The sequence below is a fragment of the Rhodococcus gannanensis genome (assembly GCF_042681175.1).
GTDB classification, from domain to species: domain Bacteria; phylum Actinomycetota; class Actinomycetes; order Mycobacteriales; family Mycobacteriaceae; genus Rhodococcus_G; species Rhodococcus_G gannanensis.
In genome coordinates this window covers 116,509-160,729 of the sequence record NZ_JBHUFB010000002.1, presented here as the reverse complement: position 1 = coordinate 160,729, position 44,221 = coordinate 116,509, and the positions used below count along the sequence as shown (strand labels likewise).

Below are 44,221 nucleotides of genomic sequence, written 5' to 3'. Positions count from 1 at the left end.
CCCCCCCCCGCCGGCGTTTGCGAGTCAGGCCGCCTGCGGTGCACGCGCCCCACGCGTCACCGGCTCGGCACCGCAGGCGTGCGCTAGCGTTGGGAGGCGCCGACCGCTCGTGAGACACCACATGCGGTGGTGCCGACGACGATCCAGAGACAAGATCCCGAGGAGCCGACGATGACCTACCCGCCCACAGGACCCGGCTACCCCTCTCCGGGCCCATCGGGTCCGGGCCAGCCACCCTCTTCCGCGTCCACCACCGGTGGCGGCCGTCTGGCGGACAAGCCGCTCCCGTACCTGTTCTCCGTGGGTGTCCTCGTTCTCGGCATCGCCGGCTTCCTGTTCGGCTTCGCGCCCTATTCGAAGGTCACCGGTTTCACGGGCGCCGCAGCGACGATCAGTTCCTTCGAAGCCGTGTCCCCGGTGATCGGTCTGGCGCTGCTGCTCGTCGGCGGACTGCTGGCGGGGGTGTCCCTGCTTCCGGGGCAGGCACAGCAGGCGCCCGCCGCGGTCACCTCGCTCGTCGGGTTCGTGGTGGGACTGTTCGTCCTGTTCAACCTCCCCGACGGGGCGAGCCTCGCGTGGGGCGGCGTCCTCGGTCTGGTCGTCGCGTTCGTGCAGGCGGCGCTTGCCGTCACGCTGTTGCTGTTCACCGTCGGCGTGCTCCAGCCGCCGGCCCGGCGCGTTGCCGACTACCAGCCGCAGCCCGGAGCTCCCGGCTACGGTCCGCAGTCCGCTGCTCCCGGATTCGGCCAGGCGCCGCCGCCCGCCGGCCAGCCCGGATACGGTCAGCCGCCCGCGGGCTACGCCCCGCCGAACCCGTACTCCGCGCCGCAGCAGCCGTACGGGGCTCCGCAGTACGGTCAGCCGCAGTACGGCCAGGCACCGCAGTACGGCCAGCCTCCGCAGTACGGACAGCCGCAGTACGGTCAGGCTCCCCAGTACGGCGAGTCCCAGCAGTACGGGCAGAACCCGGCGTCGCAGCCTCCCGCCGCCCCGTCCTCTGCATCTTCGGCAACGCCGGAGCCGTCCGCCGGACCGTCCTCGACGACGCCGACCCAGGCGTTCGGCGTCGACAAGCCGGAACGAACAGACGACTGACGCCGCGGCGATGAACTCCGTGGTCAGCCGAGGCGGCCGCCGCCCCGACGGGGGGCGGCGGCCGCTGCGCGCCCCCGCCGCCGGGCTCTCCGGCCGGCCGACTCCGACGCCGGAGCAGATGCGGGCACTGCTCGGTGTGGCGCTCCGACCCGCGCTGCTCGCACTCGTCGTCATCGCGACGTGCATGGTGGTGACACTCGTCGCGGCGAACAGCGACCTCACCGGAACCAGTGGTTCCATCGCAGCGGGATGGCTTGCACTGCACCAGGTTCCGCTCACCATCGGTGGCGCATCCCTGGGGGCGCTTCCGTTGCTGCCGACGCTGGTGATGATCGCGGCCGTCGCTCGCGGCTGCTCGCGGGTCGTCACCGCGTCGACGCCCCGGCACGAGTGCTGGTGGGTGGTGGGAGCCGCGGTCGCGGGCCCCGTCGTCGTCACCGCGATCGCGCTGGCCGTCGTGGCCGACGCGTCGTCGGTGATCCCGCTGTCCTCGCCGAACGTCCTCGCCGCACTGGCGTGGGTGATCGCCGTGCACCTGATCGGCGCGGGCATCGGCATCGGCATCCGACTGTGGCGGCCGATCGTCACCCTGCTCGGCGTGCCGGACTGGGTGCTCGCCGCGGCACGTCCCGCGACCCGATCGGGGATGGCACTGCTCGCCACTGGCGCCGCGATCACGGCCGCGTCGCTGGTCGCGTCGTGGTCCACGGTCGGCATGCTCATCGAAGCCGGGGACGGGTTCATGGGCGGACTCGGATTGACGCTCCTCTCGATCCTGTACCTGCCGAACGTCGTGATCGGCGCAACGGCGGTCCTCGTCGGATCCGCCGTCGAGGTCGGGTCGGCGTCGGTGAGCCTTTTCGACGTGGTCGGCGGCCCGGTGCCTGCGCTGCCCGTTCTCGGCGCACTGCCCGAACAGGCAGGCGGCGACGGCTGGCTCGTCGGGCTCGTCGTGCCTGCCGCGGTCGGTGTCATGTTCGGCCGCGAGTGCGCGCGCCGGGCGTCGTCGCCGCTGTCGGCCGTGCAGACCGCGCTGGTCGGTGCCCTCGCGGTCGCCACCGTCTTCGCGGCGCTGGGATTCGCGGCGGGCGGCGCGGTCGGCTCCTTCGGTTCGGTCGGCGTCGACCTGCTGACCTTCGTCGGCGCCACCTTCGGCTGGTTGGCGGTCTTCGGTTCCGCCGCCGCGGCGGTCACTCGTCTGCGTGGCGCGCCGGACCGGACGGCACCGGCGCGGCGTACACCGATGACACCGGCGGCGACCGCCGAGTTGCCGCCGACCGCCGAGCTTCCCGCAGCCGCCGAGGCCGCGACCCGGCCCGAACGCGGCGAGTCCACGGTGATCGACGCCGAACTGCTCGACGACGACGGTCAGGCTCTGCCCGCTCCCGACAGTGAGGCGGCGGCCGATGCCGTCGTCGATGCCGAGGTCGTGGACGACGACGAGGACGGAGAGAAGGGCGTGGCCCAGGTCACAGACGAGGATGCCCGGTCGGACCTCCCCGACGGTCGTCGGACCAGCAAGGACTAGTCTGTTCGCGTGCCGACGGACGCAGCCGTCGGTGGTGCCGAAGGTTTCAGGTCGGCGGTGCCGAAGGTCCCCGGACCGGACTCGTCCGGTCGATGCCTACGAGGAGTAGAGCGCTGACTGCCCCGCACGTGTTCCGGCCCGCCCCCGACGCTCCCGCCAGGGTCGTGGTCCTCGCTTCCGGCACCGGAAGCCTGCTGCGGTCGCTGCTCGCCGCGGCCGTCGGCGACTACCCGGCGCAGATCGTCGCCGTCGGTGTCGACCGTGACTGCGCCGCGACCGGTCACGCCGAGGCGGCCGGAGTCCCGTCGTTCAAGGTCGCGCTGGGCGCCTACCCGGATCGCGCCGCGTGGGACGCAGCGCTGACCGAGTCCGTCGCCGCGCACGAGCCCGACCTGGTCGTCTCGGCCGGGTTCATGAAGATCCTCGGGCCCGAGTTCATGGCCCGGTTCGGTGGCCGCATCGTCAACACCCATCCCGCGCTGCTGCCGTCGTTCCCCGGCGCGCACGCCGTTCGCGACGCCCTCGCCTACGGCGTGAAGGTCACCGGATCGACGGTGCATCTCGTCGACGAGGGAGTCGACACCGGGCCCGTGCTCGCCCAGGAAGCCGTCGTCATCGAGGACGACGACGACGAGGCGACGCTGCACGAGCGCATCAAGACCGTGGAACGGCGACTGCTGGTGGAGGTACTCGCCGCCGTCGCCACCCGAGGAGTTGTATCCGATGGACGAAAGGCCGTGATCCCGAAGTGACCGAAGTTAAGGCACTGCGCCGCGCACTGGTGAGCGTGTACGACAAGACCGGCCTGGTGGAACTCGCCACCGGCCTGCACGAGGCCGGTGTCGAACTGGTCTCCACCGGATCGACCGCTGCGAAGATCGCCGAGGCGGGCATTCCGGTGACGCCGGTCGAGTCGCTGACCGGCTTCCCCGAATGCCTCGAGGGCCGCGTCAAGACCCTGCATCCCCGCGTCCACGCCGGCGTCCTCGCCGACACCCGCAAGCCCGACCACCTCGCTCAGCTCGAGGAGCTCGGCATCGAGGCGTTCCAGCTCGTCGTCGTGAACCTCTACCCGTTCACGCAGACGGTCGCCTCGGGTGCCACACCCGACGAGTGCGTCGAGCAGATCGACATCGGCGGCCCGTCGATGGTGCGTGCCGCCGCGAAGAACCACCCGTCGGTCGCCGTCGTCGTGGACCCCGCGAAGTACGCCGACGTGCTGACCGCGGTCGCCGCGGGCGGGTTCACCCTCGCCGAGCGCACGGCGCTGGCCGCGCAGGCGTTCCAGCACACCGCGTCCTACGACGTCGCGGTGGCGTCGTGGATGACCTCGACCCTTGTCGAGAGTGACGTGCAGTTCCCGGAGTGGGTCGGTGCGAGCTGGGACCGTTCCGCGGTGCTCCGCTACGGCGAGAATCCGCACCAGGCGGCGGCCCTCTACGTGAACCCGGCCGCACCCGCGGGCCTCGCGCAGGCCAAGCAGCTGCACGGCAAGGAGATGTCGTACAACAACTACACCGACGGTGACGCCGCCTGGCGTGCCGCGTACGACTTCACCGAGCCCGCCGTCGCGATCATCAAGCACGCCAACCCGTGCGGAATCGCGGTCGGCGCGGACATCGCCGAGGCGCACCGCAAGGCCCACGCGTGCGATCCGGTCAGTGCGTTCGGTGGCGTCATCGCCGCGAACCGCGAGATCAGCGTCGAGATGGCCGAGCAGGTCGCGGAGATCTTCACCGAGGTCGTCATCGCGCCGTCCTACGCGCCGGGCGCCGTCGAGGTGCTCGCCCGAAAGAAGAACGTCCGGGTCCTCGAGGCGGTCGCACCGACCGAGTCCGGGATCGAGCTGCGTCCGATCTCCGGCGGCGCGCTGCTGCAGGAGCGCGACGTTCTCGACGCCGAGGGCGACGACCCGAAGAACTGGACCCTCGCGGTCGGCGAACCGGCGGACGAGAAGACCCTCAAGGACCTCGAGTTCGCTTGGCGTGCTTGCCGTTCCGTGAAGTCGAACGCCATCCTCCTGGCCTCGGACGGCGCCTCGGTCGGCGTCGGTATGGGGCAGGTCAACCGCGTCGACTCCGCGCACCTGGCCGTGAACCGTGCCGGTGACCGGGTGGCCGGTTCGGTCGCGGCATCCGACGCGTTCTTCCCGTTCCCCGACGGCTTCCTGGTGCTCGCGAACGCGGGCGTCAAGGCGGTCGTGCAGCCGGGCGGATCGGTTCGCGACAACGAGGTCATCGAGGCCGCTCGCGCAGCCGGCGTCACCATGTACCTGACCGGGGCGCGTCACTTCGCGCACTGACGGTTCGGTCTCGTTCGGGAGGCGTGTGCTCGGCTGGTGCCGGGTGCGCGCCTCCCGGCGTTTCGAGGTCCCCGGGTTGCTGCCGGGTCAGGCGGCGGTGCCGGAGATGACGACGCGCGCAGCGCCGCGGTCGAGCAGCTCGCGGGCGAGGTCCGTGGCGGCAGCCCGCTGATCGGCGTCGGTGTGCGACAGATCGAGCGTGACTGCGTGGCCGGTCAGGTCGGCGGGCAGGTCGGCGAGGGGCCGCGACGGGGACAACTGGTTGAAGCGAAGTTTCATCTCGGAACTCCTTGGCTCGGTGCCTGCGTATCGCATTGTGTCGACGCAGTGTGTTCTGCAGGTTTCGTGGTGACGACGGTCCGGGAAAAGGTCCGGGAAAAGAAAAGGCACCCTGGGCCGGTGGCCGTGGGTGCCGAGAGGTCGGACTGCGTCGTCAGGACGACTCTCGGCGTATGTGCTTCGCGAAGATGTGGAAACGCCACATGGCGGGTACGACTGCTGCGTGCGCAATCATGTCGGGCGGTTCCTTTCTCGCTCGGCGGCTGGTTAGCCGAGAACCTTACAGCACGGTCCGATCATCGCGCACATCGGTTTTCTGTCGCTGCTGTGGCGCGCGAGTGTGCACTTACGGATGCATCGCCCGAGAGTGTGCGTCGTTAAGTGCACACTCGTCATAGGCGTGCCCCGGCCTGGCGAAGGGCGTCGCATGCGCGCAACGCGATCGTGTGCGGACGCAGCCGCAACTGTTCGGAGCTGACGCGTACTACCCGCCACCCGAGAGCGGTGAGCAACTCGTACCGCTCGATGTCACGGGTCCGCTGCCTCTCCTCGGTCCAGTGGTGGTCGCCGTCGTACTCGACGACGACCTTCGGCCGTCGCCACCCCATGTCGCACCGGGCGACAACGTGTCCACCGTCGTCGCGGACGACGATCTGCGTGCTCGGCCTGGGCAGGCCGCCGTCGATGAGTGCCAATCGCGTCCGCGTCTCCGGCGGCGACTCCGCTCCACCGTCCACCAGCGTCAGTACCTCCCGAAGTTGGACGATTCCTCGTGCACCGCAGTGCTTCTCGGCGACGTTTGCGATGGCGGACGGAGTCGCGCCGGTGGCGTTGCACAGCGCGTCGAGGGTCTCGACGGCGCGGACGAACGGAAGCCGCCTGCCGAGGTCGTATCCCGTGCGGGCGGGCGTCGACGCGAGCCATCCACCGGCGACGCAGATCTCGTCAGGTTCGAGCGCGTCGCCGTGGACCAGAACGCCCCTGGTGCCGCCCCGACTGCCGGTCCGGAACAGCTCGGCCCGCGCGCCCGGATCGATCCACTTGGTGCCGTACACGGCTGCGGCGGAGAGGCCGGCGAGGATTCCGTCCTCGCCGGCCCACATCGCGGCCGCCTCGGCGCGAACCAGTGCGTCGAGTCCGACTCCCTTGGCAATGAAGACGTCTCGGTGTAGCCGTGCGAAGTCGAGTCGGAGCTCGCGCGCCGTCAGGAGACCGTCCCCGATGGCCTGTGTGCCGAAGAACGGCCGCTGAAAGTCCCCCACGGATCGACCGTGCCGGACGTCTGGAGCGTCCACCAGACGTACCTGGTCGTCTGTGGACTACTCAAGAATTCGTACACAGCCCACGAGTGTGCACTTTCTGTCGCGAAGCGCGAGCGAGTGCGACGTGATGTGCACACTCGGCGCCATCAGCGGGCGAGGGTGGCCAGCCAGGCGTCGAAGGCGGTGCCGAACTCCTCGGAGAACGGCAGGTCCTCGATGTAGTCGGCGCCGGTCGAGGTGCGCTCACCGATCTCCTTGAGCACGTGGTTCGCGGTCGTCATCCGGACCGGGGTCACCGTGGCCGCAGACAGGGCGGCATCGAGGGCGTCCACGTCGTCGCAGTCCACCTGGATGTCGCGGGCCGAGCAACTGGTGAGGACCGCGAGGCCGGCGGGCAGTTCGGCGGCGAGCGCGCGCGGGTCGAGGGCGTCCTCCTCGGCGAGCGTCTTCGCGTTCACCGACACGAGTCCCGCCAGTCGCAGCGGTTCGGGCAGGTCCTCGGGGACGGTGCCGTCGGTGCGCAGCGATTCCACCGCGTCCGCGAGTCCGGTGCGCAGTTGGTCGGCGAGTTCCAGTGGCAGCTGACCCGCAGCGACGGCGGCGTCCACCTGGCCGGTGATCTGCCGGGTCAGCAGGCCGAGCAGGCGTACAGCGAGCGGTTCGAGGAGGCCGAGTCCGATCAGCGCCGGGGTGTCCTCGCGCACGGCGAGGGTCATCGCGACGAGCGCGCCCTCGCTGTGACCGATCACCAGCAGGCGGTCGGCGTCGATGTCGGGCTGGGCGGCGAGGTTGCGCAGGGCGTCCGCCGCTGCGTCGACGAACACCGAGAACCCGAGTCCCGCGACGTCGTCCACGTCGTACGGGCCGAGTCCTGTGACGCCGCTGCCGAGTTTGTCGTAACGCAGGCTGGCGATGCCCGCCTCCGAGAGCGTGTCCGCGAGGTACCGAAGGGTGCCGATCGGGCCGGGCAGCACCGCGCTGTCGCCGTTGCGGTCGGTCGGGCCGCTGCCTGCGAGCAGCAGTGCCGCGGGAACCGGCTGCGTGACCACCTCCGGAAAACGGAGGGTGCCGTGGACCGTGACGTCGCCGCTGGTGAAGGTGATCTCGGAATCGGACATGGCTTCCAGTCTGTCAGGTTCGGAGACCGTCGGGACGGTCGGTCACGCCACGGGACGCGGCCGTCGAAACCGCCGCGCGCCCTTCCACGCGAACCACAGCAGGAACGCCACCACCACCGGGATCAGCAGCGGCAGCACGAACGCGATCAGCACCAGGACGAACGAGACGACGTCCTCGACGATCGACACCAGTGGGTTCGCGACGCCGGCCGTCGACGCGGTGCTCACTGCACGCGTCCCGGTCTGCGCTGTGCTGAAGGCCAGCGCGGTCGGGGCGCCGACGATGATGCCCGCGATGACCGCGGCGGCCGGGTCGAGGCCGGTGAACACGGCGCCGGCGGCGATCGCCGCGGCGATCGGTCGCGTGACGGTGCCTGCCACCCCCAGCAGGTTGTCGACGACCGGGATCAGATCGGCGAGCAGCTCGACCGCGGTCGCCACGGCCAGCGCCACGAGTGCGGCCGTCGACCCGACCCAGTGGAACGACTCACCGAGGGTGATCCCGAACAGGCCGAAGTGTGCGGCGGCGCTGAGCATCAGGAGCGGCAGGAAGGTGCGCAGCCCCGTCGCCGCGGCGAGGCCGATTCCGAGGAAGAGCGCCAGCACCCAGGTCTCCATGAAGGAAGTCTACGAACCGTTCCGGTGCACGTCGGCGTTCGCGAATGCCCGACACGGATGCCGAATCGGCCGAAGGCTCGTAGCGTGGAGTGGTGACTGCGCCCACACCCGACACCCGGTCCCCGCGCCCCACCGCCGCGACGGTGGGAGAGCTGCGCGCCACCGGACACGTCCAGCGTCCCGTCAAGGACGAGATCCGCGACAACCTCCTCGCCGCACTGCGTGACGGCCGCGACCCCTGGCCGGGGATCGTCGGCTTCGAGGAGACCGTTCTGCCGCAGCTCGAACGCGCGCTGATCGCCGGCCACGACGTCGTGCTGCTCGGCGAACGCGGACAGGGCAAGACGAGGCTGCTGCGGACGCTGCCGCTGCTCCTCGACGAGTGGACCCCGGTGATCGCCGGTTCCGAGCTCGGCGAGCACCCGTACGAGCCGATCACGCCGGCATCGATCCGCCGCGCCGCAGAACTCGGCGACGATCTTCCGGTCGCGTGGCGGCACCGAGACGAGCGCTATTCGGAGAAGCTCGCGACCCCGGACACCTCGGTCGCCGACCTGGTCGGCGATGTGGACCCGGTGAAGGTCGCGGAGGGCCGCAGCCTCGGCGACCCGGAGACCATCCACTTCGGTCTGGTGCCACGCGCGCATCGCGGCATCGTCGCGGTGAACGAGCTGCCGGATCTGGCCGAGCGGATCCAGGTGTCGCTGCTGAACGTGATGGAGGAACGCGACATCCAGGTCCGTGGCTACACACTGCGCCTGCCGCTCGACGTGCTGCTGGTGGCGAGCGCGAACCCCGAGGACTACACGAACCGCGGCCGCATCATCACCCCGCTCAAGGACCGGTTCGGCGCCGAGATCCGCACCCACTACCCGCTGGCGATCGAGGACGAGGTGGCGGTCGTCGAGCAGGAGGCGCAGTTGCGCGCCGAGGTGCCGGCGCACCTCCTGGAGATCCTTGCCCGGTTCACGAGGATGCTGCGCGAATCCCCTTCGGTGGACCAGCGTTCCGGTGTGTCGGCGCGGTTCGCCGTCGCGGCGGCGGAGACGGTGGGCGCTGCGGCGCTGCACCGCGGAACGATCCTCGGCGAGTCCGAGCCCGCGGCTCGGGTGGTGGACCTCGGGAGCGTGATCGACGTGCTGCGCGGCAAGGTCGAGTTCGAGTCCGGTGAGGAGGGCCGCGAGATCGAGGTCCTCGAACACCTGCTGCGCCGGGCCACCGCGGACACCGCGCGAGACCTGCTCGGCGGCGTCGACCTCGCGCCGCTCGTCGAGGTGATCGAGGGCGGCACCCCGGTGGTCACGGGTGACCGGGTCACCGCGAAGGACCTGCTCGGCGAACTGCCCGAACTCGATGTCGTGGACGTACTCGCGGAACGTCTCGGTGCGCAGACGGTCGGCGCGCGGGCCGCGGCGGTCGAGCTGGCGCTCGAGGGGCTGTACCTGGCGCGGCGGATCGCCAAGGACGCCGACGACGACGGGCAGTTGGTGTACAGCTGATGTACCAGCGCTACGGCCGCTACCACGGGGGACCCGATCCACTGGCCCCGCCGGTGGATCTGCGTGAGGCGCTGGAGGCGATCGGCAACGACGTACTCGAAGGGTCGTCGCCGCGGCGGGCGTTGCGGGAAATGCTGCGCCGCGGGACGTCGTCGATGCGCGGGCTGGACAGGCTCGCCGCGCAGGCGAACCGACGCCGACGGGAACTGTTGAACCGCAACAACTTGGGTGGCACCCTCGACGAGGTCAGGGAACTGCTCGACGGTGCGGTGCTCGCCGAGCGCAAGGAGCTTGCGCGCTCGCTCGACGACGACGCCCGGTTCGCGGAGATGCAGTTGGCGGAGCTGCCGCCGTCGACGGCGCAGGCCGTCCAGGATCTGTCGGGGTACCAGTGGCGGGACGCGCAGGCCCGCACCGACTACGAGAAGATCAAGGATCTACTCGGCCGGGAAATGCTCGACCAGCGGTTCGCGGGCATGAAGCAGGCGCTCGAGAGCGCGACCGACGAGGACCGCCGGCGTGTCGACGACATGCTGAGCGACCTGAACGACCTGCTGGACAAGCACTCTCGCGGCGAGGACACCCCCGAGGACTTCGACCGCTTCATGGCCGAGCACGGCGACTTCTTCCCGGAGGGACCGAGCAACGTCGACGAGCTGATCGACGCGCTGGCACGCCGGGCCGCGGCGGCGCAACGGTTCCGGAACTCGCTGACCCCGGAGCAGCGCGCCGAGCTGGACGCACTGGCGCAGCAGGCATTCGGCAGTCCGAGCCTGATGCAGCAGCTGGACCGGCTCGACGCCAACCTGCGGTCGGCGCGTCCCGGGGAGGACTGGGACGGCAGTCAGCGGTTCCGGGGCGACGACGGAATGGGTCTCGGTGAGGGCACGTCCGCGCTCGCGGACATCGCGGAGCTCGAACAGCTCGGTGAGCAGCTGTCGCAGGAGTACGCGGGCGCGCAGCTCGACGACATCGACCCGGAGGCACTGCTGCGGCAACTCGGCCCCGAGGCCGCCGCCGACGCCCGCACCCTCGCGGAACTGGAGAAGGCGCTGCAGCAGCAGGGCTTCCTCGACAAGGGTGCGGACGGGCAGTGGCGGCTGTCGCCGAAGGCGATGCGCAAGCTCGGCCAGTCGGCGTTGCAGGACGTCGCGAAGCGGCTGTCGGGACGTGGTGGTGCCCGCGACACCCGAAGGGCGGGCGCGATGGGCGAACCGACCGGGGCGAGCAGGCAGTGGGAGTTCGGGGACACGGAGCCGTGGGACGTGACCCGAACCGTGACGAATGCCGTGCTGCGGGAGGCGTCGTCGGGTCGGTCGAACGTCCCGGTTCGGTTGCAGGTGACCGACGTCGAGATCGCCGAGACGGAGCAACGGACCCGCGCCGCGGTCGCGCTGCTCGTCGACACGTCCTTCTCGATGGTGATGGACGGTCGCTGGGTGCCGATGAAACGCACCGCGCTCGCGCTGAACCATCTGGTGCGCACCCGGTTCCGCGGCGACGACCTGCAGCTGATCGCGTTCGGCAGGCAGGCCCGTACCGTCACCCCGGAGGAACTCGCCGGTCTCGACGGCGCGTGGGATCAGGGCACCAACCTGCATCACGCGTTGCTGCTCGCCGGCCGTCATCTGCGTCGCAACCCCAACGCGCAGCCGGTGGTGCTGATCGTCACCGACGGTGAGCCGACCGCACACCTGGAGCCGGACGGGCGGGCGTTCTTCGACTACCCGCCGCACCCGAAGACGCTGGGGCTGACGGTGCGTGAACTCGACCATCTTGCGAAGCTCGGTGCCCAGGTGACCATCTTCCGGCTCGGCGACGATCCCGGGCTCGCGCGGGTGGTCGACCGGATGGCTCAGCGTGTAGGGGGCCGCGTCGTGGCACCCGACCTCGACGGCCTCGGCGCCGCAGTGGTCAGCGACTTCATGCGGATGCGCCGCCGGCGCGGGTGAGGACCTCCACGCCGTCCGCGGTGACGGCGATCGTGTGCTCACTGTGCGCCGTTCGGCATCCTGTCGCGCTCCGGAGCGTCCACCCGTCGGGGTCGGTGACGAGCTCGTCGGTGTCGGCCATCACCCACGGCTCCAGCGCCAGCAGCAGTCCGGGGCGGAGGACCATTCCGCGGCCGGGCCGACCGGTGTTCGGGACGTGCGGGTCCTGGTGCATCGTCGACCCGATGCCGTGACCTCCGAAATCGGTGTTGATCGAGTATCCCGCTTCGCGCAGGACGGATCCGATGGCATGGGAGATGTCGCCGATGCGGGCCCCCGGCCCGGCGGCGTCGATACCCGCCTGCAGCGCGCGCTCGGTCGTGTCGATCATCGCGACGCTCTCCGGAGGCCTCGAGTCGCCCACGACGAAGCTGATCGCGGAGTCGGCGGCGACACCGTCGAGGGAGACGGCCAGGTCCAGGGACAGCAGGTCGCCGTCGGCGAGTGTGTGGTCGTGGGGCATCCCGTGGAGGACGGCATCGTTGACCGCGGTGCACACGTAGTGGCCGAACGGCCCGCGTCCGAAGGACGGCGCGTAGTCGACGTAGCAGGACTGTGCCCCGGCCTCGGTGATCATCTCCCGGGTCCAGTCGTCGATGTCGAGCAGATTGGTGCCGACGGTGGTGCGGCTCCGCAGCGTCTGCAGGATGTCGCCGACGAGCGTGCCTGTCCGGCGTGCTCGGGTCAGTTCGGTGGTGCTCAGGATCTCGATCATGGGACGTCCTTACTCGGCTTTCCAATAACTATCCCGGCCATATTATCCCGGTACTACAATCGGTTGCATGGTCAGGCTGCCCCTCACCCCCGCGGAGGTCGAACGCGGTCGGTGCCTCGGCGCGGTGTTGCGGCGTGCCCGCGGCACTCGCACGATTCTCGACACGGCCCTCGACGCGGGCGTATCTCCGGAGACCCTCCGGAAGATCGAGTCCGGCCGCGTCGCGACACCGGCGTTTCCCACGATCGCTGCGCTCGCCGACGTCCTCGGGTTGTCCCTCGACGCGATATGGGCCGAGGTCAACCGGTCCTCGCGAGGTGCCGCGCCGGGGAGACGCGACGAGCCCGAACGGTCCGCCTCGTAGGCTGCCGACGCCAGTGGGCCCGATCGGACGGTCGAATTCGCGCAGCGCCGCCATGCGCGGCGTGAATTCTGCCTGGACCGTAGAGGGCGGGTCGTCGCGCCGACGGCGACAGGCGCTACGCCCTGCGGTGACCGACGTCACGTCATAGTCTGAGGAGAGGTCAGCGCCGAGAGACGGGAATCGTCGATGAAGAAGCTGCTGAAATCTCTGCCCGAGAAGGACTTCCGGCTCTACCGGCAGACGAAGCGGGATCGGCTTCGAGATCTGGACGAAGACGAACTGATCGATCTGCACGCCCGTGTCCGAAATGCGCGGAACAAGCACATGTCCGTGTATCGACGTGAGGCGGCTGCTGCGGTCACCGACAAGTCCGCTCGCGGGGCCGCTCGCCGGACGACCACCAAGAACGCCGCTCGAGTCGAGGCGCTGGAGACCGCCCTCTCCCGTGTCAGCCGGCGGCTCGGCGCCGTGGCCAAGGAGAATGCGGCCGCGTTGAAGAAGGCGCGGCTGGACGCCGCACGGACGGACGCTCCGTCGTTCGCCGGAGCGGGCGCCGAGGATCCGGCAGCCGCGAAAGCGCCCGGCGGGAAGGTGAAGTCGAAGCAGAAGTCCGCTGGACGCAAGAAGCGGGAGGCGTCCGACATCGCCGCGGGCGCGAAACGTCAGGCCAAGCGCGACAGTCGATGAGGCGCGCCTGGGTGCCGTCGACGTCGTTCGGGCGGCGGGGCGCCTACCCGCTGACGACCTGCCGGTCGCCGAGCGGCGCGTCGAGCTCGACCTCGAGTGTCGCCGGTACCACCTGCATGGTGCAGGCCTTCCCGACTGCGGCGGGCAGGGTGCCGGTGCGGAGGGCGATGGTGACGGAGGCTTCCGTCTCGGTGACGGTCGCGGCGGCGCCGAAGCACTCCGGGGCGCCGGAATCGAAGTGGACGGCCACCCGATCGCCGGCGTCGCCGGTGACGCTGTACGACGCGAAGGCGATCGGATGCGTGTCGACAAGATCCTGATTGGAGGTCATCTCCTCCGAGGGCGGGTCGGGCATCGCGACGGAACTGGGCGGCGAGACGGTCGGGATCTGCGTGGTGTCGACGGGCGTGCTCGGCGTGGTCGCCGCGTCCGAGGACTCGTCGTCGGAACAGCCGGTCAGAGCGAGGGCCAGTAATGCTGCCGCGGCGAGAGTACGCATGGGGGCACAGTAAACGACGAACGTCAGGCCAGCAGCGCCGCGACGAGGCCGATCGCGGGGATCGCCACGAGGGTGGTGACGAGAGCGGTGTCGCGGGCGAGAACCACGCCGCGGCCGTAGCGGCTCGCGTAGACGAACACGTTCTGCGCGGTCGGCAGTGTCGAGACCACCACGACGGCGAACAGGTCGTGGCCCTCGAGCCCGAGCAGGAACCGTCCCATCAGGTAGGCGAGCACGGGCTGGACGAGCATCTTCAGCGCCGACGCCAGCGCGATCTCGCGGCGCGGAGCCACGCCGCGTTGCAGAACCCGCACGCCGTAGAGCGAGATGCCGAACGCGAGGAGCGCGCCCGGCACCGAGGCACCGCCGACGAGGCGGAACGGCTCGGTCAGCGCGGTCGGGGGCGTCCACCCGGAGATCGACACGGCGAGGCCTGCGACGCCCGCGAGCACGATGGGGTTCTTGAACGGTGTCGTCACGGTGTCCACCCACGATCCGCCGCGGGTGCCGGTGGTCAGGTCCAGCATCGTCAGGGCAATCGGCGAGTAGACGACGATCTGGAACAGCAGAAGTGGTGCCACGAACGAGGCGTCGCCGAGCACGAACACCGAGATCGGGATACCGAGATTGGCGGAGTTCACGTAGGACGCGGCGAGTGCACCGATCGTCGCCTCGGGGACCGGGCGCCGGATGACGGTTCGGGTGAGGACGAAGTACACGGTGCCGACGGCGAAGGCGGTGGCCGCCGCGACGGCGAGGGTGGGGGAGAAGATCACCGCCAGGTCCGCGTTCGCGAGGGAGTCGAACAGCAGGGCCGGTGTCGCCACGAAGAACACGAGACGACTGAGCACGAACTCACCGTGCTCGCCGAGGACCCGCGAGCGGCCGAGTGCGTAGCCGATGGCGATGACGACGAAGATGACGGTGAAGCCGGCGAGTACACCAGACACCGGGACCTCCTAGGGCGAACAACCCCGAAGAGTCTAGTCGGTAGCAGGTCTAACCATCTCGGCGCGTGGGCCGAGCCCCTCCGGTACCGGCGAGACCGGACCGGAGGGGCTCGGCGAACCACGAGTCACCGGGACGACGACACCGGCTCCCCGTCCGGCCCGCTGTCCGGCGGATACGTCCCGTTGGCGTACGGGTTGAAGTCGTTCGTGAACAGGTCCTCGGCCTTCACGGCGTCCGGCTTCAACGTCCCCAGGCGCACACTCTGGTCGATCCAGATGGTGAACTCGTCCGCGTCGATCACCCCGCCCGGCGTGGGCACCCCCGTGCTCTTCCACTGCTTCACGAACTCGGTGTTCTCGTTCCGTCCACGCGCCTCGATGATCGACACGAACCGGTCGATCACCTCCTGGCGCGGTGTCACCTGAGCCCATCGCAGGGCCCGCGCCGTCCCCTGCACGAAGTCGGCGACCGCTTCCTCTTGCTGGGCGATGAAGTCGTCACGGAAGGCGAACCCGCCGATGCCCAGCGGTCCGGTCAGGTCGACATCGGTGAACAACGGTGTGAGTCCGCCTCTGGCGAGCGCCGCATCCTTGATCACCCCGCCCAGGTTGCCGACGTCGATCTGACCCTGGCGCAGTGCCTGTTCCGTGTTCAGCGGCGGCACCACGACCAGTTCCACCTGGTTGATCTCGTCGTCGGACAGCCCCGCCCGGAACAGCCACTCCTTGACCACGTACTCGTGGTACGCGCCGAGGGTGTTGATCCCGACCTTCTTGCCGATCAGGTCCCTCGCTGTCGTCAGCGGGCTGCCGTCGACGACGTAGTACCCGTTGAAACTGTCCGCCTCTGTGTCACCGTCGGAGCCGTAGTTGCCCAGCACCGTCGTCACCGGCGCACCCGCGTCGACGAGTTTCGCAATCGCGCCGTAGAACGCGGACCCGACGTCGGACTGCCCGGTCGCCGTGTTCTGGATGCTCGCCGGGCCACTCGTGTTGTCCCCCAGCCAGTTCAGCGTCACCGTGTCGAAGTAGCCCAGATCCTCGGCCAATTCCGGGTAGGTCACGGTGCTCGCGCTGCCCTCGTAGCGGAGCACCGTCTTCCCGTCCGAGGACACCTGCGCGGCGTCCCCGGACGAGCTGCCGCACGCCGTCGACGTGAGGGCGAGCGCGATCAGCATCGCGACACCGACCGTTGTCCTGCTGCGTACCATCGCTGTTCGCCCCTCGCCCCGTCAGTCGTTGCCGAAGAACGGAGCGCCGACCACCGACACCGACCGCACACCGTCCGGACCCACCGGAACGTCTCCCTCCACAGTGGTGCGGTGCAGGACCCGGACGACGTCGAGGTGGTCGAGATCGGTCGGCGCCTGGTGCGCGGTGATGCGGTTGTCCCACACGCCGATGCTGTCGTCTTCCCAGCGCACCCGGACCGAGTATGCGGGGTTGGTGATCTCCTCGAACAGCAGGTCGAGCAGGCGGTCGCTCTGACGAGGCGAGACCCCCAGGATCCGGCTCGTGAATCCGGGTGTGACGAACAGTCCCCGCTCGCCGGTCTCCGGATGTACCCGCACGACGGGATGTTCGGTGACGTACGGCTCCTCGGTCACGTGTTGTTCCGACTGGCTGCCCGACGCCCAGCGCGGAGTCCGGCCCCCGAAACGGTGTTCGGCTCGCAGCCCGTCGAGGAGCTGCTTGAGGGAGTCGGGCAGGTTCGTGTATGCCGCCCCCAGATCCGTCCACGTCGTGTCTCCGCCGACGCCGGGTACCTGCTCCGACCGGAGGAAGGTGATGGCCGGAGGATTCACGAGAGCCGAGATGTCGGAATGCCAGAAGTTCGCATACGAATACTTCCTGGTGCCGGCGCGTACCGCGTACTTTCGGCTGTCGACCTCGAGGATCTCCTTGTGTGCGGCCTCCGGATCGTAGTTGTACGGGTGAGAGTTCGTGATTCGCCCGAAGTGCCGGGTGAACCGGATCTGGTCCTCGTGTGTCAGGGGCTGATTCCGGAAGAACAACACCTTGTACTCGAGCAGCGCGGCCCGCAGGCGGGTGACGACGGCGGCGTCGAGATCGGCACGCAGGTCGACTCCGTCGATCTCGGCGCCGATGTGGCCGGCGATCGGAGCGACGCGCACCGAGGTAGCGGGATCGGCGACGGCGGTCACGTCACTTCTCCCCACGGAACGCGGCGCCGGACAGCGACACCGACTCCCGGCCGTCCGGGCCGACGGGAACGTCACCCTCGATCGTGGTCCGGTAGAGCAGTCGCGTGACGTCGAGATGGTCGAGGTCGGCAGGTGCCAGATGCGCCGTCGCGCGGTTGTCCCACACCGCGAGGGTTCCCGGACGCCAGCGGAACCGAACCGTGTACGCCGGGTTGGTGACCTCCTCGAACAGCAGGTCGAGCACGCGGTCGCTCTGCGACGGCGAGAGCCCGACGATCCGAGAGGTGAAGCCCGGTTGGACGAACAGCGCCTTCTCGCCGGTCACCGGATGCACCCGGACCACCGGATGCTCCGTGACGAACGGGTTCTCCTGGACCCGACGGCCGTATTCACTGGCGGAGTCCCACAGGGGCCGACGTCCACCGAAGCGGTGCTCGGCGCGAAGGCCGTCCACGAACTGCCGCAGCGGTTCCGGCAGGCCCTCGTACGCCGCGACCAGGTTGGTCCACTGCGTGTCACCACCGCGCTCCGGCACGTCGTGGGCGCGAAGCAGCGTCACCGCGGGCGGGTTCACCACGGCGGTCACGTCCGTGTGCCATTGACTGTCATAGCTGTACTTCTTGCGCCCGAAACGACGCTCGTACTTGGCGCTGTCGACGGCGAGGATCTCGGGGAAACCCTCCGGAGCCTCGTCGTCGTACGGGTGCGACGGAGTCACCGTGCCGAAGATTCGGGAGAACTCGATCTGCTGCGCGTGGTCGATGAACTGGTCGTGGAAGAACAGCACCTTGTACTTGTGCAGCTTGCGGCGAATCTTCTCGGCGTCGTGATCGGAGAGCGACTCCCGAAGATCGACTCCCGTGACGTCGGCGCCGATGTGGCCGGCGACAGGCCGGACGGTCAGGGCGGTCGAGACGGTGGCTTCCGTACCGGCGGACACTTCCGGTGCAATGGTCATGCGAATCTCCCTCGGGCTGTGGTGTTCTCGGCCCGTAGCGGCCGACACACCCACCCTGACCCAGTGTGAAACCATGGGAAACGGTGTTTCCACGATGCGAAAAACACTCAGCGTGAACTTATTTCGAGGCGGGTGGACGTCGCGCGGGTCTCGATCAGACGCGCGGTGCGGTGCATGGCGGGAACCATCCCACGCACGACGGGATCGGACAGCCGACGCCTGCGCGCCTGCACACCGATCGCGCCCCACGGGCGACGGAACTCGTCGAACACCGGGACCGCGACGGCGAACACCGTCGGATCGACATGGTCCACGTCGGCAAGGAAGCCGTGGGTGCGCAGACGCGTCAGATCCGCGGAATCACGCGTGCGCCGGTCGAACGCCGCGATCGTCCGTCCGGTCACGCTTCGTTCGGCAGGCTGCCTCGGCCGCGGAATCTGGATCGTGCAGAACCGCTCCGGCGGTCGTGCTGCAAACAGGGTGAGTGCGCAACCGTCACGCACGACCGCCAGGCTCGCGGCGATTCCGATGTCGGAGGCGAGGGACTGCAGTTGGGGGGCGTACCTGTCGGCACCGAGTCGGACGAGCGACGGCACCGCGAGCGACACGAGTCGTGCACCGATGCGGTAGCCGTCCCGGTCCTCGATGCGTTCGAGCAGCCCTCCCCGGACCAGTGCCTGCGCGATGCGGTGGGCGCTGCTGACAGGCAGTCCGGTTCGTGCGGAGAGCGAGCTCACCGTCAGCTCCGGCGAACCGTCGTCGAAGCAGGCGAGAACGTCCACGGCGCGCTCGACGGCGCGCGAACCGGATCGCGGTGGGGGCGGTGACGTCGGCATGGCACCTCGCACTGTCGTCCCGGCCCGGGTTCGGGCGGGAGGGTTCGACACTCCCGCCGTACGAGATGACGGTCAACGTTTCCGCTCACGGGGGAGTCGAATTCGCCCGGTCGAACGGGTGCCGTCGAGGCCGCGCGTCGCGCTTGTCGCGAGCGAGGGCCGTCGCGAGGATGGGCTGATGTCGACTGCACGGAAGCTTGCACTGTCGGTGACGGCCGCGACCCTCGTCGTGGTGGCCGCATGTTCCTCCGAGACGGAGGGGACCCCTTCGGCGGCCCTGGAGTCGTCTCCGGTTCACTCCGGCTCACCCACGCTCACACCCACGTCCACCGCTCCGTCCGTCCCCCCGGCCAACCCGGAAGGCACCGAATACACGGCGACCTCGGTCCAGGTCGCGGGGGACACCGGCACCGTCCGGTACGACGTGACCGTGCCGCAGGTCGAGGGGGGTGACGCCGCGGTCGCCGCGGAGTTCAACGAGTCGATGCGGGCGGCCCTGCAAGACCAGATCGACGGTGCGCCGGGGCAGAGCTTCACGCTCGAGAGCCGGGACGAATCCGAGGTGGCGCACATCGGGTCGAGAGTGCTGAGCGGACTCCTCGTCACGTCGTGGAACGCGGACCCGCCCGGAGCGCACCCGACCCCGTTGGTCGCGACGGTCGTCGTCGACACGGACAACGGTCAGCCGATCACCCTCAACACGCTGTTCCCCGATCTGCAGGCCGGGCTGGACCGGTTGTCCGGGGAGGCTGCGCTCCTGCTGCCGGAGACCGCTGCGGGCGCCGAGTTCGAGCGCTCCGGTATCGAGCCGACGCATCAGAACTTCGCGAACTGGCTCGCCACCCCGGACGGGATGGAGATCCGGTTCTCGGACTACCAGGTGGGACCGCACGCCATCGGACTGGTGACGGTGACGATCCCGTGGGACCGCGTGCAGGACGTCATGGCGCCCGCAATGGTCGACGTCGTCTCGAGTTAGACCCCGACACGCGAGAGGCCGCGCAGTCGGGGACTGCGCGGCCTCTCGGGAAACTCGCCTACCGGCTGGTGAACGGCAGCAGTGCCATCTCGCGGGCGTTCTTCACCGCGACGGCAACCTGCCGCTGCTGCTGCGGGGTCAGGCCGGTGACACGACGGCTGCGGATCTTGCCGCGGTCGGAGATGAACGTGCGGAGCAGGTTCACGTCCTTGTAGTCGACGTGCTCGATCTTCGCCGCGAACAACGGGTTCTTCTTGGGCTTGCGGCCGGCGTCCGCACCGCGGGACTTCTTGGACGGGCCCCTCTTGACTGCCATTGTCTCCCTCTCGAGTCTTACCAGCTGGACTTGCGGACGCCTGGCAGTTCCCCGCGATGGGCCAGCTCGCGCACGCGCACGCGGGAGAGCCCGAACTTTCGCAGGTGGCCCCGCGGACGACCGTCCGCAGCGTCACGATTACGCAATCGTACCGGACTCGCATCCCTGGGCAGCCGCTGCAGCGCAGCCTGAGCGGCGGCTCGCTCCTCGTCGGTGCTCGACGGCTTGCGGATGATCTCCTTCAGTTCGGCCCGTCGCTCGGCGTAGCGGGCCACCACGAGCGCCCGCTGCTCGTTGCGTGCGACCTTCGACTTCTTCGCCACTTACTTCTCTTCTCTGAAATCGACGTGTCGCCGGACCACCGGGTCGTACTTGCGCAGCACGAGACGGTCGGGGTCGTTGCGCCTGTTCTTACGGGTCACGTACGTGTAGCCGGTGCCGGCAGTCGACTTCAGCTTCACGATGGGCCGGATGTCGGTGCTCTTCGCCATCAGATCCGCTCCCCACGGGCGCGAATCCGGGCGACGACCGCCTCGATCCCGTCCCGGTCGATGGTCTTGATGCCTTTCGCGGACACCGTCAGCGTGATCCGGCGGCCCTCGCTGGGCACGAAGTAGGTCTTGCGCTGGATGTTCGGATCCCAGCGTCGGTTCGTCCGTGCATGTGAGTGCGATACCGACTTGCCGAATCCGGGCTTTCGCCCGGTCACCTGGCAGTGCGCCGACATGTCGCCTCCTTTCGTCCGTTCTTGAAAACGGTTGTCGACAAATGCTGGGTCAGACGCTACCGTTCATCGTAGCAAATGACAATCATTATCGAAAGGAACGGGCAGTGACCGACCGCCGAACCCCGGTCGTCCTCGTCACCGGTTGGATGCACACGGAGGTGGTGGCCGCGACCTTCCGCGAGCCGGGCACCGTCGTCGTCCACCACGACCTCGACCACCTCCGTGAGGGTGTGGTCAGGCGCACTGTGACGGATCACGACGGCCGCGCCGACCTCGCAGTCCTCGAACTGGCGCACGGATGCGTGAACTGCACCCTCCGCGAGGACCTGCTGCCACTTTTGCGCCGACTGCACGGCCGCAGCTCGGTGCAGCGGATCGTCCTGCACCTGGACCGCATCATCGAACCGGAATCGGTCTGTCGGGCGGTCGAGACGGTCGACGTCACCGGCCTCGTCGGTCAGGTCGACGGACCGGCGTCCCGGGACGTGCGAGTCGAGGCGATCATCGCCTGCGTCGACGCCGCGACGTGGCTCGACGACGCGACAGGGGAGGAGGACCTCGGTGATCGCGGAGTCGCGGTGACCGCCGACGACGAGCGCACCGTCGCGCAGGTGGTCGTCGGCCAGGTCGACCTGGCAGACGTGATCGTCGTCGCCGGCCGCGGAGTCGACGGATGGAGCCAGGCCCGGCTGCACGCCGTCCTGACCAGGCTCGCCCCGACCGCGCCGATCGACTGGATCGGCGACGATCTGGCTCCCGACGGACAACGCGTCCTGGACCAGGTACCCGCCGACGCCCGGCGCGGAGCTCCGTTGGACGCCCACGCACCCCTGTTGCGCGGCGAACCGTCACTGGCCACCGACTGCGGAGTGACGCTCGTCGAGTTCGCCGCCGACCGCCCGTTCCACCCCGAGCGTCTGCACGACGCGGTCGACGTGCTGTTCGAGGGGGTCGTCACCGCCCGTGGCCGGATGTGGCTGGCGACGCAGCCCGACAACGTGCTGTGGCTCGAGTCCGCGGGCGGTGGCCTGCGCGTCGGGAAGGCAGGCCGCTGGCTCGCTGCGATGACCCCGGAAGAACAGGAGGGCGAGTCGGCGACCCGCCGCGCGCTCGCCGCACTCCGCTGGGACGAACGAGAGGGCGACCGGCACACCTCGCTGGTCGCACTCGCCTGCGGTGCCGACCCCACCGAGATCGACCGCGCCTTGCAGTGGGCACTCGTCACCGACGACGAACTCGCCGACACCGCGAGCTGGGCGAACTGGGACGACCCGTTCGCCGACTGGCACGAAGACCCCTGCGGCGATCAGGACCCGACCGCCGCCTTCACCGACGCAACCGACAACACCCGCGAGGACCGAGCATGAAGCCGAACATCCACCCCGACTACCACCCCGTCGTCTTCCAGGACAGCAACACCGGAACCCGGTTCCTGACCCGATCGACGAGCACGAGTAATCGGACGGTCGAGTGGGAGGACGGCAACACCTACCCGCTGATCGTCGTCGACGTGACCAGCGACTCGCACCCGTTCTGGACCGGCAAGGCCCATGTGATGGACACCGAGGGCCGGGTCGAGAAGTTCGAGCGCCGCTACGGCGTCCGCAAGCGCCCGACTCGCTGATGAACCACCGAACGAACCTCTGAGGAGTATCACCAATGGCAGTTCCGAAGCGCCGCATGTCGCGGTCCAACACCCGCAGTCGCCGTTCCCAGTGGAAGGCGCAGGCCCCCGACCTGGTCGACGTGACGGTCGGCGGCGTCACACATCGGGTGCCGCGCCGCCTGGTCAAGGCTGTCAAGCTGGGCGTGTACACCCCCTGAGTGCGCTTCGCGCCTGTGCGCACTTCTGGTAGCGCGAACCACCAGAAGTGCGCACGGTGCCATTCGTTAGGATAACGAGCGCCTGATGTCGCGCTGCGCGTGCGCGCGGACGTCCAGGAACCCATGCAGTCATCCACGGCCAGGGCCGTGGCGAGGGAGCGCACGTGTCCGAAGACACTCGGATCATCCAGAAGACAGACGAGCAGCCGGGACTGTCCCGGCAGCTGTCCAACCGGCACATCCAGCTGATGGCGATCGGCGGTGCCATCGGCACCGGCCTCTTCATGGGCTCCGGCAAGACCATCTCGCTCGCCGGACCGTCGGTCCTGTTCGTCTACTTGATCATCGGCACGATGCTGTTCTTCGTCATGCGGGCGATGGGCGAGCTGCTGCTGTCGAACACCGGCTACCGCTCCTTCGCCGACTTCGCCGGCGACTACCTCGGACCGTGGGCCGGCTTCTTCACCGGCTGGACGTACTGGTTCTGCTGGATCGTGACCGGCATCGCCGACGTCATCGCGATCGCCGGCTACGTCTCCTTCTGGTGGGGCTCGCTGCCGCTGTGGATACCGGCTCTGGCGTCCGTCGTGCTGCTCGTCGCCCTCAACCTACCGACGGTGAAGGCGTTCGGCGAGACCGAGTTCTGGTTCGCCCTGATCAAGATCGTCGCCATCGTCACCCTGATCGTCGTCGGACTCGCGATGGTGTTCACCAACTTCGTCGCACCCAACGGCTCCGAGTCGGCCTTCGCGAACCTGTGGAACGACGGCGGCTTCTTCCCGACCGGGCCGATGGGCTTCGTCGCCGGATTCCAGATCGCCACCTTCGCGTTCGTGGGGATCGAACTGGTCGGCACCGCCGCCGCCGAGACCAAGGATCCCGAGAAGAACCTCCCGAAGGCGATCAACTCGATCCCGATCCGCGTAATGCTGTTCTACGTCGTCGCGCTGGCCGTCATCATGTCGGTCACCCCGTGGCGGCAGATCAGCGGCGACAGCAGCCCCTTCGTGGCGATGTTCGCGCTCGCCGGCCTCGGGATCGCGGCCTCGGTCGTCAACTTCGTGGTGCTCACCTCGGCCGCATCCTCGGCGAACTCGGGCATCTACTCCACGTCCCGGATGGTCTACGGACTCGCCCAGGACGGGGACGCTCCGGGCGTCTTCGCGCGGCTGACGAAACGCAGGGTTCCCGCGAACGCGCTCTACCTGTCCGGGGTGTTCCTGCTGTCCGGCGTGGTCATGGTCGTCGTCGGCGACTCGCTCATCGAGGCGTTCACGATCGTCACGACCATCTCGTCCCTCTGCTTCATGTTCGTGTGGTCGATGATCCTGATCAGCTACATCGTCTACCGGCGTCGCCGTCCGGACCTGCACGAGCAGTCCACCTTCAGAATGCCCGGCGGCGTCGTGATGTGTTACGTCGTGCTGGCGTTCTTCGGCTTCCTGGTGTGGGCGTTCACGCAGAAGTCCGACACCCTGCAGGCCCTGCTCGTTACCCCCGTCTGGTTCGCCGTGCTCGGTGTCGTGTGGGCGGTCCTGCGCAAGCGTCCGGTCCAGATGGCCCGCGCCGCGGCCTACGAAGCACGCGACACGCACACTCGCTGACCCCCGCTGCGGCGGTGCGTGGGCAGGATTGATCCGGGACCTGAGGGAGGAGGCTGCCCGGTGCTGCTCACCGTGCTCGAACTGATCGGCGTGGTCGCCTTCGCCGCGTCCGGGGCCATGGTCGGGGTGACCAAGCGTCTCGACCTCTTCGGTGTCTGCCTGATCGGAGTGTTCACCGCCATCGGCGGCGGCGTGTTGCGCGACGTCCTGCTGGGCATCACCCCGCCGACGTCGCTGACCACCTGGAAGTACTTCACCACCGCGCTCGTGACGTCGGTGGTCGTGTTCTTCGCGCACGCCGCCATCCGCAAGCTGCGCCGCGAGATCCTCGTCCTCGACGCGCTCGGCATGGGACTGTTCGCGAGCAGCGGCGCGACGATCGCGCTCGACGTCGGCGCCAGCAACCAGGCTGCGATGCTGATCGGTGCGACCGCCGCGATCGGCGGCGGCGTGCTGCGCGACATCCTCGTCAACGAGGTGCCGCTGCTGCTGCACCGTGACCTCTACGCCATCCCCGCACTCATCGGGTCGAGCGTCGTGGTCGCGTGCGCGGCTGCCGGGCTGGGCTCGAACGTCGGGCTGGTGATCGGGACGGTCTCGGCGTCGGTGCTGCGCGTGCTCGCACTGTGGCGCAAATGGAACCTCCCCGGCCCTCGAGTCGTCGACTGAGCGGACGCGGACCGAGCGGTCGTGAACCTGGCGACACGTTCAGCGACCTCTCAGCACGATCTCAGATGTCCGGGGGAAACTAGGAGGATGCGCATCCTGGTGGTCGACGACGACCGAGCCGTGCGGGAATCCCTCCGCCGATCCCTCACCTTCAACGGGTACACCGTCGACCTCGCCGTCGACGGATTGAACGCACTCGAGAAGGTCGCCGAGTCCCGACCCGACGCCGTCGTCCTCGACGTGATGATGCCGCGACTCGACGGTCTCGAGGTGTGCCGTCGGCTGCGCAGCGCGGGTGACGACCTGCCGATCCTGGTGCTGACCGCGCGCGACTCGGTGTCCGAGCGGGTCGCCGGGCTCGACGCGGGCGCGGACGACTACCTCCCGAAGCCGTTCGCGCTCGAGGAACTGCTGGCCCGCCTGCGCGCGCTGCTCCGACGTGCCGTTCCCGACCCCGACGCCGCCTCGGAGGTCCTCGCGTTCGAGGACCTCACCCTGGATCCGGTGACACGCGAGGTCAACCGCAAGGGCCGGCCCATCAGCCTCACCCGCACCGAGTTCTCGCTCCTCGAGATGCTGATGTCCAACCCGAGGCGGGTGCTCTCCCGCAGCCGCATCCTCGAGGAGGTCTGGGGCTACGACTTCCCGACCTCCGGCAACGCCCTCGAGGTGTACGTCGGCTACCTGCGACGCAAGACCGAGGCCGACGGTGAGCCACGTCTGATCCACACCGTCCGCGGGGTCGGCTACGTGCTCCGGGAGACGCCTCCGTGATGGTTGCCCCGTTCGGACGGTCGTCCGCCGAGCCGACAGCGCCCCCCGAGATCCCCGAGATGCGCCCACCCATGCCGTTGACCCGGTCGGTGTCGCTGCGCTGGCGGGTGACGCTGCTCGCGGCGTCCGTGGTGGCGATCGCTGTCGCGGTCATGGCGATCGCCGCCTACGCCGTCGTCTCGCGCGCGCTGTACAACGACGTCGACTCCCAGTTGCGCAACCGGTCGACGACGCTGATCTCCAACAACTTCGACGCACTCGACATTCGCACGATCTCGCTGGCGACGGTGTACTCCAACGACATCAGCGTCGCCCTCGTGTTCCCCGACATGACCGTGTACATGCCGCCCGGATCGAACACGCCGATCGGCGAGGCCGAGATGTCCGTTGCGCGAGGCGAACACGAGTCGACCCTGCGGACGTTCGCCGGGCAGCGGGTGTTCGCGCAGCGGACGAATCTCGGCTCGACCCTCGTCATCGCGCAGCGACTCGCCCCCACAGGTGAAGTGCTCCAGCGTCTCGCCTGGGTGCTGTTCGTCGTCGGCGGCTGCGGTGTCGCGCTGGCGGCGCTCGCCGGAATGGCCGTGGGGCGCACCGGATTGCGCCCCATCGGCAGGCTGACCGCCGCGACGGAGCGGATCGCGCGCACCGACGAACTCACCCCGATTCCGGTGACCGGCAACGACGAACTCGCCCGGCTCACGATCTCGTTCAACACGATGCTCCGCGCCCTCGCCGAGTCCCGCGACCGGCAGAGCCGCCTCGTCGCCGACGCCGGCCACGAACTGCGCACCCCGCTGACGTCGCTTCGGACCAACATGGAGTTGCTCATCGCGGCGGGCCGGCCGGGCGCACCCCACATCCCCGACGAGGACATGGCGGAACTGCGCTCGGACGTCATCGCCCAGATCGAGGAAATGTCCACGCTCGTGGGCGATCTCGTCGACCTCGCCCGCGAGGACGCTCCGGAGACTGTGCACGAGGAGATCGACCTGGGAGAGACGGTCGAGCGGTCGCTGGAGCGGGTGCGGCGGCGCCGCAACGAGGTGGACTTCGACGCCGAGATCGTCCCGTGGTTCGTCCACGGTGACGGGGCGGGTCTGGCCCGGGCGGTGCTGAACGTGCTCGACAACGCCGCCAAGTGGAGCCCGCCCGGCGAACAGGTCCGGGTGCGGATGAGTCGACTCGACGCCGGACACCTGGCGGTCGTCGTCGACGACGCGGGGCCCGGAATCCCCGCGGAGGAACGGGAACTCGTGTTCGAACGGTTCTACCGCTCCACCGAGGCGCGCTCGATGCCCGGATCTGGGCTGGGGCTGGCGATCGTCCGTCAGGTCGCTGTCAAACACGGCGGCACCGTCACCGCAGGCGAATCCGCGCGGGGCGGCGCACTGCTCACCATCGTGTTGCCGGGCAAGGCGACTTCGTCCGCGCAGGACGAGGCGGGCAGCAGGATCTCGGCAAACTGAAAGCGAGGTCTCAGGACTCTCTAAGCCCCGAAAGGCAGGCTTGGACACAACGAGATGGACTACACCGCACCCACGTGGGGCGAAGGGGAGAACGGATCACACGCATGACCGACGATCACAGCGACGGGCGAGGCGCAGGCCACGGAGGCGGAGCCGGTCAAGGAGGCTCGCCGTGGGCGCCCAACCACCCGGCAAACCCTCAGCAGCACCAGCCGTCGGCCCCGAACCCCGGGCCGCAGCAGCGTGCCGCAGGCGACCAGCCGACCGCGCAGTATCCCGCCGCCGACCAGCCGACCGCGCAGTACCCGACCTATCAGCAGCCGGCCTACGGCCAGGCACCGTACGGCGGGTACCAGTCGCACGACGCGCAGCACCAGGCAGCGCCGAACCACACGAGTCAGGTGTCGGGGGAGTACCCGGGAGCCACCGCGACCAAGCCGAAGTCGGCTCGCACTGCGATCGTGGCAGGTGCTGTCGCACTCGCCCTCGTCAGCGGCGGCATCGGCGGTGCAGTCGGAGCCTGGACCCAGAGCGGTTCGGGCACCGCATCGGTGACCAACGCACTCGACGCCCCGCGCACGAACGCGACCCAGACCGCGAACGCCCCCGCAGGCACCGTGCAGGCGGTCGCGGAGAAGGTGCTGCCCAGCGTCGTCCAGGTCCAGGTGGCCGGCTCTCAGGCCGAGGGTGAGGGATCCGGTGTCGTCCTCTCCTCCGACGGACTGATCCTCACGAACAACCACGTCGCCGCGGGAGCGGGCGCGAACGGCAAGATCACCGTCGCCTTCTCCGACGGAACGACGGCGTCCGCCACCCTCGTCGGCGCGGACCCGATGTCCGACATCGCCGTCATCAAGGCCGATGGCCGTACCGACCTCACCCCGATCGAACTGGGCACCTCCGCCGACCTGGAGGTCGGTCAGCCCGTCGTGGCGATCGGATCCCCGCTCGGGCTGGCGGGCACCGTCACCAGCGGTATCGTCTCCGCGCTCAACCGTCCGGTGTCCACCAGCGGCGAGTCCGGCAACCAGAACACCGTCATCGACGCCATCCAGACGGACGCTGCGATCAACCCCGGCAACTCCGGTGGCGCCCTCGTGGACATGGACGGCCGACTGATCGGCATCAACACCGCGATCGCCACTCTCGGCGGTGACGCGGCCAGCGGACAGCAGGGCGGATCCATCGGCCTCGGCTTCGCGATCCCCGTCGACCAGGCTCGCCGCATCGCCGACGAACTGGCGACCACCGGCAAGGCCACCCAGGCGATCATCGGGGTGTCCGTGTCGTCGCGGGACACCTCGAACGGCGCAGGCGTCATGGACGTCACCGCGGGCGGCCCCGCCGAGCAGGCAGGCATCCCGAAGGGGTCGGTCATCACCCACGTCGACGACCGTGTCGTCGACAGCGGCGACGCGCTGATCGCCGCGATCCGCTCGCATGCGCCCGGCGACAAGGTCGAGGTCACGTACACCGACGCGAACGGCAAGAACCCCAAGACCGTCGAGGTGACCCTCGGGACCGCTCCGACGCAGGGTGGTCGTTGATGCCGTCTCTCCCGGTGTCGTTTCGTCTCCACACCGGACCGGGACCGTCCGGTACCACTACCGTAGGGACCATGGACATCGAAGCCCCGCTGGCCGGCCGCGCGCTCGTGGTCATCGTCGACGATCGCACCGCGCACGGCGTCGAAGTGGACTCGACGGGACCGCTCGTCACCGAACTGCTCAACGAGGCAGGCTTTCTCGTCGACGCCGTTGTTGCCGTCGCCGCCGACGAGGTGGAGATCCGGAACGCACTCAACACCGCGGTGATCGGTGGCGTCGACCTCGTGATCTCCGTCGGCGGGACGGGTGTGTCCCCGCGTGACGTCACGCCGGACGCCACCACCGCCGTCCTGGACCGGGAGATTCCGGGGATCAGCGAGGCGCTGCGGTCCTCGGGGCTGGCCGCGGGCTCGCTCGACGCAGGACTCTCCCGCGGCGTCGCGGGTGTCTCGGGAAGTACCCTGGTGGTGAACCTGGCGTCGTCCCGCGCTGCGGTGCGCGACGGCATGGCCACCTTGACACCGCTCGCCAGTCAGGTGATCGGTGAGGTGTCCCGAATCGAGGAGTGAGCATCACCGACGACGCGCCACGCGCACGCACCAGCCGGGACCCGGAGACACGGGCCCGGCTGGCGCGCATTTTCGGGGACGTCCTGCCGGACACCACAGGGGACGAGCGATCACCGGAGGACGCCCGCGACTCGTCCTCGGACGAGTGGCTGCGCAGGCAGGTTCCCCCACACCACGGCTGACCCGGGCGAGGCCGAGGGTGTCAGTCCCGCGCCGTCGGTCGATCGGCGAGGAGGTCGCGGATCTCCGCGAGAAGTTCCGTCTCGGTGGCCTCGGCGCCCTTCTTCGGGCCGCCGAACCGCTCCTTCGCGTGGTTGTACGGGACGATGAGCACGAAGTACACGACCGCGGCGATGATCAGGAAGTTGATGGACGCGGTGATGACGGCGCCGATGTTGACGAACGTCTCGGGGTTGTCGGTGAGCTGGAAACCGAAGCCCATCTCCTCGGAGCCGCCGAGAGCCGCGATCAGAGGATTGATGATGTTGTCGCTGAATGCGGTGACGATGGCGGTGAACGCGGCGCCGATGACGACCGCGACGGCCAGGTCGATCACGTTGCCCTTCAGCAGGAATTCCTTGAAGCCCTTGAGCATCGGTCCTCGATTCGCTAGATCGGCTGGCGGGTACTCGCAACCCAGGATGCCAAAGAAACGAGCTGGTCGCGCTCTGGGACACGCTCAGTGCAGCGTCACCGTGATCGCCCCCGTCATCGTCGCCGCGGCCACCTCGGTGGCGCTGACCTGGGGTAATGCCACGAGAACGGCGGGTTCGCCGGCTGTTCGCCCGGTGTCGCGTGCGGCTGCGAGTACTACCGTGGCGTTCGAGGCGAGCACCCTCGGCGCCCCGGACCCCTCTGCGTCGACGGTCAGGATGTCGACGACGTCGCCTGCGCGCAGAAGGCCGGCCACCTCGGTGTCGTCGATGCGCAGCGGAACTATGCGTGCGTCGGGACCGGCGGCGGCATCCGCCAGTCGCGATCCGAGTACCCGGACGTCTGTCAGCGGCTCACCCGAGCGGGCGGGACCGGCGAGGGTGCGGCCGACGACGTCGCCGGGGCTGTGTACGACCCCGGCGGGTACGACTGCCGCCGGAAGTGCCGTCACGTGCAGGTCCTCGTCGCCGAGGAGGGTTCCGGGCGCGAGATCGCGGGCGGCGGTGACGACTTCTACCCGGTCGTCGTCGGGATCGCCGCGGACGGCCAGTAGTAGTGCGACCGCCGCCAGAACGGCCGCCGCGACCCGGCGGCCGGTGGTCGACCGGGACCAGTCGGGGCGGGTCAGCCGGGCGACGCGGTCCAGAGCGGTGGGGGACAGGGCGTCGCGGAACCGCCCGGCATCACGTGGCATGCCCTCACGTTAGGGCCGGCGCCACCCCTCGACGGGTCGCTCGGACCCGCCCTGTGGACGGATCGGGCCTGTGGATGAACTGTGAATCAGCTGGCAGCGGGCGCGGGAGTGCTCGCGGGGGCTGACGACTCCGACTTCGTGCTCGACGAGGAGTCGGAGGACTTTGCGGCGGGCTCGCTGGCGGTGGTGCTGCCGCCGCCGCGGTTGTCGGTGCGGTAGAAGCCGCTGCCCTTGAAGACGATGCCGACCGAGTTGAACAGCTTGCGGAGCTTTCCGTTGCACTCGTTGCAGACGGTCAGGGAGTCTTCGGAAAACGACTGCACGATGTCGAAGCGGTTGTCGCATTCGGTGCAGGCATAGGAGTAGGTGGGCACTGCAGGTTCCTCCGCGCGGGTACTCGGTGCCTGATTCGACATTCGACAGGCATTGGCACTTTACAGTCAGGAGTGCCAACGCTGCCACTCTGCCTGCTATTCCGCCGGGCGCTGCCCTCCCTGGTCGTCCACTGTGCGCAGCCCCCCGCCGGGAGTGAGCACCGCATGCATGCGAACGTCGTGCGGATCCTCGGGTAGCTCGTCGACGAACTCGCTGTCGCGGACCACCGCCACCAGCCGGGTCTCCGGTGCCAGCGCCAGGGTTCGGTCGTAGAACCCCGCACCCCGGCCGAGACGCACGCCGCGCCGGTCCACTGCCAGTGCCGGGATCAGCAAGAGTGCCGCTTCCGCTGCGGTGTCGGGGGGAAGAAACGGCGGTTCCGGTTCCCTGAGTCCGAACGGAGCCGGGACCAGGGAGTTCACGCCGCGGTACGGTGCCCACAGCAAGGGGCCCGGTTCGCGCGCGACCGGCAGCAACACCCGCGCCACCACACCGGCGAGCGCGTCGAGCACGGCGACCGAACCCGGCTCACCGCCCACCGGAACGTAGGCGCACACCGTTGCGCCGGGACCCAGTGCCGCACCCAGTTCGGCGGCGGCCGCGGCGAGGGCGTCCGCCTCGGCCGACCGTGTCGTGGCATCGACCGCTCGACGGGACGCGAGGATCTCCGAGCGCCACTGCGACTTGGTCCGCGAGGTCATCGGACCGCTGAGTTTCTGCTCATACCCTCAACCCTAGAATCCCGAACCCACAGGCGAGGCGGCTAAGGTGTGGCCCATGACAGACACCGGCACAGGCGACAACAGGGCATTCCGCACGGCGGTGGTCCCCGCGGCAGGGCTGGGCACCCGGTTCCTTCCCGCGACGAAGACCGTGCCGAAGGAGCTCCTGCCGGTCGTGGACACGCCGGGCATCGAGCTGGTGGCAGGCGAGGCCGCAGACTCGGGCGCGACGCGGCTGGTGATCGTCACCTCCGAGGGCAAGGACGGGGTGGTCGCCCATTTCGTCGAGGACCTCGTGCTGGAGAGCAAGCTCGAGGCCAGCGGCAAGTCGCACCTGCTGGAGAAGGTCCGCAAGGCGCAGGGACTGATCAAGGTCGAGTCGGTGGTGCAGGACGAGCCGCGCGGTCTCGGACACGCGGTGGCGTGCGCGGAGGAGGTCCTCGACGACGACGAGGACGCCATCGCGGTGCTGCTGCCGGACGACCTGGTGATGCCGCGTGGCGTCCTGGAGACCATGGCCCGGGTGCGGGCCAAGCGCGGCGGCAGCGTGCTGTGCGCGATCGACGTGCCGAAGGACCAGGTCAGTGCGTACGGCGTGTTCGACGTCGTCGAGGTGCCGGACGCGGTGAACCCGGACGTGCTCAAGGTCGTCGGAATGGTCGAGAAGCCGAAGGTCGAGGACGCCCCGTCGACCTTCGCCGCGGCCGGTCGCTACTTGCTGGACCGGGCGGTGTTCGACGCGCTGCGTCGCATCGAGCCGGGCAAGGGCGGCGAGCTGCAGCTGACCGACGCGATCGCGATGCTCATCGACGAGGGTCATCCCGTGCACGTCGTGGTGCACCGGGGTGGGAGACACGACCTCGGAAATCCCGGCGGCTACCTGCGCGCTGCGGTTGACTTTGCGCTTGGCAGTGAAGAGTACGGTCCGTCCCTGCGTGAGTGGCTCGTCGAGAGACTTCAGCAGACGGAGCGGTAAGTGGCGTCGGGAGGCAGCATCCACATGCGCTCGGTCGAAGAGCAGCAGGCCAGGGTGACCGCCGCCGCCGTCGCACCTCGGCCGGTGCGGGTCGCAATCTCCGAGGCGCAGGGTCTGCTCTGCGCGGAGGAAGTGGTCACCGAGCGTCCCCTCCCGGGCTTCGATCAGGCGGCGATCGACGGCTACGCGGTGCGCAGTGTCGACGTCGCGGGGGCGGGTCGCGCCGTCGGTGACGACGGTGCACCGGTCGACATCGTGCTTCCGGTCGTCGGTGAGGTCGCCGCCGGTTCCCGGCAGCCGACCCGACTGCAACCCCGTCAGGCGGTTCGGGTCGACACCGGAGCCCCGATGCCGACGCTCGCGGACGCGGTCCTTCCGCTCGACCGCACCGACGGTGGACGCAACCGGGTCCGGGTCCTCGATGCGGTGCGCACCGGCGACTACGTGCGGCGCGTCGGCGACGACGTCCAGCCCGGCGACGTCGCGGTCCGGGCCGGAACGATCATCGGAGCGGCCCAGGTCGGATTGCTCGCGGCGGTCGGTCGGGACAAGGTGCTCGTGCATCCGCGCCCGCGACTGTCGGTGATCAGCGTCGGGGGCGAACTCGTCGACGTCGACCGCACGCCCGGCCCGGGGCAGGTGTACGACGTGAACTCGTATGCACTCGCCGCTGCGGCCAGGGACGCCGGCGCCGACGTGAACCGCGTCGGTATCGCGGGCACCGATCTGCGTCGACTGCGTGAGGTCGTCGAGGGACAGCTGATCCGTTCGGAGATCGTGGTCATCGCCGGCGCCGTCGGCGGGGGAGCGTCCGATCAGGTTCGGGAGGCGCTGCGGGAACTCGGGGACCTGGAGGTCGAGCGGGTCGCGATGCATCCCGGGTCGGTGCAGGGTTTCGGGCAGCTCGGCCGGGACGAGGTGCCCACCTTCCTGTTGCCGTCCAACCCGGTCAGCGCCCTCGTGGTGTTCGAGGTGATGGTGCGTCCGCTCATCCGGATCGCGCTCGGCCGAAGGCAGCCGATGCGCCGGATCGTCTCGGCGCGGACCGTCGCGCCGATCACGTCCATCGAGGATCGCAAGGGATTCCTGCGGGGTCAGCTGATGCGCGACGAGTCGACGGGGGAGTACCTCGTTCAGGCGCTCGGTGGGGCGCCGGGTTCGTCGTCGCACCTGCTCGCCACGCTCGCCGAGGCGAACTGCCTGGTCCTGGTGGATCCGGATGTGACCGACGTCCGAACCGGCGACCGGGTCGACGTCGCGTTCCTGGCTCAGCGCGGCTGACCGGGTGAGCACGTCCTTGCTCCGGTACACGGTGCATCCGGGTTGGCCGGCGCGTCTGGGGCCGCTCGTGGTTCCGGCCGGCCGGGTGACGCTGCGACCGATCCGACTGCGTGACGCGGCAACCTGGAGCAGGCTGCGGATCCGCGACGAGGACCACCTCCGTCCGTGGGAACCGACCGGCGAGGGACCGTGGGACGCCCGCCATCACATCGGCAACTGGCCGGGGCTCTGCTCGTCGTTGCGAGCGGAGGCCCGCAAGGGCCGGATGCTGCCGATGGTGATCGAACTCGACGGCCGGTTCTGCGGTCAGTTGACGATCGGGAACGTCGTGCGCGGCGCGTTGCGCTCCGCGTGGATCGGGTACTGGGTGTCCCAGGCCGACGGTGGCCAGGGCGTTGCGACGGCCGCCCTCGCGCTCGGCCTCGATCACGGTTTCGGGCCGGTGGGTCTGCATCGGATCGAGGCGACGGTACGTCCGGAGAACATGGCGAGCCGGGCCGTGTTGCGGCACGTCGGCTTCCGCGAGGAAGGGCTCCTCGAGCGCTATCTGGACGTGGACGGGCAGTTCCGGGACCACCTGTTGGTGGGTCTGACGGTCGAGGAACTCGAGGCCACGGCCGCCGATCGGCTGGTTCGCGCCGGTCGCGCCACGTGGGGCTGATCACCCGGTTACATTTCCGCTACCAAGGTGCATTCCTGCGGCAGTAGTGACTACTGTGGCATGTGAGAAAGCTGATGTCGGCGCGTCTGCGGGGAACAGCGAGTCGAGACATTTAGCCTGAGTAGGCCTTACCGGGTCGAATACGCAGGTGAACGCTGTGCTGGCAGACGACAGGGAGGGAGGTCGCCGACATGCCGAACTCGCTGGTGGTCGTTGCGCTGGTCGCGATGTGGCTGTTCGTGCTTCTTCCGATGCAGGCGAAGCGTCGTCCTCGCATCCGGCAGACGACGGACGCGGCGCTGGCCACCAGAGTCCTCGATCGCGATCAGCACGCACGGCAGAATCGCCGCGGCCCGGCGACCGGGCACCGGAGCGACCCGCACTGGCGCCCAGATCCCAATCGGCCGATGCATGCGGAGGACTGGATGGAATCGCAAGCGAGAGCGGACGCGGAACCCGACCAGTACGACGACCAGTACGACGAGTACGACGAGTACGAGGACGAGGCGCACGACGACGCGGGCACGCAGTCACGTGAGCGGGCGCCCTATCGCCGCGGCCGCGGCGGCTTCGACCCGGAGGCCGATGCGATCGCGCGGGCGGCCCGGTACGGGTTCCGGCAGCGGACGGTCCTCGGCCTCGTGCTCGCGGCGATCATGGCGGCAGCTCTCGCACTGATCGTCTCGTCCGCCCTGTGGTGGGCTTGCGCGGCAGCGGTGGTCGCGCTCGGTGGGTACCTCGCGTACCTGCGCCGTCAGGTGCAGATCGAGCACGAGATCCGCCGCCGCCGGATGGCGCGGCTGAGCCGGTCCCGGCTCGGGGTGGAGTCCCGTGACGACGAGGAGCTGCGGCTCGTGCCGTCGCGACTGCGGCGGCCCGGCGCGGTCGTCCTCGAGGTCGACGACGAGGATCCCGTGTTCGACCACCTGGACCACTACGACGCGCACCTCGATGAGGACGACGGGCCTGCCGAGGTTCGACGCGTCGTCGGGCAGTAGCGTCGACAAATACTCTGTGACCAGGCGATTTCCCCGTTCCGGGATGTGCCTGTTAGAGTTGCCGAGCACTCCTTGAGGGGAGTGTGAGGACTGGGGCTGTGGCGCAGTTGGTAGCGCGCTTCGTTCGCATCGAAGAGGTCAGGGGTTCGATTCCCCTCAGCTCCACCAGTAAGGCCCGAAAGGCGCCTCTGCGGTTAGCGGAGGCGCCTTTCGGGCGTTCGAAACTCCCCGTCGCGCATGGTTGCTGATCAATTGCCGGCGTTGTCGGACGTTCGTCCAGATATACGGCGAAAACGCCATTGACCAGACGGCTTCTGTGTTCTACTCCTGTGCGACTTTGTGCCCGCGAGGCTGCATGCCGAGGTAACTGGCGCACCGAATACAGGAGTACGACGGATCCGGCGGCCCCTGACGGTCCCGGTCCGGCGTGGAGGAGACGCATGTCAGAACACACCATTCGCCGTGTGGTCGGCGGAGTGAGTGCCTTCGCGGTTGCGGCCGGATTCGCCGTCGTTGCGGGTGCAGGCGTCGCGGGAGCGGGGCCGGTGTCGGTGAATTGGAACGACGGCGACACCAAGTTCACCCGCACGCTCAGCGAGTCCGACCTCGGGGTCGGTGACCTGGTGACGTCGACGACGAAGTTCGAGCGCACCGGGGTGGTCGAGTACATCTACGAGGTCACCGACGCGCACCCCGCGTGTTGGACGTTCGTCTCCGCCACGGTCGACGGTGGGGCGCGTGGGCTGGACAGTTCCGGAGCGGACTGGGCGAAGATCAAGGGGTCGATCACCCAGTGGCCGGTGTACAACTCCGGGGGACTCATCAATCCGAAGTCGCGCACCTTCGCGTTCACCTATCGGGTGGGCGCGGACTGTGCTCGGAACACACCGTTGATGACGTCGATGAGCTACTACAACGGCTCGCTCGGTGACGGCAGCTACCCGAACAAGGGTCCGACGGCGACGGTCCGGACCAGTACGTCGTCCACCACTCTCGCGGGCGTCGCGTCCGCGACCGTGGGCCAGGCGGTGACGTTGTCCGCGTCGGTGACGGGCGGTGCGAACGGGGACACCGTCGAGTTCTACGACGGTGCAACGAAGATCGGCACGGGAACCGTGAACAACGGCACCGCGACCTTCCAGTGGACCCCGACCGCGGGTGGCGCGCACGCGCTGACCGCGAAGTACCTGGGCAACGCGTCGACCGGTGGTTCGACGTCGGCCGCGCAGAACGTCACCGTCGCGGTGCCCGATGCCGCGACCACCACCACGGTCACCGGACCCGCGACCGTCGAGGTCGGGCAGGCGGTCACGCTGACCGCACAGGTCTCGCCGACTCCGGGTGGTGGCACCGTGCAGTTCAAGGACGGCGCAACCGATCTGGGTGCCCCGGCCGCCGTCGGAGCCGACGGCAAGGCGGTGCTGTCGGTGCCGTCGCTCGGCGCCGGTGCCCACGAGATCACGGCGGTGTACTCGGGCATCGCCGGATTCACCGGCTCCACGTCGGCTCCGTTCACGGTGACCGCGTCCGTAGCGGATCAGGCCACGACCACGGCGCTGACAGCTCCGGCGACGGCAGACGAGGGCCAGGCGGTCACGCTGATCGCACGCGTCTCGCCGGCACCTGCGGGCGGCACCGTCCAGTTCAAGAACGGCAACGCCGATCTCGGCGCACCGGTTGCAGTGGCGCCGAACGGATCCGCGTCCGTCACCGAGACCCTTCCTGTCGGTGCGCACCAGATCACGGCGGTCTTCTCCGGTGCTCCCGGTTTCGTGGGTTCGGTGTCGGAGGCGCGAACGGTGACGGTGTCGCCGGTCGTGGTCCCCGACAAGTCGACCACCACGACGCTGACCGTTCCGGCTACGGCCAGGACCGGTGAGCCCGTGCACCTGTTCGCGTCGGTCGCCGGTTCCGATCTCGCTGCGATCGGCTCGGTCGGCACGGTCGAGTTCGTGGTCGGTGGACAGGCTCTTCCGCCGGTGAGCGTCGTCGACGGCGTCGCCGATCTCACCCACACCTTCGCGTCCGCGGGCACCGTGTCCGTTCAGGCGGCGTTCTCGGGTGGCCCCGGGTTCGCGGGGTCGTCGGCGCCGGGCGCGTCGGTGACCGTCTCCGATCCCGACCCGACCGACGCCGCGACCACGACCGCGGTCACCGCGCCCGCCACCGCGGTCCGGGGCAACCAGGTGACCCTGACGGCGACCGTGTCCCCGACCCCGGCCGGCGGCACCGTCCAGTTCTTCGACGGCACCACCCGTATCGGGCTCCCCGTCGCGGTGACGGGCGGCACCGCGACCCGCACCTACGCGATCCCGACGTCCGGAAACCACGAGATCACCGCGGTCTACAGCGGCGCTCCGGGTCACCTCGGATCGACGTCCGCGGTGGCGACGGTTGCGGTCACCGAGCCTCCGGTCGATCCGGGCACGGGTGGGACCGGGTCCGTCGACAACATCTTCGGTTCCTGATCACCAATACCCTTCACATTGGAGAGAACAGCAGTGGCAGACAACAACATTCGCCGTGCCATCGGTGGAGTGAGCGCCTTCGCGGTGGCGGCCGGTTTCGCCGTCGCCGCCGGGGCGGGAGTCGCGGGGGCGGCACCTGCAACCATTTCGTGGGAGGACGGCAGCAGCAAGTTCACCCGCACCCTCAGCGAGACGAACCTCGGCGAGGGTGACCTGGTGACGAGCTCGACGACGTTCGAGCGCACCGGTGTGGTCGAGTACATCTACGAGGTCAAGGACCTGCACCCGGCGTGCTGGACGTTCGTCGAGGCGAAGGTCGACGGGTCTCCGCGCGGACTGGACAGCTCGGCCGCGGACTGGGCGAAAGTCAAGGGGTCGGTCACGGACTGGCCCGTGTACAACTCTGGTGGACTGATCAACCCGAAGTCGCGCACGTTCTCCTTCACGTACCGCGTCGGCGCGGACTGTGACCGCGGCGTGGCGCTGATGACGTCGATGCACTACGGCGGATCCCTCGGTTCCGGGACTTACCAGAACAAGGGCCCGACAGCGACGGTCCGCAAGAACGACACCACCACCAACCTCGCCGCCGTCGCCGGTGGCCAGGTCGGTCAGGCGATCACGCTGTCGGCCGCCGTCATCGGTGGCGCGAACGGTGATCCGGTCGACTTCTACGACGGCGGAGCGAAGATCGGTACGGGCGCACTGAACAACGGCGTCGCGACATTCGAGTGGACCCCGGGCCACCGCGGTTCGCACACGCTCGCCGCGAAGTACCCGGCGACCGCGCGGGCCAACGCCTCGGAGTCCGGTACGCAGGGCGTGCAGATCACCGACGCCGACGCGGTCTCGTCGACCGCGCTGGCCGCGGTTGCGGGTGCGCAGGTCGGGCGCTCGTCGGTGCTGAAGGCGACGGTCACCCCGGCGGGCGCAGGCGGAACCGTCACGTTCAAGGACGGCGGAGTGACGCTCGCCGAGGTTCCGGTGGCAGCGAACGGTGAGGCTGTCTACACCTGGGTGCCGTCCGCCGCGGGCAGCCACGCGATCAGCGCCGCCTTCTCCGGCCGCACGGGTGTGACCCCGTCGACCGCGAACGCGACCGTTGCCGTCGAGCCGGCGTCGGTCGACAACGTCGCATCCACGACTGCACTGGCCATCGGTGTCGCCCGGACGGTCGGCGTGTCCAGCATGCTGTCTGCTCAGGTGACCCCGGGCAACGCGGGTGGCTCGGTCACCTTCAAGGACGGTGACACGGTCATCGGCACCGCGCAGGTCGACGCCAACGGCAACGCCAGCATCGCGTGGACCCCGGCAACCGCCGGGCAGCGCCTCATCACGGCCGAGTACTCCGGTGCGGGCAACGTGAACGCGTCCAGCGACGCGGAGTCGGTCCAGGTCGCGGTCGGCGGCGGCGACGGTGGCACCAACGGCAGCGGCAGCGCCTCGTTCGGTTCCAGCTAGTCCCTGATCGACCGATCCCCGGTACCGCTCGGTGCCGGGGATCGGTCGTCTCCGGGCTCAGCCCGCGTAGAGCTCCTCGATCTGGCCAGCGTACTTCGTCGCGATGGGCTTGCGGCGCAGCTTCAGCGTGGGGGTGAACTCGTCTCCTCCCGGTTCCCAGACGTCGGGGAGCAGGGCGAACTTCTTCACCTGCTCGACGTGCGACAGGTGCGTGTTGGCGTCGTCGACGGCACGTTCGATCTCGGTGCGGATGGCCGGGTTCTGGGCGAGCGTCTCGGGATCGCCGCCTCCCGTTCCCGAGTGCTCGACGAACGCGGCGGCCATCTCGGGATCGAGTGTGAGCAGGGCCGTCACGTAGGGGCGGTCGTTGCCGATGGCGACGGCACCCCGGATCAGGGGGCTCGCCGCGTGCAGGGCGTCCTCGATCGCCGCGGGGGAGATGTTCTTGCCGCCGGTGGTGACGATCAGTTCCTTCTTGCGGTCCACGATCGTCACGTAGCCGTCGGCGTCGATGGTGGCGATGTCTCCGGTGTGCAGCCAGCCGTCGGCGTCGAGGGCCTCGGCGGTCTTCTCCGGTTCGCCGCGGTACCCGCGCATCACGCACGGACCCGAGATGAGCAGTTCACCGTCGTCCGCCAGTTTCAGGGACACGCCTGCTGCCGCTTCGCCCACGGTTCCGATGCGGATGGAACCGGGGCGGTTCGACGCCCCGACCGCGGCAGTTTCCGACATCCCCCACACCTCGCTGCACGGAATGCCCAGCGCAAGAACGAATTCGAGTACATCCGGTGAGATCGGGGCCGATCCCGTCAGGGCGAGACGGACTTCGTCCATGCCGAGTTTGCGCCGGATCGGGGCGAGGACGAGCCGGTCCGCGGCGGCGTGCTGCAACTCGAGTCGGTGTGGTACCGGCACCCCGTCCGAACGCATCCGCGCCGTCCGCCTGCCGACGTCGATGGCCCAGTTGGCCAGGCGTCGCTTGGTGGGGCTCTTCTCGGCGTCGAGGGCGAGTTCGATGGCGGCCTTGACCTTGTACCAGACCTGCGGGACCGCGAAGAACACGGTGGGACGGACCGTGGGCAGAACGGCGACCGCCTGCTTGACGTCGGCCAGGGTGGTGACCTCGATCGCGAAGAAGATGGCCAGGTAGTGGGCTGCACCGCGATTGGCGATGTGGGCGTCCGGTAGGTACGACAGGATCCGGTCGTCCGAACTGACGTGTGCGGCGTCGGCGAGTGCGGCGCGCAGTGCTGTCGCGTTGGCGTGGGTGAGTTCCACGCCCTTCGGCGGGCCCGTGGTCCCGGACGTGTAGATGATCGTCAGCAGGTCGTCGGGTTGGACGGACCGCCAGCTCGCGTCGAAGTCGAAGTCGGCATCCGGTGCGGCCTCGACGTCGGCGAGTGCGAGGGTGCCGCCCGGGGCGTCGTCGACACAGACGACGTGCTCGACGGCGGTCCCCTCGACCGCCTGCCTGATCACCGGCAGGAACTGGCTCTCGCACACGATCACGCGGTTTCCCGCGTTGTTCAGCACGTAGTTCAGCTGTTCGGGGGCCAGGGTGTTGTACACCGAGAACGGGGTCGCGCCGACGTGCAGAACCGCGGTGTCGACCAGGTGGAACTCCGGCCGGTTGGTGAGCATCAGTCCGACGGTGTCGCCGTGTCGGACGCCGAGCCCGGCCAGGCCGGCGGCGATCGACCGGACCCGCTGCGCGTACTCGCGCCACGTGATCGCCACGCTGTCGTCGGGGGTGCGCAGCGCGACCTTGTCGGGATGGCGGGCGGCCGTGTCCTGGAACGCCGCGCAGAGGGTGCCATGGCTCATCGGGGGATCCTCCTTCGATGGCGCGCAGGGCCACCGTGGCAGCGATGTGACCCACGTCACCTATCAGGATAGCGCTCGGGGTTCGACGGTTCTCGGTGTTGGCCGCGCGCCCGAATCGGAGCACACTGAGTGGCATGGATCACAGGATGTCGGACGACGAGTTGCGCACGGCGATCCGGAAGTTGCGGGAGCGCGCCGACTACGCCCGCGGCCACGAGGACGAGGCCACGGCCGAACAGATCGAGCACACCATCCGCAGCTACCAGGACGAGATGGCGACCCGCCTGTAGAGCGCTCGCGCGGGACCGTGGGCGGATACGCCTGCGCGGCTTGGTCGTGCGCGGGGAACCGCACCCGTAGACTCCGGCCGTGAACGGCGGACGGCAGGGGGCGCAAGCGGTGCGGAATCTCGGCGGAAAGAAGTGCCTCGTCACGGGGGCGGGCAGCGGCATCGGTCGCGCCACGGCGCTGGCCTGCGCGGACGAGGGCGCACGACTGTTCCTCACCGACATCAACGAGGTGGGCCTCGCGGAGACCGTCGCCGCGATCACCGCCCGGGGTGGAGACGTGGCCGGGTCGCGTGCGCTCGACATCGTGGACTTCGACGCTGTCACGGAGTGGGCGAACGAGATTCACGACGAGCACGGATCGCTCGACGTCGTGATGAACGTGGCGGGGATCTCTGCGTGGGGGACCGTCGAGAATCTCGAGCACCGGCACTGGAAGTCGATGGTCGACGTCAACCTGATGGGCCCCATCCACATCATCGAGAGTTTCGTGCCGCCTATGGTCCGCGCGGGACGCGGCGGGCACCTGGTGAACGTGTCCTCGGCCGCCGGACTGCTGGCGTTGCCGTGGCACGCCGCGTACAGCGCCAGCAAATTCGGACTGCGTGGGGTGTCGGAGGTGCTGCGCTTCGACCTCGAGCAGCACGGCATCGACGTCTCCCTTGTCGTTCCCGGTGCCGTACGCACACCTCTGGTCGGCACGGTGGAGATCGCCGGCGTCGACCGGGACGATCCGCGGGTCCGGAAGGCCGTCCACCTGTTCGAACGCCGCGCCGTGACGCCCGAGAAGGTCGCACGGTGCATCATCCGCGGAATCGAGAAGCGGCGCTTTCTCGTCTACACCTCGCCGGATGTCAGGTTCGGCTACTGGTGGGCGCGCAAGTTCGCGCTGCCGTACGAGTTCGTGATGCGTCAGGCAAACCGGCAGTTCTCGAAGTTCCTGCGCTGACCCGTTTGTCGCGCGGGCACGGATGCCCCGAGAAGTTCGCCGAATCCGCCCTGGCAAGTGATCGAACCGTGATCTACTGCACCCCGATCTCAGTCCGAACCGCCCCCACGTGGCGTTTCGAGACCACCACCGGAGCCCGTTCTGGGGCCGTGTTCGGAAGGAATGGCATGTCGGGGATGTCTGGACGCAGGGCGGTTGCCCTGGCGAGCGCGGTCGGGGTGGCCGCGGGATTCGTGGCGGTGGTGTCGACGGGTGTGGCCGCGGCGGAACCCGCGACGGTGTCGTGGGCGAACGGCGGTGACGCGCTCACTCGATCGGTGAGCAATGCGACGCCCGCCGAGGGGGAGATCCTCACCGTCACGAACACGATCACCGGCGCCGGCAGCACGCTGAGCTGGGTCGAGGACGTGCGCCCCACGTGCCTCACCTACCTGCAGAACACCGCCAAGGTCAACGGGCTGCCCGTCCCCGTGAACAGCCTCGGGGCCGGCATCGTCCGGGTCGCGGGCACCTGGGACGCCACCGCCACGCAGACCTTCGAGTTCCAGTACTCCGTCGGCGCGAACTGCGTCCGGGAGGTGGCCCAGAACACCGGTGTCGCGTACGGCGGCACCACCTCCGGCGAGTTCCGTGGCCAGGGCCCCGCCCTCAACGTCGCGAAGAACGTCACCACCACCGAACTCAAGCCGGTCGGCGCGCTCAAGGGCGGCGTCAAGTCCACCCTGACCGCCAACGTTCTCGGCGGCCGCGCCGGGGACCTGGTCAAGTTCTATCGTGGCCCCGACGAGGTCGGCACCGGCACGCTCAACAGCGCGGGTGCGGCCACCTTCGACTGGACGCCGTCCAACACCGATGCGGGCACGTATGACATCACCGCGAAGTTCCTCGCCACCGGGTACGCGCTCGAGTCGGTGTCGCCCGCGCAGACCGTGACGATCGAGGCCGGTAACCAGAGCACCCAGACGACGGTCATCGTCCCGGCGACCTCGCTGATCAACACCGACGTCGTCCTCGAGGCCCAGGTGGAGCCGGCGCCGGGTGCCGGAACCGTCAGCTTCAAGAGCGGTGCAACCGTCCTCGGCACCGTCGACGTCGACGCCGCAGGCAAGGCCAGCCTGGTGCAGAACTTCAACGTCACCGGCGACAAGATCATCACCGCTGTGTTCAACGGCGCACCCGGATTCAACGCGTCGACCTCGGCGGCGCAGACGATCAAGGTCAGCGAGCCCGGCGCGACCGACGTGGCGACCACGCTGACACTGAACATCCCGGCGCTCGCACAGAAGGGCGTGTTCCTCTTCCTGCGCTCGAACGTGTCCCCGACCACCAGCTCCGGCACCGTGCAGTACTTCAGCGGTTCCGAGCCGCTCGGCAACCCGGTGCCCGTCAAGAACGGTCTGGCCCAGCAGAGCTACGTGTTCAACGCCAGCGGCACCTTCGACGTCCGGGCCGTCTACAGCGGCGCACCCGGATTCCTCGCGTCCGAGTCGACCACGACGATCACCGTCACCGACGAGCCTGTACCCG

General features: G+C 69.3%; 48 protein-coding genes and 1 tRNA gene. 29 read left to right on the top strand and 20 right to left on the bottom strand.

Going from position 1 to position 44,221, the window contains the following annotated elements:
- Window positions 1-171 precede the first annotated feature (171 nt).
- The 4 genes from ACFSJG_RS01810 to purH all read left to right on the top strand — a co-directional run bounded on the left by ACFSJG_RS01810 (window position 172) and on the right by purH (window position 4,925).
- Window positions 172-1,095: a DUF5336 domain-containing protein gene (locus tag ACFSJG_RS01810; protein ID WP_378483487.1), complete on the top strand. Its 924-nt coding sequence runs from the start codon at window positions 172-174 to the stop codon at window positions 1,093-1,095.
- Window positions 1,096-1,105: 10 nt separating this feature from the next.
- On the top strand, window positions 1,106-2,623 hold the full coding sequence (locus ACFSJG_RS01805) for a cell division protein PerM (protein WP_378483486.1): 1,518 nt from the start codon (window positions 1,106-1,108) through the stop codon (window positions 2,621-2,623).
- A 92-nt stretch (window positions 2,624-2,715) separates the two neighbouring features.
- Window positions 2,716-3,375 (top strand): phosphoribosylglycinamide formyltransferase, encoded by a 660-nt coding sequence (gene purN / locus ACFSJG_RS01800; protein WP_378483485.1) that lies wholly within the window; start codon window positions 2,716-2,718, stop codon window positions 3,373-3,375.
- Entirely contained in the window at window positions 3,372-4,925 is a 1,554-nt protein-coding gene (purH, locus tag ACFSJG_RS01795) for a bifunctional phosphoribosylaminoimidazolecarboxamide formyltransferase/IMP cyclohydrolase (RefSeq protein ID WP_378483484.1), read from the top strand. The genes purN and purH overlap by 4 nt, the downstream gene beginning before the upstream one ends.
- A gap of 87 nt (window positions 4,926-5,012) precedes the next feature.
- Here the strand turns inward: purH and ACFSJG_RS01790 are convergent, their stop codons facing one another.
- From ACFSJG_RS01790 to ACFSJG_RS01775, 4 genes are all read right to left on the bottom strand, one after another.
- Window positions 5,013-5,204, bottom strand: a complete 192-nt coding sequence (locus ACFSJG_RS01790) for a hypothetical protein (protein WP_378483483.1) — start codon at window positions 5,202-5,204, stop codon at window positions 5,013-5,015.
- A gap of 392 nt (window positions 5,205-5,596) precedes the next feature.
- Window positions 5,597-6,466 (bottom strand): endonuclease domain-containing protein, encoded by an 870-nt coding sequence (locus ACFSJG_RS01785; protein ID WP_378483482.1) that lies wholly within the window; start codon window positions 6,464-6,466, stop codon window positions 5,597-5,599.
- A gap of 146 nt (window positions 6,467-6,612) precedes the next feature.
- A complete protein-coding gene (locus tag ACFSJG_RS01780; protein ID WP_378483481.1) occupies window positions 6,613-7,584 on the bottom strand; it encodes an alpha/beta hydrolase family protein in 972 nt (323 codons plus the stop codon).
- A gap of 42 nt (window positions 7,585-7,626) precedes the next feature.
- Complete coding sequence (locus ACFSJG_RS01775; RefSeq protein ID WP_378483480.1) at window positions 7,627-8,202, bottom strand: DUF4126 domain-containing protein; 576 nt, start codon at window positions 8,200-8,202, stop codon at window positions 7,627-7,629.
- An 89-nt stretch (window positions 8,203-8,291) separates the two neighbouring features.
- Here ACFSJG_RS01775 and ACFSJG_RS01770 point away from each other — a divergent pair, with 89 nt between their 5' ends.
- Both ACFSJG_RS01770 and ACFSJG_RS01765 read left to right on the top strand, forming a co-directional pair.
- A complete protein-coding gene (locus tag ACFSJG_RS01770) occupies window positions 8,292-9,701 on the top strand; it encodes a sigma 54-interacting transcriptional regulator (protein ID WP_378483479.1) in 1,410 nt (469 codons plus the stop codon).
- On the top strand, window positions 9,701-11,653 hold the full coding sequence (locus tag ACFSJG_RS01765; RefSeq protein ID WP_378483478.1) for a vWA domain-containing protein: 1,953 nt from the start codon (window positions 9,701-9,703) through the stop codon (window positions 11,651-11,653). The genes ACFSJG_RS01770 and ACFSJG_RS01765 overlap by 1 nt, the downstream gene beginning before the upstream one ends.
- Here ACFSJG_RS01765 and map read toward each other — a convergent pair.
- A complete protein-coding gene (gene map / locus ACFSJG_RS01760; protein ID WP_378483477.1) occupies window positions 11,625-12,407 on the bottom strand; it encodes a type I methionyl aminopeptidase in 783 nt (260 codons plus the stop codon). The two genes, ACFSJG_RS01765 and map, sit on opposite strands and share 29 nt — an antisense overlap.
- Before the next feature lie 67 nt (window positions 12,408-12,474).
- Here map and ACFSJG_RS01755 point away from each other — a divergent pair, with 67 nt between their 5' ends.
- Window positions 12,475-12,771 (top strand): helix-turn-helix domain-containing protein, encoded by a 297-nt coding sequence (locus tag ACFSJG_RS01755; RefSeq protein WP_378483476.1) that lies wholly within the window; start codon window positions 12,475-12,477, stop codon window positions 12,769-12,771.
- A gap of 186 nt (window positions 12,772-12,957) precedes the next feature.
- Entirely contained in the window at window positions 12,958-13,458 is a 501-nt protein-coding gene (locus tag ACFSJG_RS01750) for a hypothetical protein (RefSeq protein WP_378483475.1), read from the top strand.
- A 43-nt stretch (window positions 13,459-13,501) separates the two neighbouring features.
- Here the strand turns inward: ACFSJG_RS01750 and ACFSJG_RS01745 are convergent, their stop codons facing one another.
- From ACFSJG_RS01745 to ACFSJG_RS01720, 6 genes are all read right to left on the bottom strand, one after another.
- Complete coding sequence (locus tag ACFSJG_RS01745) at window positions 13,502-13,957, bottom strand: hypothetical protein (RefSeq protein ID WP_378483474.1); 456 nt, start codon at window positions 13,955-13,957, stop codon at window positions 13,502-13,504.
- A 23-nt stretch (window positions 13,958-13,980) separates the two neighbouring features.
- Window positions 13,981-14,907 (bottom strand): AEC family transporter, encoded by a 927-nt coding sequence (locus ACFSJG_RS01740; RefSeq protein ID WP_378483473.1) that lies wholly within the window; start codon window positions 14,905-14,907, stop codon window positions 13,981-13,983.
- A gap of 125 nt (window positions 14,908-15,032) precedes the next feature.
- On the bottom strand, window positions 15,033-16,118 hold the full coding sequence (locus tag ACFSJG_RS01735) for an ABC transporter substrate-binding protein (RefSeq protein WP_378483472.1): 1,086 nt from the start codon (window positions 16,116-16,118) through the stop codon (window positions 15,033-15,035).
- A gap of 21 nt (window positions 16,119-16,139) precedes the next feature.
- A complete protein-coding gene (locus ACFSJG_RS01730) occupies window positions 16,140-17,072 on the bottom strand; it encodes a TauD/TfdA dioxygenase family protein (RefSeq protein ID WP_378483471.1) in 933 nt (310 codons plus the stop codon).
- A gap of 1 nt (window position 17,073) precedes the next feature.
- Window positions 17,074-18,030: a TauD/TfdA dioxygenase family protein gene (locus tag ACFSJG_RS01725; RefSeq protein ID WP_378483470.1), complete on the bottom strand. Its 957-nt coding sequence runs from the start codon at window positions 18,028-18,030 to the stop codon at window positions 17,074-17,076.
- A gap of 107 nt (window positions 18,031-18,137) precedes the next feature.
- Complete coding sequence (locus tag ACFSJG_RS01720; protein WP_378483469.1) at window positions 18,138-18,866, bottom strand: IclR family transcriptional regulator; 729 nt, start codon at window positions 18,864-18,866, stop codon at window positions 18,138-18,140.
- Between the two features lie 178 nt (window positions 18,867-19,044).
- Between ACFSJG_RS01720 and ACFSJG_RS01715 the strand changes: the two genes are divergently transcribed.
- Window positions 19,045-19,845, top strand: a complete 801-nt coding sequence (locus ACFSJG_RS01715; protein ID WP_378483468.1) for an RsiV family protein — start codon at window positions 19,045-19,047, stop codon at window positions 19,843-19,845.
- A 58-nt stretch (window positions 19,846-19,903) separates the two neighbouring features.
- Here ACFSJG_RS01715 and rpsR read toward each other — a convergent pair whose 3' ends face one another.
- The 4 genes from rpsR to rpmB are packed head-to-tail and all read right to left on the bottom strand — an operon-like array spanning window position 19,904 to window position 20,888.
- Window positions 19,904-20,161: a 30S ribosomal protein S18 gene (gene rpsR / locus ACFSJG_RS01710; protein ID WP_007533428.1), complete on the bottom strand. Its 258-nt coding sequence runs from the start codon at window positions 20,159-20,161 to the stop codon at window positions 19,904-19,906.
- A 17-nt stretch (window positions 20,162-20,178) separates the two neighbouring features.
- Window positions 20,179-20,484, bottom strand: a complete 306-nt coding sequence (gene rpsN, locus ACFSJG_RS01705) for a 30S ribosomal protein S14 (protein ID WP_378483467.1) — start codon at window positions 20,482-20,484, stop codon at window positions 20,179-20,181.
- Window positions 20,485-20,655: a 50S ribosomal protein L33 gene (gene rpmG, locus ACFSJG_RS01700; protein WP_378483513.1), complete on the bottom strand. Its 171-nt coding sequence runs from the start codon at window positions 20,653-20,655 to the stop codon at window positions 20,485-20,487.
- On the bottom strand, window positions 20,652-20,888 hold the full coding sequence (rpmB, locus tag ACFSJG_RS01695; RefSeq protein WP_378483466.1) for a 50S ribosomal protein L28: 237 nt from the start codon (window positions 20,886-20,888) through the stop codon (window positions 20,652-20,654). The genes rpmG and rpmB overlap by 4 nt, the downstream gene beginning before the upstream one ends.
- 104 nt (window positions 20,889-20,992) lie before the next feature.
- On the opposite strand from rpmB, the gene mrf reads away from it, so the two are divergent.
- The 10 genes from mrf to ACFSJG_RS01645 all read left to right on the top strand — a co-directional run bounded on the left by mrf (window position 20,993) and on the right by ACFSJG_RS01645 (window position 29,526).
- Window positions 20,993-22,255 (top strand): ribosome hibernation factor-recruiting GTPase MRF, encoded by a 1,263-nt coding sequence (mrf, locus tag ACFSJG_RS01690; protein WP_378483465.1) that lies wholly within the window; start codon window positions 20,993-20,995, stop codon window positions 22,253-22,255.
- Window positions 22,252-22,512 (top strand): type B 50S ribosomal protein L31, encoded by a 261-nt coding sequence (locus ACFSJG_RS01685; RefSeq protein ID WP_378483464.1) that lies wholly within the window; start codon window positions 22,252-22,254, stop codon window positions 22,510-22,512. Before mrf ends, ACFSJG_RS01685 begins: the two co-directional genes overlap by 4 nt.
- A 35-nt stretch (window positions 22,513-22,547) precedes the next feature.
- Window positions 22,548-22,712 (top strand): 50S ribosomal protein L32, encoded by a 165-nt coding sequence (gene rpmF, locus ACFSJG_RS01680; RefSeq protein ID WP_378483463.1) that lies wholly within the window; start codon window positions 22,548-22,550, stop codon window positions 22,710-22,712.
- Window positions 22,713-22,876: 164 nt separating this feature from the next.
- A complete protein-coding gene (cycA, locus tag ACFSJG_RS01675) occupies window positions 22,877-24,316 on the top strand; it encodes a D-serine/D-alanine/glycine transporter (RefSeq protein WP_378483462.1) in 1,440 nt (479 codons plus the stop codon).
- 60 nt (window positions 24,317-24,376) lie between these two features.
- On the top strand, window positions 24,377-24,985 hold the full coding sequence (locus tag ACFSJG_RS01670; RefSeq protein ID WP_378483461.1) for a trimeric intracellular cation channel family protein: 609 nt from the start codon (window positions 24,377-24,379) through the stop codon (window positions 24,983-24,985).
- A gap of 87 nt (window positions 24,986-25,072) precedes the next feature.
- Window positions 25,073-25,759 (top strand): response regulator transcription factor, encoded by a 687-nt coding sequence (locus ACFSJG_RS01665; RefSeq protein ID WP_007533442.1) that lies wholly within the window; start codon window positions 25,073-25,075, stop codon window positions 25,757-25,759.
- Window positions 25,759-27,228 (top strand): HAMP domain-containing sensor histidine kinase, encoded by a 1,470-nt coding sequence (locus ACFSJG_RS01660; RefSeq protein WP_378483460.1) that lies wholly within the window; start codon window positions 25,759-25,761, stop codon window positions 27,226-27,228. Before ACFSJG_RS01665 ends, ACFSJG_RS01660 begins: the two co-directional genes overlap by 1 nt.
- Before the next feature lie 104 nt (window positions 27,229-27,332).
- Entirely contained in the window at window positions 27,333-28,775 is a 1,443-nt protein-coding gene (locus ACFSJG_RS01655) for a trypsin-like peptidase domain-containing protein (RefSeq protein ID WP_378483459.1), read from the top strand.
- Window positions 28,776-28,846: 71 nt separating this feature from the next.
- Window positions 28,847-29,344, top strand: a complete 498-nt coding sequence (locus ACFSJG_RS01650) for a MogA/MoaB family molybdenum cofactor biosynthesis protein (RefSeq protein WP_007533445.1) — start codon at window positions 28,847-28,849, stop codon at window positions 29,342-29,344.
- Window positions 29,341-29,526, top strand: a complete 186-nt coding sequence (locus ACFSJG_RS01645; protein WP_378483458.1) for a hypothetical protein — start codon at window positions 29,341-29,343, stop codon at window positions 29,524-29,526. Before ACFSJG_RS01650 ends, ACFSJG_RS01645 begins: the two co-directional genes overlap by 4 nt.
- 20 nt (window positions 29,527-29,546) lie before the next feature.
- Here the strand turns inward: ACFSJG_RS01645 and mscL are convergent, their stop codons facing one another.
- From mscL to ACFSJG_RS01625, 4 genes are all read right to left on the bottom strand, one after another.
- On the bottom strand, window positions 29,547-29,939 hold the full coding sequence (gene mscL, locus ACFSJG_RS01640; protein ID WP_378483457.1) for a large conductance mechanosensitive channel protein MscL: 393 nt from the start codon (window positions 29,937-29,939) through the stop codon (window positions 29,547-29,549).
- Between the two features lie 84 nt (window positions 29,940-30,023).
- The gene (locus tag ACFSJG_RS01635; protein WP_378483456.1) at window positions 30,024-30,692 is read right to left on the bottom strand and encodes an SAF domain-containing protein; all 669 of its coding nucleotides are present in this window, start codon (window positions 30,690-30,692) and stop codon (window positions 30,024-30,026) included.
- Window positions 30,693-30,778: 86 nt separating this feature from the next.
- The gene (locus ACFSJG_RS01630) at window positions 30,779-31,066 is read right to left on the bottom strand and encodes an FmdB family zinc ribbon protein (RefSeq protein WP_378483455.1); all 288 of its coding nucleotides are present in this window, start codon (window positions 31,064-31,066) and stop codon (window positions 30,779-30,781) included.
- A 96-nt stretch (window positions 31,067-31,162) separates the two neighbouring features.
- On the bottom strand, window positions 31,163-31,768 hold the full coding sequence (locus ACFSJG_RS01625) for a 5-formyltetrahydrofolate cyclo-ligase (protein WP_378483454.1): 606 nt from the start codon (window positions 31,766-31,768) through the stop codon (window positions 31,163-31,165).
- Window positions 31,769-31,844: 76 nt separating this feature from the next.
- Here ACFSJG_RS01625 and ACFSJG_RS01620 point away from each other — a divergent pair, with 76 nt between their 5' ends.
- The 7 genes from ACFSJG_RS01620 (at window position 31,845) to ACFSJG_RS01590 (ending at window position 39,634) form a co-directional block, all read left to right on the top strand.
- Window positions 31,845-32,765, top strand: a complete 921-nt coding sequence (locus ACFSJG_RS01620; RefSeq protein WP_378483453.1) for a UTP--glucose-1-phosphate uridylyltransferase — start codon at window positions 31,845-31,847, stop codon at window positions 32,763-32,765.
- A 24-nt stretch (window positions 32,766-32,789) separates the two neighbouring features.
- Window positions 32,790-34,046 (top strand): molybdotransferase-like divisome protein Glp, encoded by a 1,257-nt coding sequence (gene glp, locus ACFSJG_RS01615; RefSeq protein WP_378483512.1) that lies wholly within the window; start codon window positions 32,790-32,792, stop codon window positions 34,044-34,046.
- Window positions 34,047-34,050: 4 nt separating this feature from the next.
- Window positions 34,051-34,707, top strand: a complete 657-nt coding sequence (locus tag ACFSJG_RS01610) for a GNAT family N-acetyltransferase (protein ID WP_378483452.1) — start codon at window positions 34,051-34,053, stop codon at window positions 34,705-34,707.
- Between the two features lie 191 nt (window positions 34,708-34,898).
- Window positions 34,899-35,705, top strand: a complete 807-nt coding sequence (gene sepX, locus ACFSJG_RS01605) for a divisome protein SepX/GlpR (protein ID WP_378483451.1) — start codon at window positions 34,899-34,901, stop codon at window positions 35,703-35,705.
- Window positions 35,706-35,797: 92 nt separating this feature from the next.
- Window positions 35,798-35,873, top strand: a tRNA-Ala gene (locus ACFSJG_RS01600).
- A gap of 272 nt (window positions 35,874-36,145) precedes the next feature.
- Window positions 36,146-38,173: an Ig-like domain-containing protein gene (locus tag ACFSJG_RS01595; RefSeq protein ID WP_378483450.1), complete on the top strand. Its 2,028-nt coding sequence runs from the start codon at window positions 36,146-36,148 to the stop codon at window positions 38,171-38,173.
- A 33-nt stretch (window positions 38,174-38,206) separates the two neighbouring features.
- Window positions 38,207-39,634 carry an Ig-like domain-containing protein gene (locus ACFSJG_RS01590; RefSeq protein ID WP_378483449.1) on the top strand — a complete coding sequence of 476 codons (1,428 nt, stop codon included), beginning with the start codon at window positions 38,207-38,209 and terminating at the stop codon, window positions 39,632-39,634.
- A gap of 57 nt (window positions 39,635-39,691) precedes the next feature.
- Here ACFSJG_RS01590 and ACFSJG_RS01585 read toward each other — a convergent pair whose 3' ends face one another.
- On the bottom strand, window positions 39,692-41,458 hold the full coding sequence (locus ACFSJG_RS01585) for an AMP-dependent synthetase/ligase (RefSeq protein WP_378483448.1): 1,767 nt from the start codon (window positions 41,456-41,458) through the stop codon (window positions 39,692-39,694).
- A gap of 134 nt (window positions 41,459-41,592) precedes the next feature.
- Here ACFSJG_RS01585 and ACFSJG_RS01580 point away from each other — a divergent pair, with 134 nt between their 5' ends.
- The 3 genes from ACFSJG_RS01580 to ACFSJG_RS01570 form a co-directional block, all read left to right on the top strand.
- A complete protein-coding gene (locus tag ACFSJG_RS01580; RefSeq protein WP_378483447.1) occupies window positions 41,593-41,748 on the top strand; it encodes a hypothetical protein in 156 nt (51 codons plus the stop codon).
- 79 nt (window positions 41,749-41,827) lie between these two features.
- Complete coding sequence (locus ACFSJG_RS01575; protein ID WP_378483446.1) at window positions 41,828-42,694, top strand: SDR family oxidoreductase; 867 nt, start codon at window positions 41,828-41,830, stop codon at window positions 42,692-42,694.
- 176 nt (window positions 42,695-42,870) lie between these two features.
- On the top strand, window positions 42,871-44,221 hold a 1,351-nt coding region (locus ACFSJG_RS01570; protein ID WP_378483445.1), incomplete at its 3' end, for an Ig-like domain-containing protein.

Excerpts from the sequence above, each read along its gene's own strand:
- ACFSJG_RS01595 (WP_378483450.1), top strand. The coding sequence starts at position 36,146 with ATGTCAGAACACACCATTCGCCGTGTGGTCGGCGGAGTGAGTGCCTTC.
- ACFSJG_RS01745 (WP_378483474.1), bottom strand. The coding sequence starts at position 13,957 with ATGCGTACTCTCGCCGCGGCAGCATTACTGGCCCTCGCTCTGACCGGC.
- ACFSJG_RS01585 (WP_378483448.1), bottom strand. The coding sequence starts at position 41,458 with ATGAGCCATGGCACCCTCTGCGCGGCGTTCCAGGACACGGCCGCCCGC.
- ACFSJG_RS01655 (WP_378483459.1), top strand. The coding sequence starts at position 27,333 with ATGACCGACGATCACAGCGACGGGCGAGGCGCAGGCCACGGAGGCGGA.
- ACFSJG_RS01715 (WP_378483468.1), top strand. The coding sequence starts at position 19,045 with ATGTCGACTGCACGGAAGCTTGCACTGTCGGTGACGGCCGCGACCCTC.
- ACFSJG_RS01775 (WP_378483480.1), bottom strand. The coding sequence starts at position 8,202 with ATGGAGACCTGGGTGCTGGCGCTCTTCCTCGGAATCGGCCTCGCCGCG.
- ACFSJG_RS01810 (WP_378483487.1), top strand. The coding sequence starts at position 172 with ATGACCTACCCGCCCACAGGACCCGGCTACCCCTCTCCGGGCCCATCG.
- ACFSJG_RS01765 (WP_378483478.1), top strand. The coding sequence starts at position 9,701 with ATGTACCAGCGCTACGGCCGCTACCACGGGGGACCCGATCCACTGGCC.
- rpsR (WP_007533428.1), bottom strand. The coding sequence starts at position 20,161 with ATGGCAGTCAAGAGGGGCCCGTCCAAGAAGTCCCGCGGTGCGGACGCC.
- rpmB (WP_378483466.1), bottom strand. The coding sequence starts at position 20,888 with ATGTCGGCGCACTGCCAGGTGACCGGGCGAAAGCCCGGATTCGGCAAG.
- ACFSJG_RS01580 (WP_378483447.1), top strand. The coding sequence starts at position 41,593 with ATGGATCACAGGATGTCGGACGACGAGTTGCGCACGGCGATCCGGAAG.
- ACFSJG_RS01750 (WP_378483475.1), top strand. The coding sequence starts at position 12,958 with ATGAAGAAGCTGCTGAAATCTCTGCCCGAGAAGGACTTCCGGCTCTAC.
- ACFSJG_RS01725 (WP_378483470.1), bottom strand. The coding sequence starts at position 18,030 with ATGACCATTGCACCGGAAGTGTCCGCCGGTACGGAAGCCACCGTCTCG.
- sepX (WP_378483451.1), top strand. The coding sequence starts at position 34,899 with ATGCCGAACTCGCTGGTGGTCGTTGCGCTGGTCGCGATGTGGCTGTTC.
- ACFSJG_RS01650 (WP_007533445.1), top strand. The coding sequence starts at position 28,847 with ATGGACATCGAAGCCCCGCTGGCCGGCCGCGCGCTCGTGGTCATCGTC.
- ACFSJG_RS01665 (WP_007533442.1), top strand. The coding sequence starts at position 25,073 with ATGCGCATCCTGGTGGTCGACGACGACCGAGCCGTGCGGGAATCCCTC.
- rpmF (WP_378483463.1), top strand. The coding sequence starts at position 22,548 with ATGGCAGTTCCGAAGCGCCGCATGTCGCGGTCCAACACCCGCAGTCGC.
- ACFSJG_RS01635 (WP_378483456.1), bottom strand. The coding sequence starts at position 30,692 with ATGCCACGTGATGCCGGGCGGTTCCGCGACGCCCTGTCCCCCACCGCT.
- ACFSJG_RS01755 (WP_378483476.1), top strand. The coding sequence starts at position 12,475 with ATGGTCAGGCTGCCCCTCACCCCCGCGGAGGTCGAACGCGGTCGGTGC.
- purN (WP_378483485.1), top strand. The coding sequence starts at position 2,716 with ATGCCTACGAGGAGTAGAGCGCTGACTGCCCCGCACGTGTTCCGGCCC.
- ACFSJG_RS01805 (WP_378483486.1), top strand. The coding sequence starts at position 1,106 with ATGAACTCCGTGGTCAGCCGAGGCGGCCGCCGCCCCGACGGGGGGCGG.
- glp (WP_378483512.1), top strand. The coding sequence starts at position 32,790 with ATGCGCTCGGTCGAAGAGCAGCAGGCCAGGGTGACCGCCGCCGCCGTC.
- ACFSJG_RS01790 (WP_378483483.1), bottom strand. The coding sequence starts at position 5,204 with ATGAAACTTCGCTTCAACCAGTTGTCCCCGTCGCGGCCCCTCGCCGAC.
- ACFSJG_RS01780 (WP_378483481.1), bottom strand. The coding sequence starts at position 7,584 with ATGTCCGATTCCGAGATCACCTTCACCAGCGGCGACGTCACGGTCCAC.
- map (WP_378483477.1), bottom strand. The coding sequence starts at position 12,407 with ATGATCGAGATCCTGAGCACCACCGAACTGACCCGAGCACGCCGGACA.
- ACFSJG_RS01620 (WP_378483453.1), top strand. The coding sequence starts at position 31,845 with ATGACAGACACCGGCACAGGCGACAACAGGGCATTCCGCACGGCGGTG.
- ACFSJG_RS01735 (WP_378483472.1), bottom strand. The coding sequence starts at position 16,118 with ATGGTACGCAGCAGGACAACGGTCGGTGTCGCGATGCTGATCGCGCTC.
- ACFSJG_RS01660 (WP_378483460.1), top strand. The coding sequence starts at position 25,759 with ATGGTTGCCCCGTTCGGACGGTCGTCCGCCGAGCCGACAGCGCCCCCC.
- ACFSJG_RS01625 (WP_378483454.1), bottom strand. The coding sequence starts at position 31,768 with ATGACCTCGCGGACCAAGTCGCAGTGGCGCTCGGAGATCCTCGCGTCC.
- ACFSJG_RS01685 (WP_378483464.1), top strand. The coding sequence starts at position 22,252 with ATGAAGCCGAACATCCACCCCGACTACCACCCCGTCGTCTTCCAGGAC.
- ACFSJG_RS01720 (WP_378483469.1), bottom strand. The coding sequence starts at position 18,866 with ATGCCGACGTCACCGCCCCCACCGCGATCCGGTTCGCGCGCCGTCGAG.
- mscL (WP_378483457.1), bottom strand. The coding sequence starts at position 29,939 with ATGCTCAAGGGCTTCAAGGAATTCCTGCTGAAGGGCAACGTGATCGAC.